Genomic DNA, 57,671 nt, shown 5'->3' with positions numbered 1-57,671 from the left:
GTTGATGGACCACGAACCGGTACAGATGAAGATCCGACTCGATGCGGGTCAGGTAGATGTCGATGGCCGCGGCGACCACGGCCCGGTCCTCGCGAACCGCGGCGACCGCCGGGATCATGTCGTCGAGCACCATCTGCCCGGCCACCTGCCCGACGGCCAGCCACAACTCGGACTTGTCGGCGAAGTAGCGGTACAGCACCGGCTTGCTGACGCCGGCATGCGCGGCGATCGTCTCCATCCCGACGTCCGGCCCGTGCTGCCGGATCGCCGCGACGGCCGCCGCCGTCAACTCGCCCCGCCGCTGCTCCCGATGCCCGTCCCACCGCCCACGACGCCCGTCCCCAGAGCGGCCGGTCGCCGCCCGGGCAGCGACTCGGCGCCCGTCACCGGAGCGAGCGGCCCGGGGACGAGCGGCGGTCTCACGCCCGTCAACGAATTGACCGGTCCCGGAGTTGGTCCCAGTGCCGGTCTCGCGGTCGCCGCTGGCGGTAACAGCTGTCTCGCGCTTGCTGCTGGTGGGAACAGTGGTCTGGCGCTCGCTGTCGGCGGGAACAGCGGTCTCGCGGTCGCCGCTGGCGCGAACAGCGGTCTCACGCCCGCCGCTGGCGGTAACAACGGTCTCACGCTCGCTGTTGGTGGGAACAGCGGTCTTGCCCTCATCTCCGGCGCGAGTGGTGGCCTTGCGGCCGTCGCAGGGACGGACGGGCTTGACGGGTGGAGTGACCGAACTCATAGTACTAGAAGTAACTGTTACCGCCGGTAACGTCAAGGACCGGCGACGTCGAGCATTTCCGGGAGGACCGGATGACAGACCGCGACCGCACCGCAGTTCGGCTGATCCGCTCCTCGGCCGAGCACTCCTACAACCCCGACGTGGAGATCGACTGGGAGGCCCCGTTCGTACCGGAAAAGTATTTTGTTCCTCCGCACCGCTCCAGCCTCTACGGCACCGCGCTGTGGGACCGGATGACCGAGGAACAACGTGTTGACTTGACCAGACATGAGGTCGCCAGCATCGCCGGTCTGGGCGTCTGGTTCGAGACGATCCTCATGCAGCTGCTGATCCGCGAATACTTCAGACAGGACCCGACCGCCCCGCACGCCCAGTACGCGCTCACCGAGATCGGCGACGAGTGCCGGCACTCGGTCATGTTCGGCCGGATGATCGCTCGACTTGATACACCTGTGTATCAACCCACCGGCGTCAACATGTGGCTCGGCAGATGGATCGCCCACACCGGCGTCGGCCCGCGCATGTACGCGGCCATCCTCATCGCCGAGGAGATCCTGGACATCCTGCAACGCGAGGCGATGGCCGACGAGAACGTACAACCGCTGGTCCGGATGGTCTCCCGCATCCACGTCGTAGAAGAGGCGAGACATGTCCGGTACGCCCGGGAAGAGCTGGCCCGACGGATTCGTACCGCAGGAAAGGCCCGTATCCACTTCGACAAACTGGTGATCGCCCGAGCCGCCTACCTGACCGGCGCCCGCCTGATCGACCCGCGCGTCTACCGGGCCGTCGGCATCGACCCGGAGGAGGGCCGCCGAGCCGCCCGCGCCAACCCCCACCACCGGGAGACCCTGCGCTGGGCCGGCGAACGGGTGATCACGTTCCTGTCCGATCTCGATCTTATCGGCGGCCCCGGCCTACGTCTCTGGCACGCCTCCGGCCTCCTGCCCCGAGCCCGCTGACCACTACGAGGGCTGACTCACGGCCGGTTGTGCAGGAACCACTCGTCACCCCGGGTGACCGCGAGGGCGATCTCCCACACGGTCATCTCCAGGTGACTGGCCAGGAGCGCTATCTGGTACGCCACCTCGAAGGCGTCGTCGGGCTCCTCCGGCCGTCGGCCGACGACGAGTTGGAGCATCGTCTCCCAGCCGGCCACCAGTTCGGCCTGCCACCGGTCATGCCACTGCAACAGTGCCCCGGCCAGCACACTCTCCGCGCCGAGCGTGCCGTGGAAGCTGACCCATCCGGCGAGCAGATGCGGCTCCGTGGTGGGTGGCAGCAGCAGTTCCACCCGCTCCGGCTGATACCACTGGTGCAGCCCGGTGAGCCGATCGCTGTACGGCGGGACCTGAGCCAGTAACGCGGGATCGTCCCGGACCCGATCGAACACGTACCGGTTCACGGTCCGTAATGTTGGTTCGGAGACACGCCGCCGCACCTCGCCGACTTCGAAGCCGGGGTACGCGTCTCTCGAACCAGTGCCCTCAGCCCAAGGCGCGTGTCCGAAACCGGCCAGCTGCGACCGAAGCGTGTCGTCGTCGAGCGGCTCGTCCCGCCAGGAATGATGCAACGCCTGCCACGGATCGATCGAGCGCGCCACCTGATCCATCGCAGTCAGGTTGCCGGGACCTTTCCACTCGCCCGTTTCGCGGGAGAGGCCGACTTCGCGGGCCGGGCCGACTTCGCGGGACGGGGCGACTTCGCGGGAGGAGCCGACCTCGCGGGAGGGGGCGACGGAAGAATCGGAGGAGGGATCGAACGGAGGGTCCTCGGAGTCCGAATCCTGCAGGATCTCGTCGAGAAATGGCGCGTCGCCGTCGACGAAAACCGGGCGCCGGCCGGTCGACTCCATCACCGCCCGAGCCGTCCGCCAGGCCGGCAGCATCTCCGCCGGATCCACCCCGCTGATCAGCAGAGAATCACCGAAAACCGGCATGATCGGCAGGTCGGCGAGCATCGTCGCCCGCAGGGCCCTCCGGACGGCATCCAGGTCAGCGGCCATGATTCGAGTATCCGGCCACCCGAGAACCACCGTAACCGGAATGCCGATCCAGAGTCGCCGCCGGAACCCGATCCAGAGTCGCCGCCGGAACCCGAACCAAAGCAGGCGCTGGAAAGCCGGGTCAAAGCAGCCGCCGGACAGACCGGACCAGGGCCGTCGCCGGTAACCGCATGAGACGCCGGAAAACCGGATGAGACGCCGCTTTCCCGGCACGAGCACGGCTGTGCGCCATGAAAGGCCGCCGGCAAGAGGACCGAACCCCGGGTGCTGAACGGTTTCGGTCAGGTTGCGGTGTCCTTCCGGAGCGCGGAACCGGACCATCGGCCGTTCGTCCTGCCCCTCACCTTGTGCGAGATTGTCGCGACATTCCGCGCTGAAGATCATCACGGCGGGGGAGTACGACGAGAGAGAGTGAGCGATGGACGACGCCCTGGTGGCCTACAACGCGGGCCGAGTGGACGGGGCCGCCGGGTTCCGGGATCCGCAGATCGCCGAGGATCCGGAGGTCGGCGCCGACTACCGGATCGGTCTGCTCGACGGCCGGATCGCGGCGTTCCATCTGAACCGGGAACTGCGCGGAATCCTCGGCCCGGACGACGTCACCGGAGCGTGATCGACAGGTCACAGTGCTCGACGGTGGCTATGTGAGCAGCCGTTATTCTCTCGGAAACATTGCTTTGCCGGTCCCGAAATCAGGCCTTAGGACTCTTGCACCGGACAGGCGGCTCAGGATGGGGACCGGATGATCGAGGGTGTATTGACCGGCTTCACCGTGGCGGTGACTGCCGAACGGCGCCGCAACGAGATGGCCGCACTGCTGGAACGGCGCGGAGCACGGGTGATCAGCGCTCCGGCGATCACCATCATCCCCTTGATCGACGACGAGGCGCTGCACGCGGCGACCGCGGCCTGCATCGGTCTCGAACCGCACATCGTGGTCGCCACCACCGGTTTCGGGTTCCGCGGCTGGCTGGAGGCGGCCGAGGGCTGGGGGCTGGCCGAGGCGTTGCGTGTCTCCCTGAGCAACGCCCGGATCATCGCCCGCGGCCCGAAACCGTGCGGCGCGATCCGTGCGGCCGGCCTCACCGAGGACTGGGCGGCGAAGACCGAAGCCTCCGAGGAGGTGCTGGAGAGACTGCTCGCCGAGGGTGTGGCGGGCCGCCGGATCGTGGTGCAGGAACACGGCGAACCCCAAACCGAATTCGTCAGAGCTTTGCGTACGGCCGGAGCTGCCGTTGTCGAAGTCCCCGTCTACCGATGGGCCATGCCTCCGGACGTGGCCCCGGTGAAACGCCTCACCGAACAGGTGGCCGCCGGGCAGATCGACGCGGTGACGTTCACCAGCGCACCGGCGGTCAAGGCGTTCCTGCAGATCGCCGAGGAGAGCCGCGCGGACGTGGCCACGGCATTCGGCTGCGGCACCCTGGCCGCGTGTGTCGGCCCGGTGACCGCCGCGCCGCTGATCGAGCGGGGCATCCCGGTGGTGATGCCGGAGCGTTACCGCCTGGGCGCGCTGATCAAGACGGTCGCCGACGAGCTGCCGAGCCGGGCCCTGCGCCTGCACGTGGCCGGCACGATCCTGGAGGTGCGGGGCCACGCGGCCCTGATCGACGGGGCAACCCACGCACTGGCACCCGCGGCGATGGCGATCCTGTCGGCGCTGGCCAGCCGTCCCGGCGCGGTGGTCTCGAAGGACCAGCTGGCAATGGCCCTGCCCCGAGGCAACGACGGCCACGCGGTGGACGTGGCGGTGGCCCGCTTGAGGGCGGCCCTGGGCTCCGGAAAACACATCGAGACCGTGATCAAACGAGGCTATCGCCTACGCATAGACGAAGCCGCCTGACCCAAGTCAGGTCAACACGAGTCAAGTCAACACGAGTCAAATCAACACAAGTCAAGTCAACAGGACCGGCGACGCGGCCGGCCCTGCCAGGTGCCCGATGCACATGCCGGGCCTGGAACGCGGTACCGAAGTTCGCGAGCCTGATGACATGCCGGGCCGCTCCTGTCTCGTAGGAAATCGACTCCCCGCACCGAACGGAACGCACTGAGCGGCGTGCCACCAGATGGAGTGCCCTGACTGATGGCCCACAACGTCGACTCGATGAGCGGCCTGAGCGTCCTGGCCACCACCATGGCGTCAGCCACCGGATCGCCGCTCAGGGCCGGAGGGGAACTGAACCGGGTTCGCCGGAAGGAATGCACTGAACGGTGTGCCACCGGATGGAGCGCGCCGGGTGAAGCGCATCGGGTGGAGCGCATCGGGGGTTGCGCCGAATGGAGCACACCGGGCGGAGCGCACCGAGTGGAGCGTGCTGAACGGGGTGCGCCGGATGGAGTGCGCTGAACAGAGCGTGCCGAGCACACTCCGCGACGTGGATGCCGGGCGGGTGGGGGAGTGCTGAAACTCAAGGAGAAGGTCTATGTCTGCATTTCCCACGCTGATCGCTGTCGCCCATGGCACCCGGTCGCCGGCCGGGCGGCGGCAGATTCAGGAGCTCGCCTCTGCGGTGGCGCGGCGGCGTCCCGGGCTGGATGTTCGGCTCTGCTACGTGGACGTGCAGGAACCCAAGGTGGCCGAGGTGGTTCCGGCCGTCGGGGACGCGGTGGTGGTGCCGTTGCTGCTCTCGTGTGGATATCACGTCCGTGTTGACATCGCTGATGCAGTCAAGTCAACACGTATCCCGGTCAGCCCGCCGCTCGGGCCGGATCCGGTCTTTCTCGCCAGCCTGCGCCGGAACCTGCCGCGCGCCGACGCCGTGGTTCTGGCCTCGGCCGGTTCGTCGGATCCGCTGTGGGTGGAGGGCATTCGTGAGGTGGCGGCCCAACTGCCCGGCCGGGTCGAACTCGGCTACACCTCCGGCAGCGGCCCGCGGGTGAAGGACGTGGTCGCCATGTTGCGGACGGAAGGCGCCAAAACTGTGGCGGTAGCCGCGTACCTGCTGGCCGAAGGTTTGTTCTACCGCACCTTGCACGGCGCGGGCGCCGACGCGGTGACCCCGCCCTTGTGTCACGACCCAGCCGTGGCCGACCTGGTCCTGAGCCGGTTCGATACCGCCATCAAGAGCAACACCACCGACACCCCGGTCGGAGCAGGCAGCAGAGGCTGATCCCCGGCCCGCCACGGAAAGGCGCGGTCCGTGAGGGAAAGCGCATGTTCGCGGTCCACGAGGGATCGCGGTTCGGGCGGGAGGGTGGCGTGTTCGCGGTCTGCGGGGGATTGCGGTTCGGGCGGGAGGGTGGCGTGTTCGCGGTCCGGCAGGGATAGCGGTTCGGGCGGGGAAAGCGGTTCGGGCGGGGATAGCGGTTGGGCGGGGAAAGCGGTTCGGGCTGGGAAAGCGGCACCGCCTTCGCGAGGAAACGGCGACAAGGACGTGGGGAGGCGGGCGGCGGTGGAGATGTGTGGTGGGGCCTGGTGGGGGCGGCTTCTCACAACGGGTTGTGGCTGGTTGTAGGGATTTCTGAACAGCAGTGTCACCGGTAGGCGTCTCGGGGGTTAACGGCGGCGCTGAAGCATCAGCAGTGACCAGACGCCCGGACTGCTGGAGATCTGATGACGCAACGCCTGGTGGTTATCGGCAACGGCATGGCCGGGGCCCGCACGGTTGAGGAGATCCTCGCCCGGAGCAAGAACCGAAAAGAGAACCGGAACGAGGTTGGTGGCGAGGGCCGGATCCCGGATGGGAACGAGGTTGGTGGTGAGGGCCGGAATCCGAACCGGAACGAGGTTCGCGGTGAGGGCCGGGAACCGGGCGAAGGTCGCAGTGCGGAGCGGGAGGCGCGCCGGAGTGGCGAGGGTGGTGGGGACGGTGGGTTCGTCGTCACGATGTTCGGGGACGAACCCTATGGGAACTACAACCGGATCATGCTCTCCAACCTGCTCGCGGGGGTGGAGGACGAGGCCGGGATCTTTCTCAACGACCTCGGCTGGTACGCCGACAACGGGATCACCCTGCACTCCGGCACCCGGATCGAGCGGATCGACCGCACCGCGAAACTCGTCTACGCGGCGGACGGCACCGCCACCCCGTACGACAAGCTGATCATCGCCACCGGGTCCAGCTCGTGGACTCCGCCGATCAAGAACATCAACAATCCGAAGCGGGGCTACCACCAGGGGGTCTTCGCGTTCCGGACGCTCGACGACACGCGCGGGATGATCCGGTACGCCCGCGATCACGAGCGTGCCGTGGTCATCGGCGGTGGGCTCCTCGGTCTGGAAGCCGCCCGCGGCCTGCAGAATCACGTCAGCGAAGTGACGCTTCTGCACGCCATGGGCCACCTGATGAACGTCCAGCTGGACGAGCGGGCCGGCACCATGCTGAAGGACAGTGTGGAGAGCCGCCTCGGCATCAAGGTGGTCCTGAACGCGATGACCACCGAGATCCTCGGCAAGGACCGCGTCACCGGCGTGAAACTCGCCGACGGAACCGTGATCGACGCCGACGTGATCGTGGTCGCCGCCGGCATCCGGCCGAACACCCGGGTCGCCGCGGACAGCGGCCTCACCGTCGAGCGCGGCATCGTCGTCGACGACCAGATGCGCGCGATCGGCGAGGACGACATCTACGTGGTCGGCGAGTGCGCCCAGCACCGCGGCGAGATGTACGGCCTGGTCGCGCCCCTGTGGGAGCAGGCGAAGGTGCTGGCCGACCACATCACCGGCAGCGACCCGGACGCCGCCTACCGCGGTTCGAAACTGCACACGAAGCTGAAAGTAGCCGGCATCGACGTGGCAGCGATGGGCCTGAAGGAGCCGGAGACCGACGACGACGAGGTGATCGTCTACAGCGAGCCGAAGAAGGGCCTCTACAAGCAGATCATCATCCGCGACGGGGCGCTGGTCGGTGCCACGCTGGTCGGCGACAACAGCAAGGCGGCGGGCCTGATCCAGGCTTTCGACCGGGGAGAACCTCTTCCGGACGTACGCGCGGAGCTGCTTTTTGATCTCGGCGGCGCAAAAGCCGAGGTCACGCCCGGGGAGATGCCCGACGACGCCCAGGTCTGCAACTGCAACGGCGTCAGCAAGGGTGCGATCTGCGGCGTCGTCGACGGCGGCTGCCGGACGGTCAGCGGCGTGATGGACAGGACCCGGGCCGGTAAGGGTTGCGGGACCTGCAAGCCGCTGGTGCAGCGGATCGTCGAGTGGGCGGCCGGCGGCGAGGCCGAGGAGGATCCGGCGGCGTCCTGGTACGTGCCGGGCGTCCCGATGCCGAAACCCGAACTGATGGCCGTCATCCGCCGGTACGAACTGAAGAGTGTCTCGTCGGTTTTCGACAAGCTGGTGCCCGGTGGCGAGCACGACGCGAAGAGCAAGATGGGCCTGGCGTCGCTGCTGAAGATGATGTGGGCCGACGAGTACGTCGACGAGCGTGACGCCCGTTTCATCAACGACCGGGTGCACGCCAACATCCAGCGCGACGGCACGTTCTCGGTGGTCCCGCAGATGAAAGGCGGCGTCACCACCCCGGATCAGCTCCGCCGGATCGCCGACGTGGCCGACAAGTACGGCGTGCCGATGGTGAAACTCACCGGCGGCCAGCGCATCGACCTGCTCGGTGTGCCGAAGGAGCAGCTCCCGGCGATGTGGGCGGACCTGGACATGCCGTCCGGGTACGCGTACGCCAAGAGTTTCCGGACCGTGAAGACCTGTGTCGGCTCGGACTACTGCCGGTTCGGCGTCGGCGATTCGACAGCCCTGGGCATCGCGCTGGAAGAGCGCTACCAGGGGCTGGAAGGTCCCGGCAAGATGAAGCTCGCCGTGACGGGTTGCCCGCGCAACTGTGCGGAGGCGTACGTCAAGGATCTGGGTGTCGTCGCCATCGACGGTGGTAGGTGGGAGATCTACGTCGGCGGCGCCGCCGGAGCCCACATCCGCAAGGGTGACCTGCTCACCACGGTCGGCACGGCCGACGAGGTGATCCGGCTGACCGGGCGCTTCCTGCAGTACTACCGGGAGAACGCGAACTGGCTGGAGCGCACCTACACGTTCGTCCCGAGGGTCGGCATCGACCGGATCCGGGAGATCGTCGTGGACGACTCGGACGGTATCGCGCAAGCTCTGGACGCCGCCGTGGAAGAAGCCGTCCAGGCCTACCAGGATCCGTGGAAGGAACGGGCCGTCCCGGCCACACCGGGCCAGTTCCGCACCTCCCTGCCCCTGACCGTCCTCCCGCAGGTTCCGGTGCGCGCATGAGGAATCTCGGCCCGGTCGACGACATCCCCCTCGGCGAGGGCCGCACCTACGCCGTCGGTGACGACATGATCGCCGTCTTTCACTTGAGAACAGGCGAGGTCCGCGCGGTGTCCGCGGTCTGCCCGCACAAGGGCGGCCCGCTCGCCGACGGGCAGATCGACAACCGCGTCGTCGTCTGCCCGCTGCACCTGTACGCATGGGACCTCGCCACCGGGTGTTCCCAGTCCGGCCAGCCCGCGATCGACGTCTACCCGGTGCGGGTCGACGACGGTCAACTCATTCTGGGAGTCTGACGATGACCGCGACTTTGGAACGGCCCGCCGCGAGAAGCCTCTCCGGCCACTGGATCGACGACTGGCGGCCCGAGGACCGGGAGTTCTGGGACAACGGTGGCAAACGGATCGCCGGACGGAACCTGATCTTCTCGATCCTGTCCGAGCACATCGGTTTCTCGGTGTGGTCGCTGTGGTCGGTGATGGTGCTCTTCCTGGGGCCCGCCTACGGCTTCGATCCGGCGCAGAAGTTCCTGCTCACCGCGGTGCCGACGCTGGTCGGGGCGGGGCTGCGGATCCCGTACACGTTCGCGGTGGCCCGGTTCGGCGGCCGGAACTGGACCATCATCAGTGCGTCGCTGCTGCTGATCCCGTCGATTCTGGCCGCGTTCCTGATCGAGCCCGGGGTGTCGTACGAAACCCTCCTGATCCTGGCCGCACTGGCCGGTGTCGGCGGTGGCAACTTCGCGTCGTCGATGGCGAACATCAACGCGTTCTACCCGGACCGGCTCAAGGGCTGGGCGCTCGGTGTCAACGCGGGCGGCGGCAACATCGGCGTCCCGGCGGTGCAGCTGGTCGGCCTGCTCGTGCTGGCCACCGTGGGCGCCGGCAGCCCCGGTCTGGTGGCCGGCGTCTACATCCCGCTGATCGTGCTCGCGGCCGTCGGCTCGGCGCTGTACATGGACAACCTGGCGCAGGCCCGCAACGAGAAGCGCGGCATGCGGGACGCCGCCAAGGAGGGTCACACCTGGGTCATGTCGGTGCTCTACATCGGCACGTTCGGCTCGTTCATCGGGTTCGGTTTCGCGTTCGGCCAGGTGCTGCAGGTGCAGTTCGCGGAGACGTTCGACACCCCGGTCAAGGCGGCCTGGCTGACCTTCATCGGCCCGCTGCTGGGGTCGCTGATCCGGCCGTTCGGCGGGGCACTGGCGGACCGGTTCGGCGGCGGAAAGGTCACGTTCGTCAACTTCATCGGGATGGCCGCCGGCGCGTCGATCGTGCTGTTCGCGGCCCAGCAGCGGTCGCTGGCGCTGTACCTGGTCGGGTTCATCAGCCTGTTCGTCCTCAGCGGACTGGGCAACGGGTCGACGTACAAGATGATCCCGGCGATCTTCAAGCAGAAGTACGCGGGTGACGAGCACACGGCCCGGCGGATCTCCGGTGCGGTCATCGGCATCGCCGGGGCGATCGGGGCGGTCGGCGGGGTGCTGGTGAACCTGGCGTTCCGGCAGTCGTTCCTGACCTATCAGGACGCCGACGCGGCCTATCTCGCCTTCATCGGGTTCTACGCGCTCTGCGTGGTGATCACCTGGGTGGTCTACCTGCGGCCGTCGGCTCGCACCAAGATCGCCGTTTGACGGATGCCGTGCTCCCCGAACGGGGGGCACGTTTCTGACTGAAAGTACGAGTTTAACCCGTTAAAACGCAATTATTCACTCGTAAGTGTCCGACTTTGCCAAGATTTCCACGCGAAAACGCCCATACGATGCATCCCGTCCAGAAAATCCCTTTCTCCGGAAAAAGGTGATCGTATGAACAGGATCATTCGTGCCGCCGTGATGTCCGGCGTGGCAGTCGCCGCCGGTCTGACCATGGCGGCCGGGCCGGCCTCGGCGGTTTCCGCGTCCGGGTCCGTCGGCGAGAAGGCGGCCTCCGTGTCCGGGTCCGTCGGCGAGAAGGCCGGCGAGAAGCGGGTGGCGGCCCAGCAGAAGGCCAACCCGCGCCGGGACCGCATCGCCGGCGTCTACCGCACCCTGCGGACCTGTGACAAGGTCGGCCGGGCCGGCCAGTGGAAGCGGCAGTGGAGCCGGTACTCCTGCGTCCGGATCGACCGTGGTTACCACGGCAACTGGGCCCTGAAGGTCTCCACCGGCCGGCCGGGCGGCTACCCGGGCGGCGGGCACCAGGGCGGTTACCAGGGCGGCTACCAGGGTGGCGGGCACCAGCACGGCGGCCACTACCAGGGCACCCGCTAGAGACCGGCGCCAGAGAAGGCCGGGGGCCGCACCCGGAACGGGGTGCGGCCCTCGGCCGTTGCGAAGAGGGAGATCGTGTACCCCGCCGACCGGACCTTGCGCGTCATCGATAGGCTCCCGCGTCGTGCGCGACGACGTCATCAGCAAGATCGCATCGCTACTGCGGGAGATCCTCCCGGCCGGGGCAACCGAGATCGTTCTCGAAGGTGAGGCCGACGAGGGCTGGTCCAGCGCCACCTTCGCCGTGGTCTGGCCGGACGGCGCCGAGACCACTCTCGGCCCGGACGAACACCCCGGGCAGGCCGACGAGATCAGCGCGCTGCTGATCCGGCTGTGGGAGGCCGACGAGGCCTCCGACCCCTGGCACGACGTCACCGTCACGGTGCGCCGCGACGGCGAACCCGAGGTGGACTTCTCGGCCGGCGAGCCGCTCTCCGAGACCGACGAGATCATCGAGAGCCTGGCGGTGGTGCTGCGCGAGGTCCTGCCGGACGACGCCGTCAAGATCGTCCTCGACGGTGAGCTGGACGAGGACTGGTCGAGCCACGACCTGACGATGTACCGCGAGGACGGGACGTCGTACCACATCGACTGGGACGACGCCCCGGAGTCGCTCGACGACATCGCCGACTACCTGATCGACCTCTTCGAGGCGACCACGGAGGACGGCGACGACCCCTGGTACGGGATCACCATGACCGTCCGCCGCGACGACACCTTCGAGATCAACTTCTCGTACGAGCCTCTGGAGAAGACCCAGGACTGAGCGGGTACGGGCGGCGGCCCCACAGCACCAGCCCGGTCAGCAGCAGCGCACCGCCGAGGGCGACCATCGCGACCGCGACACCGGTCCGGGCGCCCCCGGTCAGGTGCGAGGCCACGATCCAGCCGCCGGAGATGTCGAAGACCAGCACCATCAGCCCCTGCGGGACCACCGGAACCCATCCCACCATCAGCAGGATCAGCGCCCACGCGGTCGCCTTGTTCCGGCGGTACCACTCGGCGTCCCACGTCAGCGGGATCGCCGTCTCCGGCGGGCGGGTGCGCTGACCGGCCGCGGCGAGCACCTCGGCGCCGCGGCCGGCCAGCCGGTCGTCGGCCAGCCACCGGCCGGCGAACCACAACAGCGCGCCGGAGACCACCCCGGCCACCGGCGCGAGTGCGGACGGCCCCCAGATCAGGCAGGCGACCGGCGCCGCGGCCGCGAGCACGCCGCCGCCCACCGCGACCAGCACGCTGATCATGTCGGTCGGGTTGTCGGCCGAGGTGGGATGCCGGACATCCGGCACCGGGCGCACCCGCAGCAGCGACACCCACACCGGCACGGTGCCACCCGCTCCCAGCACGGCGGGCAGCACCGCCAGCGCGGGCAGCGGATCCACCTGGGGCGCGACGAGCATCCCGGCGACGGTCAGCAGCACCGCGATCGGCGTGACCAGCAGCAGCCAGGCCAGCGCCCGCCCGCGCACCTCGGCCCGCTCGCCGCCCGGTGTGCCGAACGGCATCCACAGCGCGGTCCCGTCCAGCCCGACCAGCCCGGCCGACATGCCCGCCGCCCACAACGCGGTGAGCACCCCGGCCCACGGCACCAGCAGATCGGCGCCGGCCAGCAGCGGCAGCCCGGCCAGCAGCGTGCCGTAGACGACGGCGAACGCCAGGTACTGCAGGCGCAGCGGATGCCGGCCCCAGGCGCGCAGCTCCCGCCCGGCGACCGCCCACACCGGGCCGGGCCCCCACACTCCCGCCCGCGGGGACAGCGACCGTCCGGGCCTCCGGGACGACCCCGACGCGAGGGTACGCCGGACCAGGGTCAGGTAGGCCGCCCCGAGGACCAGCACGATCGCCACCAGCCCGATGATCATCCCGAACCCGCGCCCGGACGGCCCGGCCACCGCGGACAGCGGCCAGCTCCCCGGGAACCACGGCAGCCACCGCACGATGTGCCCCGGAGTTCCGGCGAGCAGGAAGGTGATCCACGGCGCGACCGCCCACACCGAGCCGAACACACCCATCACGGTGCCGGTGAACACCCCGGTGAGGATCGCCCCGGCCGGCCCACCGGCGTGCCCGATCGACTCCAGCGCGAACGCCGACCCGATCAGCCCGATCAGCCACAGCAGCAGGGCCCCGAACCCGGCCACCAGCACCCCGCGCGCCCCGTAGCGGGCCGCGTGCACCGGCAGCGCCGCCAGGGCCACCAGGGAGACCAGCGGGCCGATCCCGATCGCTGAGGCGAGCAGCAGCCCGGCCGCTGCCGGCAGGCTGCCGATCGGCTCCAGGCGCAGGTGCGACGGGCGCACCCGGCCCCGCCCGGCGCCCAGCATCAGCGGCAGCACCAGCCAGCCGAGCACCCACGTCCCGGCCAGGATCGACAACGTGTGCTGGTCGCCGTACGACGCGTAATGAATCAGCCAACCGGCCGCGAGTAGACCGGCGATCGCGGCCACCGCCGGACCCGGATGCTCGCGCAGCGAGCGACGGAACATGCTCGCCCGCATCCGCGACGGCGTGAGAGCGGCCGAGGCGCTCACCGGACGAGCCAGGACAGGCCGTCGGCGCCACCGGTCTCGGCGCCGACCAGCTCGACGAACCGGTCCTCCAAGGGGACGCCGCCGGCCACCGCGGCGACCGTGCCGGCCGCGACGACGGTGCCCTGGTGGATCACGGTGACGTCGTCGCACATCTGCTCGACCAGCAGCATCGAGTGGGTGGAGAGCACGCAGGTGCCGCCGCTGTCGACGAAGCGCCGCAGCACCCGCCGGATGCTCGCCGCCGACACCGGGTCCACCGCCTCGAACGGCTCGTCCAGCACCAGCAGGCGCGGCGCGTGCAGCAGCGCCTGGGCCAGGCCGACCTTCTTGCGGTTGCCGGTGGAGCAGTCGGCCAGCGGCGTCGCGGCGGCCTTGGTGATGCCGAGGACCTCGATCAGCTCCCCGGCCCGCTCGGCCGCGGCGGTGCGGGACAGTCCGCGGAGCCCGGCGCTGTACCGCAGCAGCTCCGCGCCGGTGAGCCGTTCCGGCAGGTCCAGCCCGTCCGGCAGGACCCCGGTCAGGCTCCGTGCGGTGGCCCGGTCGCGGACCGCGTCGTGCCCGAGGATCCGGATCTCCCCGGCGTCCGGGACGATCAGGCCGACGGCCATGCCGATGGTGGTGGACTTGCCGGCCCCGTTGGGCCCGACGATGCCGTGAAAGGTTCCCGGCCGGACGGTCAGATCGACACCGTCCACTGCGCGGAATGTTCCGAAGGTTTTACGTAATCCCCGTATCTCCAGGGCGTTTGTTGCCATGCGGCAAAGAGTAGGCAATGTGGAGCCGTCGAGGGTTCCCATCGGCGGTCGTTGATGGAAGCGTGTCCGCATGGGATGGAGAAGATCTATGGCCGTGGCGGTCGTCGCGGTTCTCGTCGGCGCCGGAGCGGGCCCGGCCGGCGCCTCCGCCGCGCCGTCACTGAGCTATCTGAAGCCGGGCGGCCAGCCGCGCCTCGTCGAGAAGGTGCCGGTCAACGTCGTATTCGTCGGGTACGAGCCGTCGCAGGTCGCCAAGAACGCCTTCCTCGGCGAGCTGGCGCCCGGTTACGAGCCGGTGGTCCGGTCGCGTCTCTGGTACGGCGAGACCGAGAAACTGGGCATCACCTACAAATACGACTACCGGCTTACGTACGCCAACCAGAGCTACGAGGACAGGTTCTTCAAGCAGCTCGGCAAGCTGGCGAAACCGGCCCCGCTGACGGCGTATCAGCAGGCCTACAACGACCAGGCGAACAACGTCCTGGACATCACTGGCAACAGCACGATCGACGCGCCCAGCGTGGAGAAGTGGCTGGCCTTCAACCCGCCGTCCGGGGTGGACACCCGCCGCAACACGGTCTTCTTCGTGAACTGGTTCGGCCGGTCCGACTTCCGGCACCACGTGTACACCAAGACCGGCGAACCGGACCCGGACACCGGCTACGACTTCGGCGCCGAGCGGGACAGCCGCAAGATGATCGCCTGGGGCGGCACCACCGCCGACGACGAGGAGACCGGTCTGGGCGCCACCCGGCGGGTCTGGTTCCACGACCTGTCGGCCGGCCCGGAGTCCTGGACCGCGAACTACGACGTGGACAACGCCGACGTCGACGGTGACGGTGTGCCCGACTACCGGATGCCGCCGACCTGGGAGTACGTGAACGGCGGCTACCGTGCCCCGTCCGCGCTCGCCGGCGACCTCGGGAAGATCACCCGGTACGTGGCGCTGAACCTGCTCTTCACCACCTCGCCGCTGTACCCGGTCGAGCTGCCCACGGCCAACCCGCCGAAGACCCTGGACATCGACAACAACACGTACGAGGGCTGGCCCGGCGTCGACGCGTCGAAGGAGTACATCACTCCGGAGCTGCTCGTCCAGGAACTGTCCGAGCTGCGCTGGCGCAACCGGTTCTCCCAGGACTTCCAGGATCTGCCGTACGACGCGAAGGCCGAGCAGTGCTACCTCGGCGTCCTCACCGGGGAGTCCTGCTACCCGGAGACCGGTCTCCCGGCGATGGCGAACCTGTACCTCTACAACACCGAGAACCTGGACCGCGCCCTCGACGACCGGGGGAAGGTCGACTACGAGATCCCGCTGTTCAACTACGCGGTCGGGGCCGGCATCGGCAGCCCGGCGCTCGGATTCGCCGACGACGACTGGTCCGACGGCGACCAGAGCTACGTGTTCTCGTTCATCTCGCCCGAGATCGTCGCCTCCGGTTACGGCCTGACCACCACCCAGATCCACGAGGTCGGCCACCACCTGGGCATGAGCCACCCGCACGACGGCTACGACAGCGCCACCGGCGTCGACTACGGCGGATCCGGCGAGTTCTACTACGCCAACGCCGGCGACGAGAACAACTCGATGATGTCCTACATCGACGTCAACTGGGACTTCAGCCAGTTCGACCGGGACAACAGCGACCGGTTCCTGACCGCCGCCTACTGGGAGGCCGCGAACCGGCTCGCCGCGACCGTCCCGGCGGGCCGGGGCAAGGCCGCGCTGAAGGCTGCCGACCTGCTGCTGGGCGGCGCGAGCAAGGCTTTCGCGGCCCACGACTACCGGTCGGCGTACGCGCTGGCGGAGAAGGCCTACGACACGGTCCGGTCGATCCCGGGCGTGGACTCCGCCGGAGTCGCGGCGACGCTCAAGGCCGAGGCCGACCAGGCCCGCAGCAGCAGCAAGGTGCACGAGCCGCACGAGTTCATCGACACCCTGGCCCCGGACAGCCCGCGCAGCCAGCCGTGATCCGGTAGCCGGTCCCGGGAGCGATCCCGGGGCCGGCCCGTCTGCTTGACCTCAAGCGCGGTTGAGCACCGACGCTGGCCCGATGACCGATATCGCCCTGGCCGGCCGGAGCATCCGCGTCCTCGGCCTGACCATCGCCCTCGGCGGCCTGCTGGTCGTCGTCGACACCACGGTGACCGCGGTGGCGCTGCCCGCGATCGTCGCCGGCCTGCACACCTCGCTGCCGGCCGCCCAGTGGGTGACCATCGGGTACCTGCTCGGACTGGTCTCGGTGATCCCCCTCGCCGGCTGGGCCGTCGAACGTTTCGGCGCCCGCCGGGTCTACCTCACCGCGATGATCGTGTTCACCGTCCTGTCCCTGCTCGCCGGACTGGCCTGGGACGTGGTCTCGCTGGCCTTCTTCCGGTTCGTCCAGGGCCTCGGCGGTGGTCTGCTCACCCCGGTCGGCACGGCCATCGGGCTGCGGGCGACACCCCGGGAGGCCCGCGGCCGCCTGATGAGCCTGCTGGCGCTGCCGCTGGCGATCGGCCCGGTCTTCGGCCCGCCGCTGGCCGGCTGGCTCACCGACGCCGGTTCCTGGCGCTGGATCTTCCTGATCAACGTGCCGATCGGCCTGCTCGCCCTCGCGGTCTGCCGCCGGGTCCTCCCGAAAGATCAACCCCTTGCTGTCGTACGGTCGATCGACCTGCCCGGTCTGGCCCTGCTCTCCGGCGGGGCGGTCGCCGTCGTGCTGGGCGGCACCCTGCTGGAGCGTTCGCTGGGGTGGCTGGGCCTGCTCGCCGCCGGGATCGGGATGCTCGCCGTCTTCGTCCGCCGGGCCCGCCGGGTGCCGGAGCCGCTCGTCGATCTGCGGATGCTGGAACATCGGCCGTTCCGGGCCGGGCTGGGCGTGATGGCCTGCTTCGCGGCGGCGTACTTCGGCACCATGTCGGTCCTGCCGTTGTTCGTCCAGGGTGTCGGCGGCGACGGGGTGGCCCGGGCCGGGCTGCTGGTGCTGCCGCAGGCGGTCGTGGTGGCGGTGTTCGCCCAGGCCGGCACCCGGCTGATCGACCGGATCCCGCCGCGCCGGATCGTGCTCACCGGCACCACTCTCGGGACGGCCGGGGCGATCGCGCTGGGCACCGCGATGGCCACCGACGCCGGCTATCCGTGGCTGGTGGCGGCGGCGATGGTGCTCGCCGCCGGATCGGGCGCCACCCTGCTGCCGGCGATGACGGTCGCGACCCGGGACCTGGACCACGACCAGACCCCGCGCGGCATCACCCTGCTCACCCTGGCCAACCAGCTCGCGTCGGCGACCGGCGGCGCGGCCGTCGCGGTCTCCCTGAGCCTGCTGGTCAGCGCCCGCGCGCCGGAGGCCGGGGGAGTGGGCGGCATGCTCGCCCTGGAACCCGCGGCCCGCGAGGCACTGCGCCCGGAACTCGCGGCGGCCGTGGGCGCCGCCTACGTGATCCCGGCCCTGCTGCTGGCGGCCAGCACGCTGATCGCGTTCCGCGCGCTGCGCCCGGTGGCACGGAGAGGGTGAGGCCCGAACGAGAAACGGCGGCCGCACCGGGAAGGTGCGGCCGCCGTTCACGCGGAGCAGGGGGAGAGGTGCGGGGTCAGCCCTTGACGCTGCCCGCGAGCAGGCCGCGGACGAAGTAGCGCTGCAGGAGCAGGAACACCGTGACCGGAATGACGATCGAGACGAAGGCGCCGGCCGACAGCAGGTACCAGGCCGTGCCCCGGGTGCCGCTCAGGTTGGACAGCTGCACCGTCATCGGCGAGATCTCCGGGGCGCCGGTGAACGTCAGCGCGACCAGCAGGTCGTTCCAGACCCAGAGGAACTGGAAGATGCCGAACGCCGCCAGTGCCGGGGTGAGCAGCGGCAGCAGCACCCGGAAGAAGATCGACACGTGCCCGGCGCCGTCGATCCGGGCCGCCTCGATCAGGCTGGACGGCACCTCCTTGATGAAGTTGTGCAGGAGGTAGATCGCCAGCGGCAGCGCGAACGTCGAGTGCGACAGCCACAGCGTCCAGAACGTGCCGTCGATGTCCATCGTGACGAACAGCTGGAGCAGCGGCAGCAGGGTCACCTGCAGCGGCACGATCTGCAGCGCGAAGATCGTGATGAACAGGAAGTTCTTCCCCGGGAAGTTCATCCAGGCGAACGCGTACGCCGCGAGCGAGGCGAGGCAGAGCGGGATGAGCACCGCGGGGATCGTGATGACCACCGAGTTGAGCAGGTAGTCCGCCAGGTTGACGCCGTTCTCCGCGTCGAAGACGGCCCGGTAGTTGTCCAGCGTCAGCGTCGGGTCGGAGAAGAACGTCCACCAGCCGGTCTTCTTGATCTGGTCCTCCGGGCGGAAGGACGAGACCAGCAGACCGAACGTGGGGATCGTCCACAGCACCGCGATGACGATCGCGACCAGCGACGCCCACGGCGAGGTGAGCTTGCTCTTCGCCGACGAGGCCGCGGACAGCTTCTTGCCTTCCGACTTCGACACCGGCGTGGTGGAGAGAGGAGCTGCGGTGGTCATCACGCCTCCGAACGGCGAAGCTGGCGGATGTTGTAGACGACGATCGGGATCACCAGGATGAACAGCACCACCGCGAGCGCCGCGCCGAAGCCACGGTTGTCGCTGCGGAAGGTCTGGCTGTAGAACTCGTTGGCGATGACGCTCGTCTCGAACCGGCCACCGGTCATGGTCTGGACGATGTCGAAGACCTTCAGGGTGCCGATGGCGATGGTGGTCAGCACCACCACGACCGCCGGGCGGATCGCCGGCAGGGTGACGAAGCGGAACATGCCCCACGGGCCGACGCCGTCGAGGCGGGCGGCCTCCACGATGTCGTCCGGGATCGCCTTGATCGCCGCGGACAGCACGGTCATCGCGAACCCGGCCTGGATCCACACCAGGATCACGATCAGCAGGAACGTGTTGAGCGGCGACTCGATCAGGAACTGGACCGGTTTGCCGCCGAACATCACGACGAATTCGTTGAGCAGGCCGATCTGCTGCACGTTGCGCTGGTCCGGGCGGTACTCGTAGACGAACTTCCAGATCACCGACGCCGCGACGAACGAGATCGACATCGGCAGGAAGACCAGCGCCTTGGCGAACGACTCGACCCGGGCCCGGTCCACCAGGATGGCGTAGAGCAGGCCGATCGCGGTCGCCACGAACGGCGTCAGCAGCACCCAGAACGCGGTGTTGCGCAGAACCGTCAGCTGTTCCGGATCACTGAAGATCGTCTTGTAGTTGTCGAGCCCGACGAAGTTCGTCAGCGACGCGTCGAGGAACGACTGGTAGATGGTGCGCAGACCCGGGTAGAGAAGCCCGACGCTGAGCAGCACGAGGGTCGGTAGCAGGTAGAGCGCGGCGATGGCACGGTCGCGCTTGCCGGTGAAACGCCCGGCGATGAACAGGATCAGGCCGACGACGGCGGCGAACAGCAGGATCGCCGCGAACATCTGACCGATCTTCTGACCGGCGGTGGAGGCGGTGGTGAACACGCGGCCCGTTCCTCCTTGGTTGTTTCCAAGCGAGAGAGAGGAGGTTAAGTGAAGAACAAGTGGCGAGAGACTGCTAGGGCCGACCGGGGGATACCCGGCCGGCCCATTGTTGCTAGCAGATCACTTCGGCCAGGCCGCTTCGATCTTGTCGAGCGTGGTCTTCGTGTCCTGCCCGGTGATCCAGGCGGTGGTCTGCTTCCAGAACGCGTTGGAGCCGACCGCGGCGGGCATCATGTCCGAGCCGTCGAAGCGGAACGTGGCGTTCGGGTCCTGCAGGATCTCGGCGGACAGCTTGTCGACCGGGTTCGTCAGGTTGTTGGGGTCCAGACCCTTGTTCGCGGAGACCCAGCCCGAGGAGAGCTTGGCCTTGGCGTTGGCCCAGGTGTCGCTGGACAGGTAGGTCTGGAACGCCTTGACCTCGGGACGGTCGGCGAACGCGACGACGAACTCGCCACCACCCAGGACCGGCTTGCTGTCGGCGGTCTCACCCGGCAGGTAGAAGGCGAAGACGTCGCCGTCCGCGGCCACCTTCTTGTCCTTGGGGAAGTTGGCCGCGTAGAACGAGGCCTGGCGGTGCAGCGAGCAGGTGCCGTCCAGGATGGGCAGGCCCGCGTCCTGGAAGGTGGTGCCGGCGATGCTCTTGACGTCGCCGAGGCCGCCGTTCACGTACTGGTCGTTCTTCAGGTAGCCGCCGACCGCGTCGAGGGCCGCGGTGGCCTCGGGACCGTTGAACGGGATTCCGTGGCTCACCCACTTGTCGTACGCCTCCGGCCCGGAGAGCCGGAGCATGAAGTCCTCCATCCAGTCGGTGAGCGGCCAGCCGGTCGCCTCACCGGAGGAGATGCCCGCGCACCACGGCTTCTTGCCGTCGGCGACCATCTTGTCGCTGAGCGTCTTCAGCTCGGCGAGCGTGGTGGGCACGGCGTAGCCGCTGTCCTTGAACTCGGTGGGGGAGTACCACACCAGGGACTTCACGTTGGCGCCCAGCGGCGCGGCGTAGAACTTGCCGTCGACCGTGCCGTACGCCTTCCAGTCCTTGCCGAAGTGCTTGTCCACGTTGGCCGCGGTCTCGGCCGGGGCCTCCTTGGCCTTGCCGGTGGCGACGAGGCGCTGCAGCAGGCCGGGCTGGGGCACGAACGCGAGGTCCGGCGGGTTGCCGGCCTCGGCGCGGATCAGCACCTGGGTCTCGAAGGCCTTGTCGCCCTCGTACTTGATGGTGGCGCCGGTGCACGTCTCGAACGGCTTGTACGAGTCGATGTGCGGCTTGTCCTCCGGGGTCACGATGCCGGTGTAGATCGTGACCGTCTTGCCTTTGATGTCACCGAACGCGGTGTACGGCGTGCAGTCGATGGCCGCCGCCGAACTGTCGGTGGTCCCGCTGTCCGTTTCCTTGCTGTCGCCGCAAGCACTGAGACCGAAAACCAGGCCCATGCTGAGGGCACCGGCGACCGCGACCCGGGATCGCGAACTCCCACGTTGAACGAACATACCGCTCCCTATGTCATATAGCGCCTCCGGCGTCTTGCGACGCCGCCGTCCGAAGCGCTTCTTGACCAACAGTCAAGAGGTAACCAGCAAGTTGCGCAATGATTTCAGCGCGATCGAGTCGGTAACGATATCGCTGCGACCCGTCGGCACCTTAACCGGTTAAGGAGATTGGCGGAAGAGCCTACCGGTAAGCCACCCGATCCGTGGGTAAATACCCGTATTTATCCAGACTAAACGTCTCGCCGGTATGGTGTGAGTCGGTTTTGCTGGAAGGGGCTTATCAGCCGGTACGGCCGCAAAAAGGAAACCGCCGCGGCAGCCCGAGGGCCGCCACGGCGGTTGATGTAGGTAAAGCAGATCTAGCCGGACACGGCGACGTAGCGATAGCCGAGACGGCGCATCCGGTCCGGGTCCAGCACGTGCCGGCCGTCGAGCAGGATCGGGGTGCGCATCAGGCCGACGAACTTCGACCAGTCCAGCTCCAGGTACTGCGCCCACTCGGTCACCAGCACCACCGCGTCGCAGTCGGCGAACACCTCGTCGATCGTCGAGGCCAGGTACGGCGCCAGCTCCGGCTGCTCCGCCTTGAACCGCTCGGTCGCGACCGGGTCGTGCAGCTTGACCCGCGCGCCCCGGGCGATCAGCGACTTCGCGATGTCCAGCGACGCCGCGTCCCGCAGGTCGTCGGTGTTCGGCTTGAACGCCAGGCCCAGCAGGCCGATCTTGCGGCCCTTGAGGATCCGCAGCTCGTCCTGGAGGCGCTCGACGGCGACGGCGCGCTGCCGGGTGTTCACCTCGCGGGCGGCCCGCACGATCGGCATCTCGAGGTTGTACTCGGCGGCGGTGGCGACCAGGGCCTTGGTGTCCTTGCCGAAGCAGGAGCCGCCCCAGCCGACGCCCGGCTGCAGGAACCGGGAGCCGATCCGCTGGTCCAGGCCCATGCCCCGGACCACCTCGGTGATGTCCGCGCCGACCTTGGCGGCCAGCTGGCCGATCTCGTTCGCGTAGCTGATCTTCAGGGCCAGGAACGCGTTCGCCGCGTACTTGATCAGCTCGGCCGAGGCCAGGTCGGTGGAGACCAGCGGGACGGCGGTGGCGTCCTCGGGCCGCGGCAGGAACGTCGGCGGCGTGAAGGTCTGGTTGATGATCGGCCGGTAGAGGCGGTTGAGCACCTCGAGGCTGCGCGGGTTGTCCGAGCCGATGACGATCCGGTCCGGGTAGAGGGTGTCCGCGATGGCGTTGCCCTCCCGCAGGAACTCCGGGTTGGACGCGACCGCGAACTCGACACCGGCCGGGCGGTCCTCGCGGGTCGCGAACGACTCCCGCAGGATCGCGTCGACCCAGTTGCCACTGCCGATCGGCACCGTGGACTTGTTGACCACCACGGTGAAGTCGTGGTTCAGCGCGTGCGCCACGCTCTCCGCGGCACTGCTCAGGTAGCGCAGGTCGGGGCTGCCGTCCGCGGCCGACGGCGTCTGGACCGCCACGAAGACCACGTCGGCGCCGGGAACGGCCTCGGAGTAGGACGTGGTGAACGTCAGATTCGACGCGGCCTCGGCGAGCAGATCCTCCATCCCGGGCTCGTAGATGGGGCACTTACCGCCGCGCAGCATGTCGACCTTGGCCTGGTCGAGGTCGACACAAGTCACCTCGTGTCCGAGGAAGGCCAGGCTGACACCCGTGGTAAGGCCGACATAGCCGGTACCGACGACACAAACCTTCATGCAATCTCCTCCACCGCTACGCCGTACCCGCGGTTACGCCACGTATTCGGAACGTGGCTTAACCGGCCTCTCGCCGGGTCGGCCGGCCGGCGCCTCGGATGACGTCGACCTGCGTGTTCCGGCCGAATGATACACAGCCTTTTCAGCAGCCAATTGTCACGCAATGTCCCCTTCCATCGGACGGTTGCCGAGCGTCTACCCGTTGTCACCGTGAAGTTTCCGGCTCTTGACATGAAGATGACATCGGCAGACGCTTCTGGGAGCGCTCCCACTCATGCGTGTCAATGAAAGGGCACCCTCCATGCGAAGGTCCACCGGCGGCGCGCTGGTCGCCGCTCTCATGACCGCCGCCACCGCGGTCGCCGTCGCCGCCGGCCCGAACATCGCCACCGCGGCCCCCGCCGAGCCGTACACCTGGAAGAACGTCCGGATCGACGGCGGTGGTTTTGTTCCGGGCATCGTCTTCAACCCGGGTGAGAAGGACCTGATCTACAGCCGGACCGACATCGGTGGCGCCTACCGGTGGACGCCGTCGACGCAGAGCTGGACGCCGCTGCTGGACTGGGTCGGGCAGGACGACTGGGGTCACAACGGGGTGCTGAGCATCGCTCCGGACCCGGTCGACACCACCCGGGTCTACGCGGCGGTCGGGATGTACACCAACTCCTGGGATCCGAACAACGGCGCGATCCTGCGCTCGAGCGACAAGGGAAACACCTGGTCACGGACGGCTCTGCCGTTCAAGGTGGGTGGCAACATGCCCGGTCGCGGCATGGGGGAGCGCCTGGCCGTCGACCCGCGGGACAACCGGAAGGTCTATTTCGCCGCCGAGGGCGGAAACGGGCTGTGGCGCAGTGTTGACTATGGGGCCACCTGGGCGAAAGTGACCAACTTCCCGAACGCCGGTAACTATGTCGCCGACCCGTCCGACCCGAACGGCTATCTCAACCAGAACCAAGGGCTGACATGGGTGACGTTCGATCCGGCGTCACCCGCTGTATACGTCGGTGTCGCCGACAAGGAGAACCCGGTCTACCGCTCGCTCGACTCCGGCGCCACGTGGGAGCGGGTCGCCGGGCAGCCCACCGGATATCTCGCGCACAAGGGTGTGATCCAGGGAAAGTACCTGTTCATCGCGACCAGTGACACCGGCGGCCCGTACGACGGCGGCGCCGGTCAGGTGGCTCGACTGGACACCACCACCGGCGTCTGGACCGACATCTCGCCGACCCCGGTCGCCGACCGCTACTACGGGTACTCCGGCCTGACCGTGGACGCCAAACGGCCCGGGACCCTGATGGTCGCCACCCAGATCTCCTGGTGGCCGGACGCGATCTTCTTCCGCTCCACCGACTACGGCGCCACCTGGACCCGCGCCTGGGACTGGACCAGTTATCCGAGCCGGTCCAAGCGCTACACCATGGACATCTCGGCGAACCCGTGGCTGGACTTCAACAGCACCGCCCAGGCGCCCGAGGAGAGCCCGAAGCTCGGCTGGATGAACGAGTCCCTGGCGATCGACCCGTTCGACTCCGACCGGCTGCTCTACGGCACCGGGGCGACCGTCTACGGCACCACGCAGCTGACCAACTGGGACAGCAACACCACGTTCACCATCAAGCCGTACGCCAAGGGGATCGAGGAGACCGCGGTGCTCGACCTGGCCAGCCCGCCCTCCGGGGCCCCGCTGGTCAGCGCGCTCGGCGACGTCGGCGGTTTCCACCACGCCGATCTGGACACGGTGCAGCCCAACTTCCACGACACCCCGGCCCTGGGCAGCAACACCGGCCTGGACTTCGCCGAGTCGAGCCCGTCGTTCTTCGTCCGGGTCGGCAACAACGCGGCCGCGCCGCACATCGGTGTGTCCAACGACGGCGGGAAGACCTGGTACCAGGGTCAGGAGCCGTCCGGCGTGACAGGCGGCGGCACCGTGGCGGTCGGCGCCGACGCGAACGCGGTGGTCTGGTCGCCGGCCGGAACCGGTGTGCACTATTCCACCACCCGCGGCAGCACCTGGACCGCCGCCACGGGCATCCCGGCCGGGGCCAAGGTGGAAAGCGACCGGGTCAACCCCAGGACCTTCTATGCGTACGCCGCCGGGAAGTTCTACACCAGCACCGACGGCGGCGCGACGTTCACCGCCCGCTCGATCACCCTGCCGACCGAGGGCCGGGTCAACCTGAAGGCCGTCCCCGGTGCCGCCGGGCAGGTGTGGGTGGCCGCCAAGACCGGGCTGTACCGCTCCACCGACTCGGGCCAGACGTTCACCACGATCGGTGGCGGCGTCACCGAGGGCATCAACGTGGCGTTCGGTAGGGCCGCCCCGGGATCGACCGCCCCCGCGGTGTTCCTGGTCGGCACGGTCGACGGCGTGGACGGGGTGTTCCGCTCGGACAACAGCGGCGCCTACTGGGTGCGGATCAACGACGACAAGCACCAGTACGGCAACGCGGGTGACGCCCTGGCCGGTGACCCGCGGATCTACGGCCGGGTCTACCTGGGTACGAACGGCCGCGGCATCCTCTACGCCGACCGTAACGGGGGCCCGACGTCACCGACGCCCTCCACGTCATCGAGTCCCTCCCCCTCGGCGTCCCCGTCCACTTCCCCCACACCCAACTCCGGCTGTTCGGCGGCGTACAAGATCACCGGCAGTTGGTCGGGCGGCTTCCAGGGCGAGGTGACCGTCACCAACAACGGGACCGCCACGACCAGCGCCTGGAAGGTCGGCTGGACCTACGGCGCCGGCCAGACCGTCACGCAGAGCTGGGGCGGCACCGCCACCCAGTCCGGAACCACCGTCAGCGTCGTGAACGCGAGTTACAACGGCGCCCTCACGTCCGGGGCCTCCACCACCTTCGGATTCCTCGGCAGCACCACCGGCTCCAACCCCGTCCCGTCCCCGATCACCTGTTCCACCAACCCGTAGCGGAAGGAACCCATCCCCGTGAGTCCTTTCAGACAACGCCTGCGACGCAGGCTGGCCGTCTCCGGCGTCGCCGTTCTCGGCGCCGGCGCGGCCCTCGCGGCAGGCGCTCCCGCCTACGCCGCGGCCGGCTGCACCGTCGTGTACAAGGTGCAGAGTTCGTGGTCCGGTGGCTTCACCGGCGACATCCAGATCAAGAACACCGGTGACCCGCTCAGCACCTGGAAGCTGCAGTACGACTTCCCGGACGCCGGCCAGAAGGTCACCCAGGGCTGGAGTGGCGTCTACACCCAGTCCGGCGCCAGGGTCACCGTCGACAACGCCTCCTGGAACGGTTCGCTGGGCACCAACGCCACCGTGAGCACCGGCTTCAACGCCACGTTCACCTCGGCGAACCCGGTGCCCACCGCGTTCACCCTGAACGGCACCGCCTGCAACCAGGCGGCGAACGCGCCGACCGTGGCGATCACCGCCCCGGCCGCGAACACCAGGTACACCGCACCGGCGTCGATCCCGATCACGGCCACCGCCACCGCGGCCACCGGGCAGACGATCAGCCGGGTCGAGTTCTACCACGACGGGCTGCTGCTGGGCTCGGACACGACCGCGCCGTACGCGTACAGCTGGGACGGTGTCCCGGCACAGACCGCGGCCTACCACGTGCAGGCCGTCGCGTTCGACAACGCCGGCACCCGCAGCAGCACCGCCGACGTGCCGGTCTTCGTGGACGCCTCGACCACCCCGGCGATCGTCGCGGACGCCACCTCCCTGGCGATCTCGCCCGGGGCCAGCGGCGCGTTCAAGGTCGCGCTGAGCAAGGCGCCGGCCGCGAACGTCACCGTGGCGGTGGCCCGCAGCGCCGGATCCACCGCGGTCACGGTGACCCCGGCCAGCCTCACGTTCACCCCGTCGAACTGGAACACCGGCCAGTCGGTCACGGTCGCCGCCTCGTCGGCCGCCGCGATCGGGGCCACCGCGACGATCTCCGCCACCAGCAGCGGTTACACCGCCGCCCAGCTCGGTGTCTCGGTGGTCGACCAGGGCTCGGTGGACGCCCGGTTCACGCAGCTCTACAACGACCTGAAGAACCCGGCCAACGGCTACTTCAGCCCGGAGGGCGTGCCCTACCACTCGATCGAGACGCTGATCGACGAGGCGCCGGACCACGGTCACGAGACCACCAGCGAGGCGTTCAGTTACTGGCTGTGGCTGGAGGCGTCGCAGGCCCGGATCTCCGGCAGCTGGACCGCCTTCAACGCGGCCTGGGCGACGATGGAGAAGTACATCATCCCGTCGCACGCCGACCAGCCGACCAACGCCAACTACAACCCCGCCAAGCCGGCCACGTACGCCGCCGAGTACCCCTTGCCGTCGCAGTATCCGTCGCAGCTCGACACGAGTGTCAGCGTCGGCACCGACCCGCTCGCCGCGGAACTGAAGACGGCGTACGGCACCGACGACATCTACGGCATGCACTGGCTGCTGGACGTCGACAACGTCTACGGCTTCGGTCACTGCGGTGACGGGACCACCCGGGTCGCGTACATCAACACGTTCCAGCGCGGCCCGCAGGAGTCCACCTTCGAGACCGTGCCGCAGCCCTCCTGCGACACGTTCGCGCACGGCGGCCCGAACGGGTACCTGGACCTGTTCACCAAGGACGCGTCGTACGCCAAGCAGTGGAAGTACACCAACGCCCCGGACGCCGACGCCCGCGTCGTGCAGGTCGCCTACTGGGCCCTGCAGTGGGCCACCGAGCAGGGCAAGCAGTCACAGGTCGCGACGGCCGTCACCAACGCCGCCAAGATGGGTGACTACCTGCGCTACTCGTTCTACGACAAGTACTTCAAGCAGCCCGGCTGCGCGTCCACCTCGTGTGCCGCCGGCACCGGCAAGAACGCGTCGAACAACCTGATGTCGTGGTACTACGCCTGGGGCGGGGCCTACGACACCAGCGCCGGCTGGGCGTGGCGCATCGGCTCCAGCGTCAGCCACTTCGGCTACCAGAACCCGATGGCCGCCTACATCCTGTCCAACGTCTCGGCCTTCAACCCGAAGTCGCCGACGGCGAAGGCCGACTGGCAGGCCAGCCTGGACCGGCAGCTGGAGTTCTACCAGTGGCTGCAGTCGTCCGAAGGGGCCATCGCCGGTGGCGCCACCAACAGCTGGAACGGCAACTACTCGGCCCGCCCGAGCAACGTGCCGCAGTTCTACGGCCTGTCGTACGTCGAGGCTCCGGTCTACGAGGACCCGCCGTCGAACCGCTGGTTCGGCATGCAGACCTGGTCACTGGAAAGGCTCGCCGAGCTGTACTACGTGACCGGTAACGCCAAGGCCAAGGCGGTGCTCGACAAGTGGGTGCCGTGGGCGCTGGCCAACACCACGATCGGCACGAACACCTTCGCCATCCCGTCCGACCTGGCCTGGTCCGGCGCGCCGGCCACCTGGAACCCGTCCAGCCCGGCCGCCAACACCAACCTGCACGTGACCGTCTCCAACCACAGCCAGGATCTCGGGGTGGCCGGCTCGTTCGCCAAGCTGCTCACCTTCTATGCCGCCAAGTCCGGTAACGCGCAGGCCAAGACGGCGGCCAAGGGGCTGCTCGACGCGATCTGGGCGTTCAAGGACAGCAAGGGCGTCTCGGTGACCGAGACCCGGGCCGACTACAACCGGATGGACGACACCTACAACGCCTCCACCGGCCAGGGCATCTACATCCCGCCGGGCTGGACCGGGGAGATGCCCAACGGTGACGTCATCAAGCCGGGCGTCTCGTTCCTGGACATCCGCAGCTTCTACCGCAACGACCCGGACTTCCCGAAGCTCGACGCCTACCTGAAGGGCGGTCCCGCGCCGTCCTTCAACTACCACCGGTTCTGGGCGCAGGTCGACGTGGCAACCGGCTACGCCGAATACGCCCGGCTGTTCCCCCAGGGGTGAGGTAAAAGCATGAAACTGCTCAGAATGGCCGCGGTGGTCCTGTTCACCGCCGCGGCCGGGCTCCTGGCTCTGCCGGGCCCGGCCCAGGCACACGGGGCGATCCAGGCCCCCGGCAGCCGTACCTGGCTCTGCTACCAGGACGGGCGCAACCCGTCGACCGGCGCGATCGAACCGAAGAACGCCGCCTGCGCCGCGGCCGTCGCCCAGAGCGGCGTCAACTCCCTCTACAACTGGTTCGCCGTGCTCCGCTCGGACGGGGCCGGCCGGGTCAACGGGTTCCTCCCGGACGGGCAGCTGTGCAGCGGCGGGACCGGCGGGCCGTACAACTTCACCGGTTTCAACCTGGCCCGCAACGACTGGCCGCTCACCCACCTGACCAGTGGGGCGGCGGTGCAGTTCAAGTACAACAACTGGGCCCGGCACCCGGGGACGTTCTCCCTCTACATCACCAAGAACGGCTACGACCCGACCAAGCCGCTCGCCTGGGGTGACCTCGAACCGGTCGCGTTCGACCAGGTCACCAACCCGGCCGAGACCGGTGGGCCGGGCACCGACGACGGTCACTACTACTGGAACGGCACGCTGCCGGCCGGCAAGACTGGCAAGCACCTGATCTACTCGGTGTGGGCGCGTTCGGACAGCCAGGAGACGTTCTACGGCTGCTCCGACGTGATCTTCGACGGCGGCAACGGCGAGGTCACCGGCGTCGGGAACGGTGGCACCAGCCCGTCACCGTCGCCGTCGCCCAGCACCCCGACGACCCCCAACCCCAACCCCGGCGCCTGTACGGCGACGTACAGCACCACCTCGTCCTGGACCGGCGGGTTCCAGGGTGAGGTCAAGGTGACCGCGGGCAGCACCGCGGTGAACGGCTGGAAGATCGGCTGGACGTGGCCGGGGGCACAGACGCTGGCCCAGGTGTGGAGTGCCAAGGGCACCAGTAGTGGATCATTGGTGTCCGTGACGAACGAGAACTGGAACGCCTCGGTCCCGGCCAACGGCTCGGTGACCTTCGGTTTCCTCGCCTCGGGCACAGCCACCGCACAGGTGCAGAACCTGACCTGCACCACGGCTTGACGCTCCGATGACGGTTCCCCCGGCAGTGTGACCGAATTCGCGCGCCGGGGGCGCCGTACATCGGAGGGGTAGCTTGACGAGCCCGTGGGGCCATTTGTACATTGCCCGCATAAAGAAGAAAAGCTCTCTTATCGGATCATCGGGTTGGCACCGATTCGCCCGGGGGGTCACTCGCCGTGGCCTCCTGCTGGGCGGTGCCGGCGCGACCGTCGTGATGGGCACACCCGGTGAGGCCGGTCAGCGCGACAGCATCGCACGCGTGCCCGCGCGCGTCGGCACCTGGGCCGCCGCGCCGACCGCGGTTCCGGCCGACAAGATTCTCACGCTCACCGCGCAGACCGTGCGGCAGGTGGTGCACACCAGCGTCGGCGGCGACCTGCCCCGCCTGACCCTGTCGAACGAGTACGGCGCGGAACCGGTCCGGATCGGCGCCGCCGGCCTGGCCGTGCGCTCCGGCACCGGGAAGTCCTGCGACACCGTCCCCGGCAGCGGCCGCCCGCTCACCTTCGACGGCGCGACCGAGGTCGTCATCCCGCCCGGCGCGACGGTGACCAGCGACCACGTCGACATGATCGTCGAGGCCGGGTCGGACCTGGTGATCAGCCTCTACGTGCCGGACCGGACGGTCGTCGGCACGGTCAGCCCCCGCTCCAAGCAGTCGAACCTGATCGTCGGCGGCGACGCCACCGAGATCGACGGCCCGGGCACCGGCAAGCGGGTCACCCGCTACCTGTGGATCACCGGGCTCAGCGTGCGCACGGTCCGGTCCGCCGCCGCGATCGCCGCCATCGGCGACTCGATCACCTGCGGCACCGAGACCACCGACAACACCAACCACCGCTGGCCGGACCTGCTGGCCGCCCGGTTCCGCGTCGAGCGGATCCCGCGCGGGCTGCTCAACGTCGGGCTCAGTGGCAACCGGCTGCTCTTCGGCTACGAGGACCGGACCGGTCAGGCCGCCGAGCAGGCGTCGATCGGCCCGGCCGGGCTGCGCCGGTTCGAGCGGGACGTGCTCGGCCAGCCCGGCGTGCGCTACGTGGTGACCCTGCTCGGCGTCAACGACCTGGCCAACAACCCGCTGGTCACCCCGGCCCAGCTGATCGCCGGGCACCGGGAGCTGATCCTGCGGGCCAAGTCGGCGGGCCTGCTGGTGGTCGGCGGCACCCTGCTGCCGTTCGGCACCGCCTCGGCCAAGTACAACAACCCGGCCAACCAGATCAAACGCCACACCCTCAACACCTGGATCCGAGCCTCCGGCGAGTACGACGCGGTGGTCGACTTCGACGCCGCGGTCCGTGACCCGGCCGCCCCGGAGCAGATGCAGGCACGCTACGACTCCGGCGACGGCCTGCACCCCAACGACCTGGGCACGGCGGCACTGGCCACGGCCGTACCGCTGGAGCTGTTCGTCTGACCCTCCGGTGTGATGGGGTAGCTTGTCGGGACATCTGCCCTGGAGTTGTCGTGCTTCGATTGACGGACGTCAGCAAGCGGTACGGGTCCGGTGCCTGGGTCCTCGACCGGGTCGACATGGAGATCCCGCCCGGTCAGTCGGTGGGGATCCTCGGGTCCAACGGGTCGGGTAAGTCCACCCTGCTCCGGATACTCGCCGGGATCTCCCGCCCGACCCGGGGGCGGATCAGCGGCATGCCACGCCTGATCGGGTACGTTCCGGACCGTTTCCCGGCCGCCGACGCGATGAATCCGATCGCCTACCTGGTCCACATCGGCCGGATCCGGGGACTCGGCGGCGACGAGGCCCGGCGGCGCGGCCTGCTGCTGCTGGAGCGGCTGCGGCTGGCCGGCGGGATCCGTACCCCGATCCGGGCGCTCTCCAAGGGCAACGCCCAGAAGGTCGCCCTCGCCCAGGCCCTGATGACACCCCCGGAGCTGCTGATCCTGGACGAGCCGTGGTCCGGCCTGGACGCCGGGGCCCACCAGGTGCTGGGCGAGATCATCGCCGAGACGGTCCGGGCCGGCGGCAGCGTCGTCTTCACCGACCACCGCGAGTCGGTCACCGGTGCGCACGCCACCATGGCCTACCGCGTGGACCAGGGCCGGGTGCTGCGCCACCAGCCGGGCACCCGGGCACCGATGGCCCACGTGATGCTGACCGACCCCGGCGCGGAGTTCCGGTCGCCGAGCCGGATCGACTGGCACGAGGTGGACGGGGTGGCCGGAGTCGGGGGCGACGGCGGGCAGATCCAGCTGCGGGTGCATCCGGCGGCCTGCGACGACCTGCTGATGATCGCGCTGCGCGGTGGCTGGTCGGTCGCCGAGGTCCGCCGGGACCACGCCGCCACGCCGGCCCGGGACGGGGAACGATGGTCGCGCTGATCCGGTACCAGCTGGCCGCCGTGGTGCACGGCCAGCGGTACGTCGCGCCGCTGCTGTTCTTCGGCATCGTGCTCACCGTCTTCACCGTCAACGACGGCGGGCTGCTGACCAACACCTACGTGGTGTCGGCGAGCACGCTGCTCATCTCCATGTGCTGGCTGACCGTGACGATCGTGAACCACGAGGACCCGGTCCGCCGGTCGATCCAGAGCGTGACCGCGGGCGGGGCCGGCCGGGTGCTGGCCGCCGAGATGCTCCTGGCGCTGCTGTCCGGTGTGGTCCTGCTCGGATTCGGGCTGGCCTTCCCGATCCTGCTGGGCCAGCACCGGTGGGGTGGCGCCGACCTGGCCGCCGGCGCGCTGGCCCAGCTGAACTGTGCCGTCACCGGGATCGCGATCGGTGTCGTCTGCTCCCGGCTGGTGGTGCCCCGGCCCGGCTGGTCGTTGCTGCTGGCGCTGGTGGTGGTCATCGCCGTACCGCTGATCCCCGGTCTTCCGCCGGTGAACCCGGTGCTGACGATGATGTCCGGCACCCGCCCGGCCGCGGAGATGCTGCCCACCCTGACCGTCCACCTCGCCGTGTCGATCCTGGTGGCGGCCGGCTGTGTCGCGCTCACCAGGCATGTCGCGTCCCGCCACGACTGACTACGGTGTGCCGGTGCAGCTCCGCCCCCTGAACGGCCGCGCGCGGCTCGGCCGGCCACTGGCCGACGGTGCGGTGGCCCTGGTCGTGCTCGCGGCGTTCTGGGCGCCTCCGCTGATCCGGGAGGGCATCGCCCCGGTGCTCCTGCCCGGGGTGGCGCTGGCGGTGCTCACCGCCGCGGCCGTGGTGTTCCGGCGCCGGTCGCCGGGGGTGGCCACCGCGACGGCTGCCGCGGCCACCGTGGCCGGTGGGGTGCTCGGCGTCTGCCGGGATCCGATGCTCGCCGCCGCCTGGTGTCTCTACGCCCTGGCCGTCGCCCGGGCCGCCCGGACCCGGGGCCCCGCCATCCTGGTGGCGTGCGGGTTCGCGCTGCTGCTGGCGGTGACCGGGGTGGACGGTGACGGCTCCGGCCTGCCCGGCGGCCGGGTGGTGTTCGCCGCCGTCGCCCTGACGTCGGCCTGGCTGCTCGGCACCGCGGTCGGCCGGCAGCTGGAGTCGGCGCGCGAGGCCGAGCGGGCCCGGGTGCAGCTGAACGTGGCCCGCGAGGTGCACGACGTGGTCGGGCACGCGCTCGGGGTGATCGCGGCGCAGGCCGGCGTCACCCGGGGGCTGCCGGACGCCGGTGACGACGAGCTGCGCGGCACCCTGGCGGAGATCGAGACACGGGCCCGGGACGCGCTGCGGGAGACGCAGTCCCTGGTCCGGGATCTGCGGGATCCCGGGCCGGTCCCGGCCGCCGGGCCCGCCGAGACCGCTCTGGCGTCCCTGATCGACGGCGCCCGTGCCGCCGGGCTCACCGTGGACGCCCACCTCGACGCCGGCCCGGCCGCGGGCGGCGGCACCCGGATGGTGGTGTTCCGGATCGTCCAGGAGGCGCTGCACAATGTGGTCCGGCACGCGCCCGGCGCGCGATGCTCGGTCCGGGTCGGGCACGACGAGGAGGAGATCCAGGTGTGGATCCGGGATCACGGGTCGACCCGGCCGGGCGCCGGGGCCGGCTCCGGGGTGGGGCTGCGGGGCATGCGGGAGCGCGCGGCGCTGGCCGGCGGGACGGTGTCCTGGCGGCGGCCGGCCGGCGGCGGTTTCGAGATCACCGCGCGGCTGCCGGTGGGCCGGCGGTGATCTCCGTCTTCCTGGCCGACGACGACGCGGGTTTCCGGGCCGCCTACCGGAAGCTGTTCGACCGGACCGACGGGTTCCGGGTCGCCGGTGAGGCCGCCGACGGCGCCACCGCGGTCCGGCTGATCACCGGCCTGCGCCCGGCCGTGGCGCTGCTCGACGTGCAGATGCCGGAGATGGACGGGCTGGCCGTGGCGCGTGCCGTGCTGGCCGGCACCGACACCCGGGTGATCATGCTGACCACCTTCGACCTGGACGAGTACGTGCACACCGCGCTGTCGGTGGGCGCCGCCGGTTTCCTGCTGAAGAACGCGGCGCCGGCCGAGGTGCTGCACGCGGTCCGGACCGTGCACGCCGGGCACGCCATGCTCGCGCCGGAGGTCACCGGCCGGCTGCTGCACCGGCTGGCCCCGCCGCCGCCGGAGCGGGCCCACGCGTTCGCCGGGCAGGTGCTGTCCGAACGCGAGCTGCAGGTGGTCCGGCTCGTCGCCCGGGGCTACTCCAACCAGCGGATCGCCGACGAGCTGTTCCTCAGCCCGGAGACGGTCCGCACCTATCTGCGGCGGATGTTCGCCAAGCTGGGCGTCAACGACCGGACCCATCTGGCGGTGCTGGCGTACGAGGCCGGCCTGCTCCGGGATCCCCGCTAGCGGTTGTCTACTTCCGGGTGACGCGGGCCGCCCGGCACCGCGAGCATCCTGAGCCGGTGATCGAATTCAAGGGTGTGACCAAGCGGTACGGCGCGAAGACGGCCGTCGACGCGGTGACCTTCGCGGTACGGCCCGGCCGGGTCACCGGGTTCCTCGGCCCCAACGGCGCGGGCAAGTCCACCTCGCTGCGCGTCCTGCTCGGCCTGGACCACGCGACGTCCGGCGAGGCGCTGATCGCCGGTAAGCGGTACCGGGACCTGACGTTCCCGTTGCGGACCGTCGGCGCGCTGCTCGACGGCGCCGGCCCGGTCCCGGATCGCCGCGGCGCCGACCACCTGGCCTGGATCGCCCGGTCCAACCGGATCCCGCGCTCCCGGGTCGGCGAGGTCCTCGAGGCGGTCGGCCTGACCGACGCGGCCAGGCAGCGGACCGGGAGGTATTCGCTGGGCATGCGGCAACGCCTGGGGATCGCCACCGCCCTGCTCGGCGACCCGGAGGTGCTGATCCTGGACGAGCCGGTGAACGGCCTGGACCCGGACGGCATCCGCTGGATCCGGTCGTTCCTGCGCGGTTACGCCGGCCGGGGCCGGACCGTGCTGCTCTCCAGCCACCTGATGACCGAGATGGCGGACACCGCCGACGACGTGGTGGTGATCGCGAACGGCCGGATCGTCGCGGACGGCGCGCTGGCCGACATCACCGAGGGCCACCCGTCGCTGGAGGACGCGTTCTTCGCGCTCACCGGCGCGGCGTCGAAGCAGGTGTGGTCGTGAGCGTGCTGACCGCCGCGATCGGTGCGGAACTCTCCAAGATCAAATCGTCGCGGATCGTCCGGCTGGTCACCGGCGTGGTGCTCGGACTGCACCTGCTGATCGGCGCGGCGAACCTGGGCGACACCACCACGGCGGTACGGAACATCGGCGCCGACGGACTGATCGAGATCTTCGCCGGTGAGCGTGTCCTCGCCGGGGAGGCCCTGGTCGACCTGCTGATCGCGTCCTCCCTGCAGATCGTGGTGATGTTCCTGCCGGTCGTCGCCGCGGTGATCGCCGGGCAGGAGTTCCTCCAGGGCCAGCTCGCCCAGTCGGTCCTGTCGGTGCCCCGCCGCGGGATACTGGTCACCGCCAAGGCCGTGGCACTGGTGCTGTACATCGGCGTGGTGGCGGTCCTGGTCGAGGCGATCAGCAGCGCCTACCTGTACGCGTCGGTCCAGGACTGGAACCCCGGCCTGGTGTACGCCGCGGGCACCCTCGCCGAGCAGGCCCGTCTCCTCGCGCTGGCCGTCCTGGTGTCGCTGGTCAGCTTCGCGATCACCACCCTGGCCCGCAGCACCCTGATCGGCGTCGTGGTGTCGGTGCTGCTGATGGCCCTGACCATGACGCAGGTGCTGGCCCGGACCGTGCCGTCGGTGGACGCCCTGCTGCCGGTCAGCGCCGGCCGGAACCTGGTGCTGGACGCCGCCGACGCCGACCTGTCGTCCGGCCCGGTGCGGGCCGCGGTGGTGCTGGTCGCCTGGGCCGTGGTGTCCACCCTGGTCGCCGGGGTCGTGCTGAGCCGCCGGGATGCCCGGTGACGGCGGCCCGGCTGACCGATCCGGTGGCGGCCGAGCTCATCAAGCTCCGTACCCTGCCGGCGCTCTGGATCGCCCTGGCCGTCGCGGTGACCGCCAACACCGCGCTCGGCGCGATCGCGGCCACCGACGTGATCCGCCTCGCCGGCGACGGCGGTCCCACCGGCATCGAGGGCGCCGGCGCGCTGATGCTGGCGCCGGTGTACGCGTACCTGGCCATCGCGGTCTTCGCCGCCGGCACCGAGTACCGCAACGGGCAACTGCGCCTGAGCCTGGCCGCGGTTCCCGGCCGGGCCCGGTTCCTCGCCGCGAAACTGCTGGCCATCCTGGTCGTCAGCCTGCTCGCGGCGGTCCCGGTGCTGATTCCGAACCTGGTGCTGCGGGGCGACCTCGGCGACCTCGGCCGGTACCTGGCCGCCTACCTGCTGCTGGCGCTGACCGGGTACGGGTTCGCGTTCGCCGCCCGCACCGTGGTCACCCCGATCGCGGTCCTGGCCGCCGTCCCGATCCTGGTCTCCACCACCCTGGGCGGGCTGTGGCCGACAGTGGTCCGGGTGCTGCCGCACGAGGCGGCGCTCAGCCTGGTGGGCATGCCGGCGGATCCGGCCACGGCGCTGAGCCCGGCCGCCGGACTGCTGGTCCTGACCGGCTGGGCAACGGTGTCGGTGACGATCGGCGGGGTGCTGGTCGCCCGCCGAGACGTCTAGGTCCGGTGCGGCACGGGACCTAACCCTCGGACGGCAGGAAGCGCTCCGGGTCGCCGGCGCCGACCCGCAGGATCTCCGGGGTACCCTCGGACAGGTCGACCACGGTGGTCGGCTCGGTGCCGCACTCCCCGGAGTCGATCACCGCGTCGACCACGTGGTCCAGGGCCTCCTTGATCTCCCAGCCCTGGGTCATCGGTTCCTCCTCGCCGGGCAGCAGCAGCGTCGAGGAGACCAGCGGCTCACCCAGTGCGGCCAGGATCGCCTGCGCGGTGGAGTGACTGGTGATGCGTACCCCCACCGTCTTCTTTTTGGGGTGCAGCAGCCGGCGCGGGACCTCCTTGGTCGCGGGCAGGATGAACGTGTACGGCCCCGGCGTCGAGGCCTTCACCGCCCGGAACAGCGCGTTGTTGATCGTCACGAACTGCCCCAGCTGGGCGAAGTCGTGACACAACAGGGTGAAGTGGTGCTTGTCGTCCAGTTGCCGGATCGACCGGATCCGGTCCAGAGCGTCCTTGCTACCCATCTGACAGCCCAGCGCGAAACAGGAGTCGGTCGGATAGGCGATCAGCCCGTCGTTCCGGATCAGGTCGACGACCTGATTGATGCTGCGCGGCTGCGGGTTGTCCGGGTGCACGTCGAAGTACTTGGCCACTCACGACAGCTTAGGCTTCGCCCATGACTGGTGTTCACCGACCGGCAGTTCGCGTGATCTGTTTCGATTCCGACGGATGGATCCTGCTGCTGAACTGGGAGGATCCGGTCTCACACGATCGGCTCTGGGAACCGCCCGGCGGCGGGATCGACCCGGGCGAGACCCCGTGGCAGGCGGCTCGCCGGGAGCTCGCCGAGGAGACCGGGCTCGATCCGGCCCGGGTGGGGGAGCGGTTCACCGACGTGCACCGCGACTTCGTCTGGAAGGGGCAGCGGACCACCGGGCCGGAGCAGTTCTTCGCGGCGTTCTTCCCCACCGCGCGGCCGGCGGTGGTCCGGGATCATCTGCTGCCGTACGAGCAGGAGGATCTGATCGCCCAGAAGTGGGTGGACCCGGCCGGGCTGACCGAGCTGCCCGGCCGTCTCGACCCGCCCACTCTGCCCGACCTGGTCCGCGAGCTCAGCTCCTGGAGCTGAGGGTCAGCGGCGTGTGCCGCGGCCCTGGAGCTTGCTCAGGAGGCCGCGGAGGCGCTGCTGGTTCTCCGGCTTGGCGAGCTGACGGCGGCCCTGCTCGGCGAGCTGACGGCCACGGGGACTGTTGAGGAGGGCCTGGAGACGCTGAGTGATGGAAGCCATGCGTCAAGTGTGCCCAGCGGGACGGGAAACGACACGCGCCGTGAGCGATCCGCAGCTTTTTGACAGGAAAATTTTTGGACGGGAACCCTCTCCCGCCACTTCTAAGCTATAGCAGACAGGGGGTCTTGCCGCAAGACCCGGTATCCGGCGCAGAATCGCTCCGTGAATCTCTCCACCACCAGCGCTTTCGCCCTGCCCGAGCGGCTCGCCGCCAAGGCCGGGGCGGCCATGATCGCCTCCGACGAGGAGCACTTCCGCGGCATCGCGGACAGCCTCAGCCGGTCCGTCGCCGAGCTGTCCGGACAGCTGGACGCGGAGCGCCGGGCGCCCGCCGGCAAGGGACGGCAGGCCGTCGACCGGGACGACGCGGTCCGCCGGACGACCGGCCGGCTACGGGCGCTGCGCCGGTTCAGCCTCGACCTCTGCCTGGGACGGATGGTGTTCGCGACCGGGGAGACGGTCTGGATCGGCCGCTTCGGGCTGAGCGATCCGGACGGCGGCCGGCTCCTGGTGGACTGGCGTTCCCCGGCCGCCGAGCCGTTCTTCGGCGCCACCCACGCGACCCCGATGGGCCTGGTCAGCTGCCGCCGGTACCGGTGGACCGACGGCCGGGTGACCGACTACTGGGACGAGGTGTTCACCGCCGAGGGGCTGGCGGGCAACGCGGCGCTGGACGACCAGTCCGCCTTCATCGCCAGCCTCGGCAGCAACCGGTCGCCGCGGATGCGCGACGTGCTCGGCACCATCCAGTCCGACCAGGACGCCATCGTCCGGGCCGGGTCGCCCGGTGCGCTGGTGGTGGACGGCGGCCCGGGCACCGGCAAGACCGTGGTGGCCCTGCACCGCACCGCCTACCTGCGCTACTCCGATCCGCGGCTCAAGCGGGTGCTGTTCGTCGGGCCGCACGAGCCCTACCTGGCGTACGTGTCCGACGTGCTGCCGAACCTGGGCGAGGACGACGTGTGGACCTGCACGCTGCGCGGTCTGGTCGCCGAGGGGGCCACGGCGGTGCCCGAGCCGGACCCGGAGGTGGCCCGGCTGAAGTCGACGGCGGAGCTGGTGGCGGCCATGGAGACGGCGGTCCGCTTCTACGAGGAGCCGCCGTCTCGGGCGATGGTGATCAGCACCGAGGACGCGGACGTCCGGGTGAGCCCGGGGGACTGGACGGCGGCGTTCGAGGTGTGCGACCCGGGCACCCCGCACAACGACGCCCGCGACCTGGTCTGGGCGGAGCTGCTGGCGATCCTGGCGTCCGGGCAGGACGTGAGCGAGGCCGAGTTGGCCCGCAGCCGCGATCTCCGGCAGGCGTTCGGCCGGGCCTGGCCACTGCTGGAGGCCGCCGACCTGGTCGCCGATCTCTGGTCGGTCCCCGCGTATCTGCGCCGGTGCGCGCCCTGGCTGACCGCGGACGAGATCCGCACGCTGCAGCGCGACGACCCGCGGGCCTGGACCGACGCCGACCTGCCGTTGCTCGACGCGGTCCGGCAGCGGCTCGGCGACCCGTCGGCGGCCCGGGAACGGCGGCGGCGGGAGATCGACGCGCGCCGCCGGAGCATCGACATGGACCGGGTCGTCGACGACCTGATCGCCTCGACCGAGTACGACGACGGCGAGGGCCTGATGAGCATGCTCCGGCAGAAGGATCTGCGCGAGGTCCTGGCCGGGGACGACGAGGCCGGGGAGAGCACCGAGAAGGCGTTCGACCACATCGTGGTGGACGAGGCCCAGGAGCTGACCGACGCCGAGTGGCGGATGCTGCTGTCCCGCTGCCCGTCCCGGAGCCTGACCGTGGTCGGCGACCGGGCGCAGGCCCGGCACGGGTTCACCGAGTCGTGGCGGGAGCGCCTGGAACGGGCCGGCATCGACCGGATCACGATGGCGTCGCTGACGGTGAACTACCGCACCCCGGCCGAGGTGATGGCCGAGGCGGAGCCGGTGATCCGGGCCGCCCTGCCGGACGCCAACGTGCCCACCTCGATCCGCAGCGGCGGGGCGCCGGTCCACCACGGCTCACTGACCGAGCTGGACACGATCCTGGCCGCGCACACCGAGGGCACCGCGTGTGTCATCACGACCGAGCCGGTCAACTGCCCTGCGGGTGTACGGGTACTGACCCCCGTACTGGCGAAGGGTCTGGAATTCGATCTCGTGGTCCTGATCCGCCCCGCGTCGTTCGGCACCGGCATCGAGGGCGCCGTCGACCGCTACGTGGCCATGACACGTGCGACGAGCCGCCTGGTCGTGTTGACCTGACGGCTCGTCGCGGAAGTGTGCCGCCTGATCAGCTGATCAGCTTGGCGGAGCGGCAGGCCTTGCGGTACTCGGCGGTGCAGAGTTCCGCGACGTCGACGTACTTGCTGTCGAGGATCGCGGTCTTCATGTTCTTGATGTTGATCGCCTGCGGGGCCAGCTTGACGAACGGGATGTACAGACCGGACTCCGGGTCCTTGATCTTGTCCGGAACCGCCTGCTTCTCGTTCTTGTAGAGGCCGACCGCCAGTTTCGCGGCCGCCTCGGCCTGCTTGCGGGCGTCCTTGTACACCGTCATGCACTGGTCGCCGGTCAGGATGTTCTGCAGGCCCTGGAGGCTGGCGTCCTGGCCGGTGACCGGCACCTTGCCGTTGCGCTTCTTCTCCTTGAGCACCTCGATGGCCGCGTTGCCGAGACCGTCGTTGGCGGAGAGGACACCGTCGATGTTCGGGAACTGCTTGTACATCAGCGCGAAGATCTCGCGGGCGTTGTCCTCTTTCCAGTCCGGCACGAACTGGTCCGGGCCCTTGAACGCGGTCGCGTTGTCGAACTCGGCGTTGAGGACGGTGTCGTAGCCGGTCTTGAACAGGTGGGCGTTGTTGTCCGCCGGCGAGCCGTTCAGCTCGGCGATCACCGGGTTGGTGACGCCCTTCTGCTGCAGACAGCTGAGGAGGCCCTTGGCCTGCAGCCGGCCGACCTCCTCGTTGTCGAAGCTCACGTAGTAGTCGGCGGCGCCGTTCAGGGTGAGCCGGTCGTAGTCGATCACCGGGATGTTGCGGGAGTGCGCGTCGTCGATGACGGCCTTGGCGCTGGCCGCGGTGTGGTTCGCGATGATGAGGACCTTGAAGCCCTTGTCCAGGGCCGTCTTGGCGATCCGCTTGAACTCGTCCTCGTCGCCTTCGGCGTTGAAGATCTGCGCGGGAACGCCGGCCTTCTCGAACTCGGCCTGCAGGTACTTCGGGTCGTCGTTGACCCAGCGGTCGGTCTCAGTGTCCGGAAGGATCACGGCGATGCCGTCGTTTCCGGTCACCTTCTCGCTGCCACCGCTGACGGTGGCTTCATCGCTGCCGGTCGCGCCTTCGGTTCCGCCATCACAAGCCGAGAGCGTGACCGACGTCAGGAGGCCGGCGGCGACCAGGGCTAGCAAAGACTTGCGCATGGCGATGAGTGTCCTTTCGGGGTGGTACACGAGCTGCGTGGCGCGCTGATCAAGTCCGCCAAGTATCGGGCAGCGCACCGCGGCGGCAGCACCGGGTGGGGGGCCGGGCCACAAGATTATTCACTTTCGCCGTGTTGCTGCCAATATCCACAGTTGGTAGTCGTCTCGTCGCAGAAGATCGTCTATGGGTGTCAAAAACGGTCAACTACCAGTTCACGGCGATGTATTTGGACTCCAGGTACTCCAGCAGCCCCTCGTGACCACCCTCACGTCCGATGCCGCTCTGCTTCACCCCGCCGAACGGCGCCGCCGGGTCACTGACCAGTCCCCGGTTCAGCCCGACCATGCCCGCCTCGACCGCCTCACCGATCCGTAGCCCCCGGGCCAGGTCCTGGGTGTACACATAGGCGACCAGCCCGTACTCGGTGTCGTTGGCCAGCCGCACCGCCTCGGCCTCACCGGTGAACGTGACGATCGGCGCCACCGGCCCGAAGATCTCCTCGCGCAGGATCGGCGCGTCCGCCGGCACCCCGGTCAGCACCGTCGGCGGGTAGTAGAAACCCGGCCCGTCCGGTCGCGCCCCACCGGTGACCGCCTCGGCGCCACCGTCCAGCGCCCCCTTGACCAGGGAGTCCACCTTCGCCACGGTGTCCTCGTTGACCAGTGGCCCGACCTGCGTCCCCTCGTCGGTCCCCGGCCCCACCACCAGAGCCGCCATCCGCTGGGACAGCTTGCGGGCGAACTCCTCGGCCACCGGCTCCTCCACGAAGAACCGGTTCGCGGCCGTGCACGCCTCGCCGCCGTTGCGCATCTTCGCGATCATCGCGCCGTCCACCGCCGCGTCCACGTCGGCGTCCGCGAAGACCACGAACGGGGCGTTGCCACCCAGCTCCATCGACGTGTTCACCACGTTCTCCGCGGCCTGCGCCAGCAGCAGCCGGCCCACCTCGGTGGAACCGGTGAAGGACAGCTTGCGCACCCGCGGATCGCGCAGCATCGCCCCGACCGTCTTGCCGGAACTGCGCGACGGCAGCACGTTCACCACACCGTCCGGGACACCGGCCTCGGCCAGGATCGCGGCCATCGCCAGCGCCGTCAGCGGGGTGTCGCTGGCCGGTTTCAGGATAACCGTGCAGCCGGCCGCCAGCGCCGGGCCGATCTTGCGGGTGGCCATCGCGGCCGGGAAGTTCCACGGCGTGACCAGCACACACACCCCGACCGGCTGGCGCACCACCAGGATCCGGTTCGCACCCGACGGGGCCGAGCCGATGGTGCCCTCGGCCCGGACCGCCTCCTCGGCGAACCAGCGGAAGAACTCGGCGGCGTACGTCACCTCGCCCTTCGCGTCGACCAGGGCCTTGCCGTTCTCCAGGCTGATCAGCTTCGCCAGCTCGCCGGACCGCTCCGTCATCAGCTCGAACGCCTTGCGCAGCACCTCCGAGCGGACCCGGGCCGGAGTCGCCGCCCAGCCCGGACCGGCCGCGGCCGCCGCCTCCACCGCCGCGATCGCGTCCGCCTCACCACCGTTCGCGACTTCGGCGATCACGTCCCCGGTGGCCGGGTCGACCACGTCGAAACGCTCTTTGCTCGATGCCTCGGTCCACTTACCGGCGATGAACAGATCGGTCTTCACAGCGGCTCCCTTTGCTCAGTCTTCGTTGAGAAGCTCCCGTACCCGCGGCACCACCTGCTCACCGTAAAGCCGGATACAGGTCATCAGATGTTCGTGCGGCAGCGGGCCGTGCGCGTACTTCATGTCGAAGCGGTCGATGCCCAGCGCCCTGATCGTGGCGGCGACCTTCTGCGCCACCGTCTCCGGCGAACCCACGTGCCAGGCGCCCTCGGCCACATCCGCCTCGAACCGGTCCCGGGTCGCCGGTGGCCAGCCCCGCTCCCGGCCGATTCGGTCCAGATTACGGCGGGCGTGCGGCCACAGGATGTCGATCGCCTCCTGATCGGTGGCCGCCACGAACCCCGGGCAGTGCACGGCCACCGGCTGCGGCTCCTGCTCCAGCTCGGTCAGGGCGCGCTTGTAAAGATCCACGTACGGCTCGAAACGTGCCGGGGCGCCGCCGATGATCGCCAGGACCAGGGGCAGGCCGTACTGCGCGGCCCGCACCACCGACTCCGGGCTGCCACCCACCCCGATCCATGTGCGGATCGAGCCCGACTCGGTCTTCGGATAGACGTGCTGGTCCTTCAGCGGCGGGCGGATCGACCCCTGCCACGACACCGGGCCCTCGGACAGCAGCTCCGCCATCAGATCCAGCTTCTCGGCGAACAGCGTCTCGTAGTCGCTCAGATCGAAACCGAACAGCGGGAACGACTCGGTGAACGAGCCACGACCGAGAATGATCTCCGCGCGGCCCCGCGCCACGGCGTCCAGGGTCGCGAACCGCTCGAACACCCGTACCGGATCGTCGGAACTCAGCACCGTGACCGCGGTGCCCACCTTGATCCGCTCGGTCCGCGCCGCGATCGCCGCCAGGACGATCTCCGGGGACGAGATCGCATAGTCGTCGCGGTGGTGCTCACCGACGCCGAAGAAGTCGAGACCGACCTGGTCGGCGAGCACCCCTTGCTCGACCACGTCCCGGATGACCTGTGCGTAGGGTTTGCCGTTGACGTCGCCGAAAGTATCCAGACCGAATTCCACTCGATGATCTTATCGGCCCTTTTTCAGGCGTCTCCCCATCTCTCTGGCGATCTCCTTCCTGGCGTCCCTCTCGGCCATGACCTGCCTTTTGTCGTACGACTTGAGACCGCGCGCGAGACCGAGTTCGATCTTCGCCCAGCCGTCCTTGAAGTACAGCGACAGCGGCACCAGGGTCAGCCCGGAGCCCTCCTTGAGCTGGCCCAGGATCTTCACGATCTCGGCCTTGTGCAGCAGCAGCTTCCGGTTGCGGCGCGGGGCGTGATTCGTCCAGCTGCCAAACCCGTACTCCGCGATGTGCAGGTTGTAGAGGACGATCTCGCCCTCGTGCTCCTGGGCGAACGTGTCGACCAGCGACGCCCGGCCCAGGCGCAGCGACTTCACCTCGGTACCGGCCAGCACCAGGCCCGCCTCGTACGACTTCAGGATCGCGTAGTCGTGCCGCGCCTTCTTGTTCGAGGCGATCAGCTTGACCCCGGTCTCCCTAGGCATCCGGGCCGACCAGGTCGGAAGGCACGATCCGGCGCATCGAATAGGTCACGCTGCTCAGCCGGTGCGGTTCGTCCTTCACGTGGATCACGGCCCGGTCGTACGCCTGCCAGCCGGCCGCGCCCGCCCGGTTCAGATGCCGGAGGTCGTCGAACCGCTCGTCGGTGCCCCAGCGCAGAACCCCGCCCGGATGATGGAAAGTGGCGGTCCAGTCCATGAAACGGTCGGACCCGAGCGTGCCCGCCGCGCGGTATTCCAGTCGCGCGTACTCCCAGATGTTCACCCCGCCGATTATGCCGCCCGATCAGTCCGGTTGCTCCCCCGAGACGATCGTCTGTCCGTCCAGATGCCGGAAGCCCGCGGTGATCAGCTCTTTCAGCGCGGTCCGATCGACGTCGGCGAGTCGCTTGAGATGCAGACAGGACTTGCCGACGGTGTGCGGGCCCAGCCGCGCGAGCAGTTCCTGATAGCCGTCGAAGCCGGGCGCGATGTACAGGGTGAGCGCCTGCTTGCGGGGCGACAGCCCGATGGCGGGCCAGTCCCCTTCACGGCCGGACGCATACCGGTAGTGATAGACCCCGAACCCGATGATGGAGGTCCCCCACATGACCGGCTCCGCACCGGTGACCTCGGAGATCATCGCAACGGCCGCTTCCGCGTCGTCCCGCCGCCGCACATCGGAGACGCCGGCCAGAAACACGGCGACACTGTCCTCGTTGCGGCTCGTCTTGGGCTCCGCCATCCCCCCACCTTAGGCCGAACCGTGGGCCTCGAGACCACCCCACACCGTGCCACCGACGTGCCACTCCTCGCCGCTTTTCCTCACGCGCCTCACGCGCCTCGCGCCCCGCCTCGCGCCCCGCCTCGCGCCCCGGACCAGCAGCAGGCAGCCGTGTCCGCCTCGTGCCTCGCGCCCCGCCTCGGCCGCGGTGAGTTTTCCTCCGAGCCCGCGTCGCGCTGCGCTCTCCCTAACCCGGTGTTCCGTGGTGTGATGAATTCGGAATTCAGGAGGAAAAATGATCTTCATAACCGCGAAATTCCAGGTCAAGCCAGAGCACGCCGCCCAGTGGCCGACTCTCGCCGCCCCGTTCACCGAGGCCACCCGCTCCGAGCCGGGCTGCCTATGGTTCGACTGGTCCCGAAGCCTCGACGACCCGAACGAATACGTCCTGGTAGAAGCCTTCCAAGACGGCGACGCCGGCGCCGCCCACGTGAACTCGGACCATTTCAAACAGGCACAGCAGGACCTACCGAAATACCTGACGGCCACTCCCAAAATCATCAGCCAGTCAATAGACCAATCAAATTGGTCCGAACTGGGCGAGATGGCAGTAGACCGCTAACGCCCCTCCAGCGCGATCCGGCACCGCAGGTGCGGTGCCACAAATCCGCCAAGACATGCGCAGTGCCACAGACCCCGGTCCCTGGCCCCAGCCCTGGTCCCGATCCCGGCCTTGGTCCTGGCGCTGGTCCTGGTCCTGGCCTTGGTCCCGGTCCTGGCCCCAGCCCTGGCCCCAGCCCTGGTGCTGGTCCCGGCCCTGGTTCCGGTCCTGGCCCCGGTCCCGGCCTTGGTCCTTGTCCTTGGAGCCTCGTTGCCCATAGTCCCGATCCCTGGCGCCTGGTTCTTGGTCTCCGGGTCTTGGCACCTGGCCCCCGGTCCTGGGTTCCTGGCCCCGACCCGGCGGCGTCGCGACCGCGCGGCGGGAACGAGACACTGGCCCTCGTGAGATCAGGTCCGAGCGTGGCATCGGCCCGGATCCTCGCGAGGCCCACATAGTTCCGGTGCGACGGGTGCTGATGAGCCCCGCCGCACCGGAGACCGCGGACCAGCGCATGGTGCCTTGACCCCCGCGACACGACGCGTCGCCAGCCGGGCCGAACCGTGATCGGTCGGGCCGAACCGTGGACGGTCGTGCCGAACCGTGGACGGTCGTGCCGAACCGTGGACGGCCGGGTCGAAGCGTGATCGGGGGTCAGGCGATGGCGGCCTGAACCGCGGGCAGCCACTTGGCGGCGATCTTCACGTTGCCGGCGTCGTTCGGGTGTACGCCGTCATATGTATCTGTTGACGTGTTGAATCCAGTCCACTGGTCGACCACCGTGATCGGGGACGCGGCCGTGGACAGTGATGCCGCCCAGGCCGGGATCGCGGCGTTCAGGGTGATTACACGTTGACCGCACTCCGTACATGTTGACGGGTTGAGCGGGATGATCTGCGCAACGATGATCTTCATGTTGGGGTTGGCGGCGCGCATCTGCCCGACGAGCGTGGTGTAGGCGTTCAGGATCGTGGTCGTGGACAGGCTGCTCCACGCGTCGTTGGTGCCGAAATGCATCAGCACGACGTCCGGATCACTGGCACTGAGCCAGCCGGGCAGCAGGTTCTGGCTGGCCACGTTCGTCGCCAGGTACCCGCCGTGTCCTTCGTGTTGACTGTCGTACGCGAATCCACATCCGTCCCCGGGCAGCGTCCCCACGAAGTCGACCTCGGCGGCCGGGAGCTGCTGCCACAGCAGGGCGCGCCAGCACCCGGGGGATCCGGTGATCGAATCACCCAGCGGCATGATCTTGACAGGCGTGCCGGCGGGCGGCGGTGACGACGGCGGATTACTCGGCGTGGTCCCGCCGGTACAGGTCACACCATTGAGAGCAAATGATGTCGGTACGGGGTTCGACCCGGTCCACGACCCGTTGAACCCGAACGAGGCGGTGCCGTTGGTGCCAACCGACCCGTTCCAGGCGGCATTGCGGACGGTGACGGTCGACCCGGACTGGGTGACCGTACCGCTCCAGAGTTGGGTGATGGTCTGCCCGGCCGGGAACGTGAACACCAGCGACCACGAGGTGAGCGGATCACCGAGGTTGGTGACGTCGACGTTCGCACCGAAGCCGCCCTGCCACTGGCTGCCCACGGTGTACTTGACCGAACAGCCGGCGGCGGCGCTGGCGCTGGTGGCGAGCGCGACGGCCCCGCCGGTGAGCAGTGTGGTGGCGAGGGCGAGGACGGCCCATTTACGTCTTTGCACGGGATGCCTCCGGGGATGTGCTTGACGGGCGTGCGGGGACGGCGCACGCTGGGAGCGCTCCCAATTAACGCACATCAATACCTGTTTGGAGAACGGTTGCCCACCCTCATCGTTTTCCGGCGCTCCCCACGTCACCTGACCCCCGCGCCCCGGACCGCGGAGGCTGCCGACCGGACGAAGCGCGCGTGCTCGCCATGCGGCGGGGTGCGAGGTGTGTGGAGGCGCGCGAGGTACCCGGCGATATGCGAGGTTCGCAGTGACTAGCGAGGTGCGCGGCGGTGTGCGAGGTGTGCGGCAGCACGCAATGTGTGTAGCAGCATGCGAGGTGCGCGGCGGCGTGCGAGGTGTGCGGCAGCATGCGATGTGTGTGGCGGCGTGCGAAGTGCGCGGCGACTTGCGAAGTGCGCGGCGGCGTATGAGGTGCGCGGTGGGCCTGGGGGATGGAAGGAATGAGACGTGCGGCGCGATGGGATGGGCGCCGCGCGGGCCGGGCGGCCGCGGTGGAGGGTGAGGCCGAACAGCGCAGGGGCGCGCCGTTCTCACTCGGCGGTAGCCGGCCGGGAGAGCGCGGGGGGAACGGGCGCTACGGGGCCCGTCTCCCCGCGTTCCACCCATCCCTGACGGCCGGGCGCCTGTCAGGGGGACAGGAGAGTGCTGGGGTCCAGGTTGCGGATCGAGGCGTCCAGGACGTGAGCCGTGTGGGCCAGAGCGATCGCGCCGCCCTGTCGGCGGACGGCGGCGGCCACCTGCATCAGGCAGCCGGGGTTGGCGGTCACCAGGAGTTCCGCGCCGGTGGCCAGGACCGCCTTCGCCTTGCGGTCGCCCAGGTCGGCGGCCGGGCCGGGGTTCAGGACGTTCCACACGCCGGCGGAACCGCAGCAGATCTCCGCCTCGGCGATCCGCCGGACCTCCAGCTCCGGGATGCCCCGCAACAGCGCCCGCGGCTGCTCCCGAATGCCCTGTGCGTGCCCGAGATGGCAGGCGTCGTGATAGGCCACCGTCATCGGCAGCGGATGTCGTTCGGCGACCGGCCCGAGCTCCACCAGCAGTTCGGCCAGGTCACGAACCTTGGCCGTGAACGCGACGGCCCGCTCCGCATACCGTGGATCGTCGGCGAGCAACTCGTCGTACTCCTTCAACGACGACCCGCACCCCGCCGCGTTGACCACGAAATAGTCCATCCCGGTCTGCTCGAACACGTCGATCAGCCGCCGGGCGAACCGCTGCGCTTCCGCACGCCGCCCGTTGTGCACACTGAGCGCCCCGCAACACCCCTGCGCCGGAGGAATCAGGACCTCACATCCTTCGGCGGCGAGTACCCGTACCGTCGCGGAATTGACGTCCGGAAAAAACGCCGACTGAACACAACCGGTCAGCATGCCCACGACCGCACGCCGCTCCCCGCGCGCCCGGACCCGGGCCGATGGCCGTGGCACACCGCGCACCCGCGGCGCCAGGGATTCCAGGGTCGCGATCGTCGGCGCGAGCCGCCGGAGCAGATCGGTGCGCCCCACCAACTTCTGCAGACCCGATCTCCGGTACGCCAGCAAAGGCCCCCGAAGCAGCCGCAACCGCCGCGGGTACGGGAACAGCGCGAAGATCGCCGCCCGCAGCGCCCGCTCCCGAACTCCCCGGACATGCCGCCGCTCCACCTGAGCCCGGGTGTCCTCGATGAGTCGGTCGTACCGCACCCCCGACGGGCAGGCGGTCACACAAGCCATGCACCCGAGACACCGATCGAAGTGCTCGACCATCGAGTCGCTGAGCGGTTCCCCGGCCAGCCCCTGCCCGATGAGGTGGATCCGCCCTCGTGGGGAGTCCATCTCCTCGCCCCACAACACATAGGTGGGACAGGTGGTGAGGCAGAACCCGCAGTGAACACAATCGGACACCAGATCCGCACTCGGCGGATGATCCCGATCGAAGGCCGTATAGGCGGCCCCACTCTCCGCGGCACGCAGCGCGTCGTCCGGCATCAGATACCTCCCACGAAGCGTCCGGGCGCGAACCGATGGTCCGGATCGAACTGCTCCTTGACCCGCCGCATCAGCTCGATCCCGGGAACCGGCCCCCACATGTCGATCCCGTCCCGCATCCCGTCCGGCACGGCCAGCACGACCGCATGCCCACCGGCAGCGGCAGCCGTACCCCGCAACGTCTCGACCGTGGCCGCCACCGGGTGATCCGGAGCCGGACCGCCCGCGTAGAGAACGCCCGCCCCGGCGGAGCCACGGATGGTGAGGCCCGCTTCCAGTGCGGCGTCGACCAGGGCGGAAACGCGGGAGAGCGTGGCGGTCAGCTTGAGAGCCAGCCCTCCGGAGGGCCACGGCGGGGTGTCCCACCACGGTGGCGGTTCGCCGGTGACCTCGCCGTCGAGCAGGGTGGCCAGCGCTCGCGCACGATCCTGGACCCCGGTAGGTGTGCCCTCCAGCAGCACCGCGATCTCCAGCTCGGCGCCCGGCTCGGCGTTGATCTCCAGGGCACTGGGCGCGAACTGGGCGGCCAGCACCGAGCCGGCGGCCGACGGCGGTGCGACGGCCCGTACGAACAAGGCGGCAACCGGGACCGGGTGCAACCGGAAGACACACTCGGTGATCAGCCCGAGCGTGCCGAGGGATCCGGTGTAGAGCTTGCCCAGGTCGTACCCGGCGACGTTCTTGACGACCTTGCCGCCCGCCCTGGTGACCCGGCCGTCGGGCCGGACCACCGTGATGCCGATCAGTAGATCACGGGCCGTGCCGTAGCGCAGTCGCCGCGGCCCGCTGCCGTTCGCCGCGACCGTGCCCCCGGCCGTGGCGCCCGGCGGCGCGTCGAGTGCCAGTTGCTGACCGGGAAGCCGGTGCAACTCGGCCATCGGAGTCCCGGCCCGGACGACGGTGATCAGATCTCCGGCGGCGTGCTCGACCACCCCGGTCAGCCGTCCCGTGTCGATGATCAGATCCAGCTCGCGAGGTGGCGGCCCCTGCTGGAGCTTGGTGCCACCACCGCGGATCACCACGCTGAGCCCTCGCGCGGCGGCGACGAGTTCGGCCGCCTCGGAGGTCGATGCCGGGGCAGCCACCAGCCGTGCCGGCACACCGGCGACGACGTCGTCGTCACCCGCTTCGACCGCCAGATCATCCAGGAGGCTCATCGCGGCCCTCCAGGAGAGGGACACGAAGGACGAAGGGGGCGCATCAGAAGACCTCCGCCACGCCGGCCTCTTGCAGCGGATGGGCGCCCTGCCGCCGCCCCGGCCGCTCACCGCACAGGCGGGGAGTGGGGAAGACCTTGCCCGGATTGGCCAGGGACAGCGGATCGAAAGCGCATCTGAGAAGCTGCATCGTCTCCAGGTCGTCGTCGGTGAACATGCGTGGCATGTACCGCGCCTTGTCCACCCCGACCCCGTGCTCCCCGGTGATCGAGCCGCCGAACTCGATGCACAGGTCGAGGATGGCGCCGGAGACGGTCTCGGCCCGGCCGGACTCGCCGGGCACCGTGTCGTCGAAGAGGACGAGCGGATGCAGATTCCCGTCGCCGGCGTGGAAGACGTTGGCGACCCGCACGCCGTGGGACGCGGCGACCTCGTTGATGCGGCGCAGCACCTCGGGCAGCGCGGTCCGCGGGATCACACCGTCCTGCACGATGTAGTCGGGACTGATCCGCCCGACCGCCGCGAACGCCGACTTGCGCCCCCGCCAGATCAGCGCCCGCTCGGTGTCGTCGGCGGCGACCCTGGTCTCGAACGAGCCGTGCTCGGCGCAGAGCCGGGTGACCTCGTCGAACTGGGCCTGCACCTCGGCGAGAGGCCCGTCCAGCTCGACGACCAGCACGGCCCCGGCCCCGGCCGGATAACCGCAGTGGACGGCCGACTCGGCGGCCTCGATGGAGAGCGCGTCCATCATCTCGATCGCGGCCGGGATCACCCCGGCCGCGATGATCGCCGAGGTGGCGGCCCCGGCCTGGTCGGTGCTGTGGAAGGCGGCGAGCAGGGTCCGCACCGTCTCCGGCAGCCGGGTCAGCCGGACGGTCACCTCGGTGGCGATGCCGAGCGTGCCCTCGGAGCCGACGAACGCGCCGAGCAGGTCGTAGCCGGGAGTGTCCGGGGCGGCGCCGCCGAGCCGCACCAGGTCACCGTCGGGGGTGACCATCTCGATGCCTGTCACGTGGTTGGTGGTGAACCCGTATTTCAGGCAGTGGGCGCCTCCGGAATTCTCCGCGACGTTGCCGCCGATCGAGCAGATCTGCTGGCTGGACGGATCGGGCGCGTAGTAGTAACCGAAATCCCGGACCGCCTCGCTGACCTGCAGGTTGATGACGCCGGGCTGGACGGTGGCCCGCTCGTCGGCGGGATCCAGCGACACGATCGACCGCAGTTGGGAGGTGACGATCAGGACACCGTCGGCATGCGGCAGCGCCCCGCCGGACAGGCCGGTGCCGGAGCCGCGGGCCACGAACGGAACCCTCGCCTCGGCACACGCGCGGACCGTCAGCGCGGCCTCCGCGGAGCTGTGCGGAAGGACGACGAGCGCGGGAACGACCCGGTAGTGCGTGAGGCCGTCGCACTCATACGTCCGCAAGCGTTGTCTGTCGGTGATGACCTGGTCGGAGCCCAACTCGGACCGCAGACGTGCGGCCAGCGCATCGATCACGCTCATCGTGGACCTCCTCGGCGTCGTTGCCTGAGGGTCACGCTAACCGCGATCGGCGCCGAGCGCGACGGGGAACCCGCCGGCCTGTGGACAACCGCCCGCTGTGGATAACTCGGGGCCGGCGGTCCGGCCGGTGCAAGGATTCAGGAACACAGCCGGGAGCTGGTCAGCGGTTCGGTGTGATCGCCGGCCAGCACGGCGCGCAACCCGGTCACGGCCACCCCGAGCGGCCCGCCGACCGGGAGCTCCAGCACGAAGGGTTCCGGATCACCGTCCAGGGAGAGGTGGAAGATCATATGACGCCACGCGATCGCGATGTCCCTGGCCAGGCGTGGGGTGTTCGGCCCGCCCAGGCGCCGGGAGAGGCGTGCGGCCCGGTCGAAACAGCGCCGCGCCGCCGCGGGCGGCAGCTCGGCCCCGGCCTCCCACAGCGTCGCCAGGTTGTGGGTGGTGAGAGTCTGCGCCCGCTCGTTGGTCACCTCGTCCGGCCAGGGTTCCGCCGTGACGTAACCGGCCTGGTAATACCGGTCGTAAAGGGTTCCGGCCAGCAGCTCCGCGGCGAGTTCGGTGGCGGCCGGCGCCGGGATCCGGCTGTCGAGGACCCACGGCAGGTCCAGCCCGGCCTCCCGGCTCAGCACGGCCAGTTCGCGGACCAGCGGATCCGGGACGAGCACGTCCGGGAGGTCTCGCAGGGTGAGCGTGCCGAGCCGGCTCAGCGTCCGGGCGACAACGGTCCGGGTGGTGGCGTCGCCGGTGCGGTGACCGGCGACCGCGCGGATCCACGGCAGCTCGTCGAAACGGATCCGGCGTTCCAGCTCGGGCCGCCTCGATCGTTGCCGGTGGAAGGCCAGGTAGGCATCGGTGACCAGCTCACGGAGCCGAGGATCCGGGTAACCGGCGGCCACGGCCTCCGCGGCGATCCGGGGCGCGATCCGGGCCAGCGCGTCGCCGGACGGGAACAGGCCCGAGTCGGGTGCGACGGCGCCGGCCCGGCGTACCCGGGTGGCCATGGGTTCCGGGGTCGTCCCGAGGAGATCGCTGACGTCGACGGCCCCGGTCTCCCCGGGCAGCGCGGCCATCCGGTCCGCGATCCGGCCGAGGGCCTCGTTCCGGGGAAGCCGTGCCGCGTCGGCGGCCTGCCGGGCACGCAGCCCACGATGGGCGGGGCTGCCAGGCGCACCTCGGCGGCGCACCATCGCCGTGGTCACCGTGTGTACCAGACCGGTCCGCGGCTCCCGTCCGGCCAGCACGTCGTCGAGAGCGCTGATCAGGACGGTCAGATTGGCCTTCGGCCCGGCGTGCCGCCGGCTGGGCGGATGCTTCCGGGCCAGGTCGGCGTGTTCGGCCAGGAGGTCCCGGGACCGGGCGAGCCATTCCCGATCCGCCGGTACGCCGGACTCCAGCCAGTGTTCGAGAACCCGATCGGCGAAGAGATTCCAGATACGCAGGGTGTCGTTCATGGCCGCGACCCGTGGTTGTGGCGCGTGGTACCGCACGCTTCCGGTGACATCTCCGGCGGCGTCGATCCACACCAGCTCCGGGAAACGGCCGGGTTCGGTGACCGGCGCCGGCAGGAAGTCGAGACGGTGACGGTACGGGCCGATCTCGCCCAGCAGGAGCAGCGCCGGGAGATCGTCGTTCGCGGCCAGCAGCCAGGCGAGGATCGGCAGCGCCGACTGCTCGGGGCGCCGGAGCCGGTGCGGTTCGTCGAGCAGGACGCCGATCCGGGTGGGGTCGACGGCGTGTTTGAAGATCTGCCGCCGGTTCGCGGGCAGACGGTGGCGCCGGGCGTAATCGATCTCGGTTTCCGACAGCCGATCGGATTTCGAGGTCCGCCCGGAGAAGCGGTCCTGGTAGCCGACCGGCTCGGTGATCCACGCGGGCAGCCCGCCGGCCGGGGTGCGACCGGTGGACAGCAGCCCGGCCAGGGTCGTGATCCACCGTGCCGCCCGGCCGCGAGCCCGTGGCGTGGAAAGTGCGGCTGCGTGCTGTTCCATGCCGGCGTGGCAGGTTCTGCCCCTGCGCCCTCCCGGCCCCAGCCGGGCGCTCTGCTGCTGAGCTACACGCCGTGTGGCGGCGACCTTATCGCAGCGTTGCGAGGGGCGGCACATGGATTCCCGGGTGGCCGGGTCTGGCAGGATGGCCGGATGTTCTCGACCGCCAGAACCCTCCGTGCCGCAGTGGGCGCCGCCTGCGCCTTGGTGTTGGCGGCCGGGTGCAGCTCCTCCGACGAGACCGGCCCCGACGACGGCCTGGTCAGCATCACCACGATGCGGGGCGCGTTCCTGCAGCCCGCGGAGATCGGCCCGGCCTGGGCCGCGCCGACGGAGAGCGCCGCGCCGGCACAGCTCGTCAGCTTCTGCGGCGGCACCACGGCTGCGCCGGAGATCCCGCCGGGCGCCGAGTTCGTGGCGTCGAACGTGGCCGACGAGGGGGAGAAGGGCGCGCAGACGCTGCAGCAGTCCGCGCTCGTCTACAACGACGTGGCCAGCGCCGAAGCCGGGATGACGCTGCTCAAGACGGTCGCCGACCAGTGCCCGGCGACCAACGAGATCCCGGCGACGGTGACGTCGGACCGTAACGAGCCGGCCTACAACGAGACGGTCGAGATCCGTGACCTGGCCGAGGGCGACTGGACCGGGTTCGTGATCGTCCGGCACAAGCTGTACGAGTCGGAGCACCCCGGCACCGCCGACACCGCGGTTGCCGTGTTGCGTACCCGCAATGTGGTGCTTGTGGACGGTTATGCCGTCTACCGCCTGGAGAACTCGTCGCCGTCGGCGGGCTTCGAGGCGGACTGGAAGCGGCTGGTGGGCTCGGTCGTCCAGCGCGTGGGATAGACATGTCGACGATCGTCGTCTAATGTTCGCGGTGCGCCGTTGCGAGTTCTTCCCCCGTGGAATTCGCAGCGGCGCTCTTATTTTGTGCCGTGAACCGTCCCGGCGACCCCCTCAGGCCACTCGATCAGTGGCTCCGTGCTCGTTACTGCGCGGAGAGAGCGCGTACCGCTCAGTGATGACCGAAGCTGTGTGGAAAAAGCCACCAGCTGTTAACTATTCATCGCGGTCGTGCTTAGCCTTACGAATCCCAGGGCAGGAACTGGTATCCGCCACGGATTCGTAACCGGAGGTAGGGGCATGAAGTTCGTGTACGACTTCGCCGAGGGAAACAAGGATCTCAAGGACCTGCTCGGAGGCAAGGGCGCCAATCTCGCCGAGATGACCAACCTGGGCCTGCCCGTGCCGCCCGGATTCACCATCACCACCGAGGCCTGCCAGCGGTTCCTCACCGCCGGCACACACGTCGACGGGCTCGACGCCGAGATCGACGAACATCTCGCCACCCTGGAGGCCGCGATGGGCCGCCGGCTCGGCGACCCGGCCGACCCGCTGCTGGTGTCGGTACGGTCCGGCGCCAAGTTCTCGATGCCCGGCATGATGGAGACCGTCCTCAACGTGGGGCTCAACGACGCCTCGGTGGACGGGCTGTCGCGGCAGGCCGGCGGCAACGACAGGTTCGCCTGGGACTCGTACCGGCGCCTGATCCAGATGTTCGGCAAGACCGTGTGCGAGGTGCCCGGTCACGAATTCGAGGATGCTCTGCACGAGGCGAAAACCGCGAAAGGAGTCAGCGACGATGTGCAACTCGACGCCGACGATCTGCGGGCGCTCGTCACGGCGTACAAGAAAGTTTTCGTCAAACACACCGGCCACGAGTTCCCGCAGGATCCACGCGAGCAACTCGACCAGGCCGTCGCTGCCGTCTTCCGGTCGTGGAACGCCGACCGCGCCGTGCTCTACCGCCGGCAGGAACGCATCCCCACCGACCTCGGCACCGCCGTCAACGTGGTCGCGATGGTCTTCGGCAACCTCGGCGCCGACTCCGGCACCGGCGTCGCCTTCACCCGCGACCCGGCCACCGGTGAGCAGGGCGTCTACGGCGACTACCTGTCCAACGCCCAGGGCGAGGACGTGGTCGCCGGCATCCGCAACACGCTGTCGCTGGCCGATCTGGAACAGCTCGACAAGCGTTCCTACGACGAGCTGATGCAGATCATGGCAACGCTGGAGGGCCACTACCGCGATCTTTGCGACATCGAGTTCACCATCGAGCGTGGCAAGCTCTGGATGTTGCAGACCCGGGTCGGGAAACGGACGGCGGCCGCCGCGTTCACCATCGCCGTGCAACTCGTCGACGAGGGCGTCGTCGATCTCGACGAGGCACTGACCAGGGTCACCGGCGCGCAGCTCGCCCAGCTGATGTTCCCCCGTTTCGATCTGTCGGAAAATCCGGACTCGCTGACGTGCGGAATCGGAGCATCCCCGGGCGCCGCTTACGGCGAAGTCGTCTTCACCTCGCAACGGGCCGTCGAGGTCGCGGCCGAGGGTAGGCCCGTCATCCTGGTCCGTCGCGAGACCAACCCCGACGACCTGCCCGGCATGATTGCCGCCAACGGCATCCTCACCAGCCGCGGCGGCAAGACCTCACACGCCGCCGTCGTCGCCCGCGGCATGGGCAAGACCTGCGTCTGCGGCGCCGACGAGATGGAGGTGTCCGCGACGTCGTTCGCCATCGGGTCGCACACCGTCCGCGAGGGCGACACGATCTCCGTCGACGGCACCACCGGCCGCGTCTACCTCGGCGAGGTGCCGGTGCGCCCGAGCGAGGTCGTGCAGTACTTCGAGGGTGATCTCGACCCGGCGCAGGCCAACGATCCGCTGGTCGCTGCGGTGCACCGGATCCTCACACACGCCGACGGGAAGCGCCGGCTCAACGTGCGCACCAACGCCGACACCGGAGTCGACGCCGCGCGCGCCCGCCGGTTCGGGGCCCAGGGCATCGGGCTGTGCCGCACCGAGCACATGTTCCTCGGTGACCGTCGCGAACTGGTCGAGCGTCTGATTCTTGCGCGCAACGAGACCGAACGTAACGAGGCTCTGTCGGCTTTGCAGCCTCTTCAGCGCGCTGATTTTCTCCAGATCTTCCGGGAGATGAACGGGCTGCCGGTCACCATCCGGCTCATCGACCCGCCGCTGCACGAGTTCCTGCCGTCACTGGAG

At 69.5% G+C, this 57,671-nt stretch carries 48 protein-coding genes and 1 tRNA gene (2 of these 49 cut by a window edge); 27 read left to right on the top strand and 22 right to left on the bottom strand.

Going from position 1 to position 57,671, the window contains the following annotated elements; all coding sequences use genetic code 11:
- Positions 1-733 carry the 5' portion of a TetR family transcriptional regulator gene (locus tag Aco03nite_RS53090; protein ID WP_239145379.1) on the bottom strand. It extends 467 nt beyond the left edge of the window, so only the first 733 of its 1,200 coding nucleotides appear in the window; it begins with the start codon at positions 731-733; its stop codon lies beyond the left edge, outside the window.
- A 71-nt stretch (positions 734-804) separates the two neighbouring features.
- Between Aco03nite_RS53090 and Aco03nite_RS24010 the strand changes: the two genes are divergently transcribed.
- Entirely contained in the window at positions 805-1,695 is an 891-nt protein-coding gene (locus tag Aco03nite_RS24010) for an AurF N-oxygenase family protein (RefSeq protein ID WP_203798030.1), read from the top strand.
- Positions 1,696-1,712: 17 nt separating this feature from the next.
- Here Aco03nite_RS24010 and Aco03nite_RS24005 read toward each other — a convergent pair whose 3' ends face one another.
- The gene (locus Aco03nite_RS24005; protein ID WP_203798028.1) at positions 1,713-2,738 is read right to left on the bottom strand and encodes a hypothetical protein; all 1,026 of its coding nucleotides are present in this window, start codon (positions 2,736-2,738) and stop codon (positions 1,713-1,715) included.
- A gap of 418 nt (positions 2,739-3,156) precedes the next feature.
- Between Aco03nite_RS24005 and Aco03nite_RS24000 the strand changes: the two genes are divergently transcribed.
- From Aco03nite_RS24000 to Aco03nite_RS23965, 8 genes are all read left to right on the top strand, one after another.
- Positions 3,157-3,351 (top strand): hypothetical protein, encoded by a 195-nt coding sequence (locus Aco03nite_RS24000; protein WP_203798025.1) that lies wholly within the window; start codon positions 3,157-3,159, stop codon positions 3,349-3,351.
- Between the two features lie 129 nt (positions 3,352-3,480).
- Positions 3,481-4,581 (top strand): uroporphyrinogen-III synthase, encoded by a 1,101-nt coding sequence (locus tag Aco03nite_RS23995; protein WP_203798022.1) that lies wholly within the window; start codon positions 3,481-3,483, stop codon positions 4,579-4,581.
- A 580-nt stretch (positions 4,582-5,161) separates the two neighbouring features.
- The gene (locus Aco03nite_RS23990) at positions 5,162-5,848 is read left to right on the top strand and encodes a sirohydrochlorin chelatase (RefSeq protein WP_203798020.1); all 687 of its coding nucleotides are present in this window, start codon (positions 5,162-5,164) and stop codon (positions 5,846-5,848) included.
- Positions 5,849-6,291: 443 nt separating this feature from the next.
- Entirely contained in the window at positions 6,292-8,934 is a 2,643-nt protein-coding gene (gene nirB / locus Aco03nite_RS23985) for a nitrite reductase large subunit NirB (RefSeq protein ID WP_239145378.1), read from the top strand.
- A complete protein-coding gene (locus tag Aco03nite_RS23980; RefSeq protein ID WP_203798018.1) occupies positions 8,931-9,227 on the top strand; it encodes a Rieske (2Fe-2S) protein in 297 nt (98 codons plus the stop codon). Before nirB ends, Aco03nite_RS23980 begins: the two co-directional genes overlap by 4 nt.
- Before the next feature lie 2 nt (positions 9,228-9,229).
- Complete coding sequence (locus Aco03nite_RS23975) at positions 9,230-10,564, top strand: nitrate/nitrite transporter (protein WP_203798016.1); 1,335 nt, start codon at positions 9,230-9,232, stop codon at positions 10,562-10,564.
- A 174-nt stretch (positions 10,565-10,738) separates the two neighbouring features.
- Positions 10,739-11,182: a hypothetical protein gene (locus tag Aco03nite_RS23970; RefSeq protein WP_203798014.1), complete on the top strand. Its 444-nt coding sequence runs from the start codon at positions 10,739-10,741 to the stop codon at positions 11,180-11,182.
- Positions 11,183-11,306: 124 nt separating this feature from the next.
- A complete protein-coding gene (locus tag Aco03nite_RS23965) occupies positions 11,307-11,948 on the top strand; it encodes an immunity protein YezG family protein (protein WP_203798013.1) in 642 nt (213 codons plus the stop codon).
- Here the strand turns inward: Aco03nite_RS23965 and Aco03nite_RS23960 are convergent.
- Positions 11,908-13,713, bottom strand: a complete 1,806-nt coding sequence (locus Aco03nite_RS23960; protein ID WP_203798011.1) for a hypothetical protein — start codon at positions 13,711-13,713, stop codon at positions 11,908-11,910. The genes Aco03nite_RS23965 and Aco03nite_RS23960 overlap by 41 nt on opposite strands.
- Entirely contained in the window at positions 13,710-14,468 is a 759-nt protein-coding gene (locus tag Aco03nite_RS23955) for an ABC transporter ATP-binding protein (protein WP_203798009.1), read from the bottom strand. The genes Aco03nite_RS23960 and Aco03nite_RS23955 overlap by 4 nt, the downstream gene beginning before the upstream one ends.
- Positions 14,469-14,556: 88 nt before the next feature.
- Here Aco03nite_RS23955 and Aco03nite_RS23950 point away from each other — a divergent pair, with 88 nt between their 5' ends.
- Positions 14,557-16,440, top strand: coding sequence for a zinc metalloprotease (locus Aco03nite_RS23950; RefSeq protein WP_203798007.1), 1,884 nt, complete (start codon positions 14,557-14,559; stop codon positions 16,438-16,440).
- An 82-nt stretch (positions 16,441-16,522) separates the two neighbouring features.
- Positions 16,523-17,965, top strand: coding sequence for a DHA2 family efflux MFS transporter permease subunit (locus Aco03nite_RS23945; protein ID WP_203798005.1), 1,443 nt, complete (start codon positions 16,523-16,525; stop codon positions 17,963-17,965).
- A 76-nt stretch (positions 17,966-18,041) separates the two neighbouring features.
- Here the strand turns inward: Aco03nite_RS23945 and Aco03nite_RS23940 are convergent, their stop codons facing one another.
- The 4 genes from Aco03nite_RS23940 to Aco03nite_RS23925 form a co-directional block, all read right to left on the bottom strand.
- Complete coding sequence (locus Aco03nite_RS23940; RefSeq protein ID WP_203798004.1) at positions 18,042-18,959, bottom strand: carbohydrate ABC transporter permease; 918 nt, start codon at positions 18,957-18,959, stop codon at positions 18,042-18,044.
- Entirely contained in the window at positions 18,959-19,936 is a 978-nt protein-coding gene (locus Aco03nite_RS23935) for a carbohydrate ABC transporter permease (protein ID WP_373872632.1), read from the bottom strand. The genes Aco03nite_RS23940 and Aco03nite_RS23935 overlap by 1 nt, the downstream gene beginning before the upstream one ends.
- A 120-nt stretch (positions 19,937-20,056) precedes the next feature.
- Positions 20,057-21,424 (bottom strand): ABC transporter substrate-binding protein, encoded by a 1,368-nt coding sequence (locus Aco03nite_RS23930; RefSeq protein ID WP_203798003.1) that lies wholly within the window; start codon positions 21,422-21,424, stop codon positions 20,057-20,059.
- A 359-nt stretch (positions 21,425-21,783) separates the two neighbouring features.
- The gene (locus tag Aco03nite_RS23925) at positions 21,784-23,148 is read right to left on the bottom strand and encodes a UDP-glucose dehydrogenase family protein (protein ID WP_203798002.1); all 1,365 of its coding nucleotides are present in this window, start codon (positions 23,146-23,148) and stop codon (positions 21,784-21,786) included.
- Between the two features lie 301 nt (positions 23,149-23,449).
- Here Aco03nite_RS23925 and Aco03nite_RS23920 point away from each other — a divergent pair, with 301 nt between their 5' ends.
- From Aco03nite_RS23920 to Aco03nite_RS23870, 11 genes are all read left to right on the top strand, one after another.
- On the top strand, positions 23,450-26,077 hold the full coding sequence (locus Aco03nite_RS23920) for a cellulose binding domain-containing protein (RefSeq protein ID WP_203798001.1): 2,628 nt from the start codon (positions 23,450-23,452) through the stop codon (positions 26,075-26,077).
- An 18-nt stretch (positions 26,078-26,095) separates the two neighbouring features.
- Positions 26,096-29,014, top strand: a complete 2,919-nt coding sequence (locus Aco03nite_RS23915) for a glycoside hydrolase family 48 protein (RefSeq protein WP_239145377.1) — start codon at positions 26,096-26,098, stop codon at positions 29,012-29,014.
- Between the two features lie 9 nt (positions 29,015-29,023).
- Positions 29,024-30,091, top strand: a complete 1,068-nt coding sequence (locus tag Aco03nite_RS23910) for a lytic polysaccharide monooxygenase auxiliary activity family 9 protein (protein WP_203798000.1) — start codon at positions 29,024-29,026, stop codon at positions 30,089-30,091.
- A 259-nt stretch (positions 30,092-30,350) separates the two neighbouring features.
- Positions 30,351-31,505, top strand: coding sequence for an SGNH/GDSL hydrolase family protein (locus Aco03nite_RS23905; RefSeq protein WP_203797999.1), 1,155 nt, complete (start codon positions 30,351-30,353; stop codon positions 31,503-31,505).
- Between the two features lie 50 nt (positions 31,506-31,555).
- A complete protein-coding gene (locus Aco03nite_RS23900; RefSeq protein ID WP_239145376.1) occupies positions 31,556-32,428 on the top strand; it encodes an ATP-binding cassette domain-containing protein in 873 nt (290 codons plus the stop codon).
- Positions 32,416-33,072 (top strand): hypothetical protein, encoded by a 657-nt coding sequence (locus Aco03nite_RS23895; RefSeq protein WP_203797997.1) that lies wholly within the window; start codon positions 32,416-32,418, stop codon positions 33,070-33,072. Before Aco03nite_RS23900 ends, Aco03nite_RS23895 begins: the two co-directional genes overlap by 13 nt.
- Positions 33,073-33,085: 13 nt before the next feature.
- On the top strand, positions 33,086-34,192 hold the full coding sequence (locus Aco03nite_RS23890; protein WP_203797995.1) for a sensor histidine kinase: 1,107 nt from the start codon (positions 33,086-33,088) through the stop codon (positions 34,190-34,192).
- Positions 34,189-34,839, top strand: coding sequence for a response regulator (locus Aco03nite_RS23885; protein WP_203797993.1), 651 nt, complete (start codon positions 34,189-34,191; stop codon positions 34,837-34,839). Before Aco03nite_RS23890 ends, Aco03nite_RS23885 begins: the two co-directional genes overlap by 4 nt.
- A gap of 56 nt (positions 34,840-34,895) precedes the next feature.
- On the top strand, positions 34,896-35,612 hold the full coding sequence (locus tag Aco03nite_RS23880) for an ABC transporter ATP-binding protein (protein ID WP_203797991.1): 717 nt from the start codon (positions 34,896-34,898) through the stop codon (positions 35,610-35,612).
- Positions 35,609-36,412: a hypothetical protein gene (locus Aco03nite_RS23875; RefSeq protein ID WP_203797989.1), complete on the top strand. Its 804-nt coding sequence runs from the start codon at positions 35,609-35,611 to the stop codon at positions 36,410-36,412. Before Aco03nite_RS23880 ends, Aco03nite_RS23875 begins: the two co-directional genes overlap by 4 nt.
- On the top strand, positions 36,409-37,116 hold the full coding sequence (locus Aco03nite_RS23870; protein ID WP_203797987.1) for a hypothetical protein: 708 nt from the start codon (positions 36,409-36,411) through the stop codon (positions 37,114-37,116). The genes Aco03nite_RS23875 and Aco03nite_RS23870 overlap by 4 nt, the downstream gene beginning before the upstream one ends.
- 19 nt (positions 37,117-37,135) lie before the next feature.
- Here the strand turns inward: Aco03nite_RS23870 and Aco03nite_RS23865 are convergent, their stop codons facing one another.
- Entirely contained in the window at positions 37,136-37,768 is a 633-nt protein-coding gene (locus Aco03nite_RS23865; RefSeq protein ID WP_203797985.1) for an L-threonylcarbamoyladenylate synthase, read from the bottom strand.
- 23 nt (positions 37,769-37,791) lie between these two features.
- Between Aco03nite_RS23865 and Aco03nite_RS23860 the strand changes: the two genes are divergently transcribed.
- A complete protein-coding gene (locus Aco03nite_RS23860; protein WP_203797984.1) occupies positions 37,792-38,244 on the top strand; it encodes an NUDIX domain-containing protein in 453 nt (150 codons plus the stop codon).
- A gap of 3 nt (positions 38,245-38,247) precedes the next feature.
- On the opposite strand, the gene Aco03nite_RS23855 is transcribed toward Aco03nite_RS23860, so the two are convergent.
- Entirely contained in the window at positions 38,248-38,403 is a 156-nt protein-coding gene (locus Aco03nite_RS23855) for a hypothetical protein (protein WP_203797982.1), read from the bottom strand.
- A gap of 162 nt (positions 38,404-38,565) precedes the next feature.
- Here Aco03nite_RS23855 and helR point away from each other — a divergent pair, with 162 nt between their 5' ends.
- On the top strand, positions 38,566-40,656 hold the full coding sequence (helR, locus tag Aco03nite_RS23850) for an RNA polymerase recycling motor ATPase HelR (protein ID WP_275415889.1): 2,091 nt from the start codon (positions 38,566-38,568) through the stop codon (positions 40,654-40,656).
- Between the two features lie 28 nt (positions 40,657-40,684).
- Here the strand turns inward: helR and Aco03nite_RS23845 are convergent, their stop codons facing one another.
- From Aco03nite_RS23845 to Aco03nite_RS23820, 6 genes are all read right to left on the bottom strand, one after another.
- Positions 40,685-41,812 (bottom strand): sugar ABC transporter substrate-binding protein, encoded by a 1,128-nt coding sequence (locus Aco03nite_RS23845; RefSeq protein WP_203797980.1) that lies wholly within the window; start codon positions 41,810-41,812, stop codon positions 40,685-40,687.
- Between the two features lie 205 nt (positions 41,813-42,017).
- Positions 42,018-43,445: an NAD-dependent succinate-semialdehyde dehydrogenase gene (locus Aco03nite_RS23840; RefSeq protein WP_203797978.1), complete on the bottom strand. Its 1,428-nt coding sequence runs from the start codon at positions 43,443-43,445 to the stop codon at positions 42,018-42,020.
- A gap of 15 nt (positions 43,446-43,460) precedes the next feature.
- On the bottom strand, positions 43,461-44,468 hold the full coding sequence (locus Aco03nite_RS23835) for an LLM class flavin-dependent oxidoreductase (protein WP_203797976.1): 1,008 nt from the start codon (positions 44,466-44,468) through the stop codon (positions 43,461-43,463).
- 9 nt (positions 44,469-44,477) lie between these two features.
- Positions 44,478-44,957 (bottom strand): SsrA-binding protein SmpB, encoded by a 480-nt coding sequence (gene smpB, locus Aco03nite_RS23830; RefSeq protein WP_203797975.1) that lies wholly within the window; start codon positions 44,955-44,957, stop codon positions 44,478-44,480.
- Positions 44,950-45,237: a hypothetical protein gene (locus Aco03nite_RS23825; protein ID WP_203797974.1), complete on the bottom strand. Its 288-nt coding sequence runs from the start codon at positions 45,235-45,237 to the stop codon at positions 44,950-44,952. Before Aco03nite_RS23825 ends, smpB begins: the two co-directional genes overlap by 8 nt.
- A gap of 21 nt (positions 45,238-45,258) precedes the next feature.
- On the bottom strand, positions 45,259-45,696 hold the full coding sequence (locus Aco03nite_RS23820) for a DUF1801 domain-containing protein (protein ID WP_203797973.1): 438 nt from the start codon (positions 45,694-45,696) through the stop codon (positions 45,259-45,261).
- A 274-nt stretch (positions 45,697-45,970) separates the two neighbouring features.
- Between Aco03nite_RS23820 and Aco03nite_RS23815 the strand changes: the two genes are divergently transcribed.
- Positions 45,971-46,297, top strand: a complete 327-nt coding sequence (locus Aco03nite_RS23815) for a putative quinol monooxygenase (RefSeq protein ID WP_203797972.1) — start codon at positions 45,971-45,973, stop codon at positions 46,295-46,297.
- 630 nt (positions 46,298-46,927) lie between these two features.
- On the opposite strand, the gene Aco03nite_RS54760 is transcribed toward Aco03nite_RS23815, so the two are convergent.
- From Aco03nite_RS54760 to Aco03nite_RS23785, 6 genes are all read right to left on the bottom strand, one after another.
- Complete coding sequence (locus Aco03nite_RS54760) at positions 46,928-47,980, bottom strand: cellulose binding domain-containing protein (RefSeq protein ID WP_373872631.1); 1,053 nt, start codon at positions 47,978-47,980, stop codon at positions 46,928-46,930.
- Between the two features lie 635 nt (positions 47,981-48,615).
- Positions 48,616-49,956 carry a (Fe-S)-binding protein gene (locus Aco03nite_RS23805; RefSeq protein WP_203797970.1) on the bottom strand — a complete coding sequence of 447 codons (1,341 nt, stop codon included), beginning with the start codon at positions 49,954-49,956 and terminating at the stop codon, positions 48,616-48,618.
- Complete coding sequence (locus Aco03nite_RS23800) at positions 49,956-51,113, bottom strand: FAD-binding oxidoreductase (RefSeq protein WP_203797969.1); 1,158 nt, start codon at positions 51,111-51,113, stop codon at positions 49,956-49,958. Before Aco03nite_RS23800 ends, Aco03nite_RS23805 begins: the two co-directional genes overlap by 1 nt.
- Before the next feature lie 43 nt (positions 51,114-51,156).
- On the bottom strand, positions 51,157-52,617 hold the full coding sequence (locus Aco03nite_RS23795; RefSeq protein WP_203797967.1) for an FAD-linked oxidase C-terminal domain-containing protein: 1,461 nt from the start codon (positions 52,615-52,617) through the stop codon (positions 51,157-51,159).
- Positions 52,618-52,754: 137 nt separating this feature from the next.
- Positions 52,755-54,608 (bottom strand): hypothetical protein, encoded by a 1,854-nt coding sequence (locus Aco03nite_RS23790; protein WP_203797966.1) that lies wholly within the window; start codon positions 54,606-54,608, stop codon positions 52,755-52,757.
- A gap of 1 nt (position 54,609) precedes the next feature.
- Positions 54,610-54,680 (bottom strand) — tRNA-OTHER (locus Aco03nite_RS23785).
- A 78-nt stretch (positions 54,681-54,758) separates the two neighbouring features.
- Here Aco03nite_RS23785 and Aco03nite_RS23780 point away from each other — a divergent pair.
- Both Aco03nite_RS23780 and ppdK read left to right on the top strand, forming a co-directional pair.
- On the top strand, positions 54,759-55,451 hold the full coding sequence (locus Aco03nite_RS23780) for a hypothetical protein (RefSeq protein WP_203797965.1): 693 nt from the start codon (positions 54,759-54,761) through the stop codon (positions 55,449-55,451).
- Positions 55,452-55,748: 297 nt separating this feature from the next.
- A protein-coding gene (ppdK, locus tag Aco03nite_RS23775) for a pyruvate, phosphate dikinase (RefSeq protein ID WP_203797964.1) crosses the window boundary here: on the top strand, positions 55,749-57,671 show its 5' portion. 756 nt of this gene lie beyond the right edge of the window; 1,923 of the gene's 2,679 nt are visible here — the first part of the coding sequence; it begins with the start codon at positions 55,749-55,751; the stop codon falls past the right edge of the window.

The organism is Actinoplanes couchii (assembly GCF_016862075.1).
Lineage (GTDB): Bacteria > Actinomycetota > Actinomycetes > Mycobacteriales > Micromonosporaceae > Actinoplanes > Actinoplanes couchii.
Note: the sequence above shows the minus strand (reverse complement) of the source record. Positions and strands in the feature narration are given on the sequence as shown.

What these genes read in the sequence shown, in the direction of transcription:
- Aco03nite_RS24010 (WP_203798030.1), top strand. Translation starts at nt 805, where the DNA reads ATGACAGACCGCGACCGCACCGCAGTTCGGCTGATCCGCTCCTCGGCC.
- Aco03nite_RS24005 (WP_203798028.1), bottom strand. Translation starts at nt 2,738, where the DNA reads ATGGCCGCTGACCTGGATGCCGTCCGGAGGGCCCTGCGGGCGACGATG.
- Aco03nite_RS24000 (WP_203798025.1), top strand. Translation starts at nt 3,157, where the DNA reads ATGGACGACGCCCTGGTGGCCTACAACGCGGGCCGAGTGGACGGGGCC.
- Aco03nite_RS23995 (WP_203798022.1), top strand. Translation starts at nt 3,481, where the DNA reads ATGATCGAGGGTGTATTGACCGGCTTCACCGTGGCGGTGACTGCCGAA.
- Aco03nite_RS23990 (WP_203798020.1), top strand. Translation starts at nt 5,162, where the DNA reads ATGTCTGCATTTCCCACGCTGATCGCTGTCGCCCATGGCACCCGGTCG.
- nirB (WP_239145378.1), top strand. Translation starts at nt 6,292, where the DNA reads ATGACGCAACGCCTGGTGGTTATCGGCAACGGCATGGCCGGGGCCCGC.
- Aco03nite_RS23980 (WP_203798018.1), top strand. Translation starts at nt 8,931, where the DNA reads ATGAGGAATCTCGGCCCGGTCGACGACATCCCCCTCGGCGAGGGCCGC.
- Aco03nite_RS23975 (WP_203798016.1), top strand. Translation starts at nt 9,230, where the DNA reads ATGACCGCGACTTTGGAACGGCCCGCCGCGAGAAGCCTCTCCGGCCAC.
- Aco03nite_RS23970 (WP_203798014.1), top strand. Translation starts at nt 10,739, where the DNA reads ATGAACAGGATCATTCGTGCCGCCGTGATGTCCGGCGTGGCAGTCGCC.
- Aco03nite_RS23955 (WP_203798009.1), bottom strand. Translation starts at nt 14,468, where the DNA reads ATGGCAACAAACGCCCTGGAGATACGGGGATTACGTAAAACCTTCGGA.
- Aco03nite_RS23950 (WP_203798007.1), top strand. Translation starts at nt 14,557, where the DNA reads ATGGCCGTGGCGGTCGTCGCGGTTCTCGTCGGCGCCGGAGCGGGCCCG.
- Aco03nite_RS23945 (WP_203798005.1), top strand. Translation starts at nt 16,523, where the DNA reads ATGACCGATATCGCCCTGGCCGGCCGGAGCATCCGCGTCCTCGGCCTG.
- Aco03nite_RS23940 (WP_203798004.1), bottom strand. Translation starts at nt 18,959, where the DNA reads ATGACCACCGCAGCTCCTCTCTCCACCACGCCGGTGTCGAAGTCGGAA.
- Aco03nite_RS23930 (WP_203798003.1), bottom strand. Translation starts at nt 21,424, where the DNA reads ATGTTCGTTCAACGTGGGAGTTCGCGATCCCGGGTCGCGGTCGCCGGT.
- Aco03nite_RS23925 (WP_203798002.1), bottom strand. Translation starts at nt 23,148, where the DNA reads ATGAAGGTTTGTGTCGTCGGTACCGGCTATGTCGGCCTTACCACGGGT.
- Aco03nite_RS23920 (WP_203798001.1), top strand. Translation starts at nt 23,450, where the DNA reads ATGCGAAGGTCCACCGGCGGCGCGCTGGTCGCCGCTCTCATGACCGCC.
- Aco03nite_RS23910 (WP_203798000.1), top strand. Translation starts at nt 29,024, where the DNA reads ATGAAACTGCTCAGAATGGCCGCGGTGGTCCTGTTCACCGCCGCGGCC.
- Aco03nite_RS23895 (WP_203797997.1), top strand. Translation starts at nt 32,416, where the DNA reads ATGGTCGCGCTGATCCGGTACCAGCTGGCCGCCGTGGTGCACGGCCAG.
- Aco03nite_RS23860 (WP_203797984.1), top strand. Translation starts at nt 37,792, where the DNA reads ATGACTGGTGTTCACCGACCGGCAGTTCGCGTGATCTGTTTCGATTCC.
- Aco03nite_RS23855 (WP_203797982.1), bottom strand. Translation starts at nt 38,403, where the DNA reads ATGGCTTCCATCACTCAGCGTCTCCAGGCCCTCCTCAACAGTCCCCGT.
- Aco03nite_RS23845 (WP_203797980.1), bottom strand. Translation starts at nt 41,812, where the DNA reads ATGCGCAAGTCTTTGCTAGCCCTGGTCGCCGCCGGCCTCCTGACGTCG.
- smpB (WP_203797975.1), bottom strand. Translation starts at nt 44,957, where the DNA reads ATGCCTAGGGAGACCGGGGTCAAGCTGATCGCCTCGAACAAGAAGGCG.
- Aco03nite_RS23820 (WP_203797973.1), bottom strand. Translation starts at nt 45,696, where the DNA reads ATGGCGGAGCCCAAGACGAGCCGCAACGAGGACAGTGTCGCCGTGTTT.
- Aco03nite_RS23815 (WP_203797972.1), top strand. Translation starts at nt 45,971, where the DNA reads ATGATCTTCATAACCGCGAAATTCCAGGTCAAGCCAGAGCACGCCGCC.
- Aco03nite_RS23805 (WP_203797970.1), bottom strand. Translation starts at nt 49,956, where the DNA reads ATGCCGGACGACGCGCTGCGTGCCGCGGAGAGTGGGGCCGCCTATACG.
- Aco03nite_RS23800 (WP_203797969.1), bottom strand. Translation starts at nt 51,113, where the DNA reads ATGAGCCTCCTGGATGATCTGGCGGTCGAAGCGGGTGACGACGACGTC.
- Aco03nite_RS23795 (WP_203797967.1), bottom strand. Translation starts at nt 52,617, where the DNA reads ATGAGCGTGATCGATGCGCTGGCCGCACGTCTGCGGTCCGAGTTGGGC.
- Aco03nite_RS23790 (WP_203797966.1), bottom strand. Translation starts at nt 54,608, where the DNA reads ATGGAACAGCACGCAGCCGCACTTTCCACGCCACGGGCTCGCGGCCGG.
- Aco03nite_RS23780 (WP_203797965.1), top strand. Translation starts at nt 54,759, where the DNA reads ATGTTCTCGACCGCCAGAACCCTCCGTGCCGCAGTGGGCGCCGCCTGC.